Source organism: Mangrovibacterium lignilyticum (assembly GCF_010882175.1).
Classification (GTDB): domain Bacteria; phylum Bacteroidota; class Bacteroidia; order Bacteroidales; family Prolixibacteraceae; genus Mangrovibacterium; species Mangrovibacterium lignilyticum.
Genome location: NZ_WKLH01000001.1, coordinates 1 through 57671 on the forward strand (window position 1 = coordinate 1; position 57671 = coordinate 57671).

A 57671-nucleotide genomic window follows, 5' to 3' on the forward strand; every position below is an offset into this window, starting at 1 on the left:
ACACCAATTTCCCCCGCTTTTCTGCCGGAGCAATTTCGGCAATGTACATAGGCGAAATACCGGAAGCGATCCCGATCCCCAGTCCTCCGAGTAATCGGAAAAAAATAAATGGAGTTATTTGATTTACAATACCTGTCCCAAGAGCTGAAGCCGTAAACAAAAATGCTGCTACAATCAGCGGATTTTTACGACCGAAATGATCGGCCAAATATCCCGAAACTGCAGCCCCAAACAAGCAGCCAATTAAAGCACTGCTCATAACCCACCCCTGCATATTGGGACTATTAGCTATGTCGAAGAAACGCTCATAAAAAGGCTTCGCACCACCGATCACCACCCAGTCATAGCCGAACAGCAATCCCCCCATAGCCGAAACCATCGTAATACCCAGAATAAACTGGTTGTTTAGTGTTGATTTTTTCACTGGTTCACTTTTTAAGTTATAGGTCAAAAATACTAAGGGACGAGGTGTGAAGCAATGAACAATTCTATCCAAACATGGATCATATTATCATTAACTCCTTTTAAATAAAAACGAAAAACACCCGATCCGACAAAACACACAAAACTACAACACAACACATTAAAAGAATATTATTAAAAAAAAAACACCGGAGACAAACATTAACGTTCCACCCCTATATTATCAAAAACCAGATCATATCGACCATCTAGTTTGCAGCCGATGTGATCCGGTTAATTTACCAGGCATTTCCTACCTGCAAAACAAATGAAGTGCTGAACCGCCTATTCCGCATTCAGCAACCCAAGTTGCTTTATGCTTAGTTCATTTGTCGGCTCAAAAGCATCGCTCTCCATATACTTCTCCAAACTGTAACGCAATTGTTTTGCCGCCGAACGATTCTCCAGGTTCTCACTTAATTCCATCGAGCTGAACAACAATTTACCTTCACCGACTTTTGCTTCAAAGAGGTTGGTTAGATTTCTGTTCTTAAAGAAATTATCCACAACCCTAATAATTGGCTTTATCGGAAGATCACCAAACTCAAGCGTCCTTGATTTTTTGCACAAATCCCACCATTGCCAGTTGGTATAAGAGTCGGTTGGGAAGTAATTGAAAGCCGGGTTTTCGGCATCAATCAACAAGCCCATCGTTCCGGGTTGATCCGGGAAATGTACTGGACTCCAGAATACGGGAACAAACTTGCCTTCCAAGCCTTTAATTTCTTTCAAATCAGGATTTAACAACACTTTATTACCAGCGGCCAACGCTTTTTGCGCTTCTGCAAAAGAGCGGGTAACAACCAGCTGATCGTCTTTCACCTCGCCTGTAGTTTCCGGATAAATCCAAACAGGCCAGCTGTTCGTATAGGCTGTCCCAGATAACGAAAGGCGAAGTGTGTATTGAGCAGCTTCTTTGATATCCGCCAATTTGAACTCGGCAGTTCCCAGTTTCGATGTTTTGCCTTTCACAATTTCATCAGCTATTAAGCCTGATTTTTGGACAACAGCACCTTTTTCATCCACCAATTCTAAATCTATATTCTGATTTTTCAGTGTTTGAAAATGGTTGGCAACGCCAAACTCAAGCATGATTGATTCCGTATTCCGGTAAACCGCTTTTTCCATCCAAATAAGAGGTACAAGCTCTGAGCAAAATGTTCTGAATTCGGTGGAATCGACAATTCCTTTCGAGTCCCAGAATGCATCAAGCAAACCTACCAGAGCTGTTCCCTGCCCCGGGAAATCGTGCAAATCAAGTAGTTGAAAACCGGCAATTCCAACCGTTTTCAATGCTCTTTCAATTTCCTCTTTGTACAGCAGTTTTGCCAGGTTTCCACTAGCCATCAGGTAATCGTCAGCCAGATCAATCAAACCCTTCTCTTCCAAATCCTTCCGTACTGCCTTAAAGTTGACAGGCTCCAAAACGCCGGTATATTTATCAATCTCCTTCAAATTCGGATAAACTGAATACTGCCCGATCTCGTGCGTGATCAGCGGCACAGGCAAACCGGTAACAGACTGCGTATAGTCGGTCCGGAAGTTTGGATACTCCGCATCAAAAACTCCTTGTCCGCGCACCCAACCTTTGTCGGTGTATTGCGTGATGAAGAAATCATCAACGGATTCCGGCACCAAGCCATGTCCTTTTTGAAATGTAAAGGTTGTTGTTGTATACAAATGGCGTTTATCTTGTTTCTTCAATTCCAAAACTAAATCTGTCAAGCGTTGGAAATCACCTTCCAACTCATTCCCCATCGACATAAAACAGAATGAAGGATGATTGCCGTAGGTATGGATGATTCGTTCCGCTTCTGTGCAAATAAAATCGGCCGATGGAGCGTCTTCTCCAAACTTGGTATTCCAGTTAGGCGCTTCCACCTGCAAATAAACGCCAAGCTTATCCGCAGCGCTAAAAGCAGCTTCCGGCGGACACCAGGAGTGAAAACGAATATGATTGAGGCCGTATGCTTTTGCAGTTTTGTAAAGCTTGATCCACTCTGCCTCATTCAACGGAGGATGTCCGGTTAAGGGGAATATGCTGCACTCCAGCGTACCTCGTAGAAACAAGGGATCTCCATTTAATTCCAGGCTTTTGCCTTTTGATACCAACTCACGGAAACCAAAAGTCTTGCTTTCAGTTTGGATTACTTTCCCATCTGCAAGCAGATTTGTTTCCAGCGTATAAAGTGTAGGAGAAAATTCGTCCCAGCTCTTTACCGGCTCTTCCATTTTAAGCACATACATATCTGCGGCATCTGGATCAAAACTCTTTGAAGCAACAGTTTTGCCGTTTTCATCTTTAACTGCCATTTGCAATTGCATACCGGTCGCAAATGATCCACCAACTTTTACACGAACACTCTGATCGGGCAAACTCGGGAAAACCCGAATATCAGTCAACGGTTCCTCTTGATAAAAATGCACTGCAAAATCACCCAAAATTCCGTTCCATTTAATCTGGGTTTCATCAGTATAAGCATGTGCCATATCTACATTATTCAAATCAAACTGACGGCTGTTGTCAATGCAAATCAAAAGCTCGTGCTCACCCGGAGCCAGGTACTCGGTTAAATCGTATTCATGAGGAACACAAAGGCTATTGGCCTCGCCAACCAGCTTACCGTCAACATACACTTCCGATTTCCACATCACACGCTCCATCTTCAAAATGCTTTTTGTAGCAGGCTGAAGTTCCGGAACAGTGATCGTTCTTTTGTACCAGGCCTTTCCCACATATTCGTGTTTCCGGTACAAATGAAGCATCACTTCACGTTTCAATTCAGGCTGAAGGCCCAGCGGTTTTCCAATTCCAGCCTCATCCAGTGTTCCGGGTAGCGAAACTGTCTGGGTAAAATTAAGCTGATCGATTTGCGCTACATTTGTCGAATCGAGACACAATTCCCACTGTCCCGACAAATCGATTGATTGATCCGGCTCCAGTGTACACGATCCGAGTAAGACGATACACACTATTGCAAACAGTGCTTTTGTTTTGATTAAATGTTTCATTGTTAGTAATAATTTTTGGGTCATATTTTTTGCTTTCTATTTTTTGCTGAAACACAATGTCGATACAGAACGAGGTCGAATTTCAATCTTCTCCGGGGAGACTTTAAGTCGTTCCAATTTGTGTTCTTTATCTGTGAGATACATTTTTGTTGAAGTTGCCCCTCCTGTTGAAGTGGAGTCAATCGTAAATGCTGATTCTGTTGTGTTCACAATTACCACAACTAACTCTCTCCCATCCGAAGACTGATATGCTGAAACCATCAGGCCATCGTCATGCGCTAAATTATTTATGCCATCCAGACGCGCTTCCACCCGAACCATCCCTGGCCGAATAAAACGAGAATAATTTCCGAAGGCCCACATGAGTTTGCTATCTCTTGCAATTCCATCCTTTTTTAGGCTCTCAGTATCGGCTCCCATTGCACCGGTTACGTCTTGGGTGCCCGCATCTAAATACACTAAGCCATCTTTAAAATCGAACTGCGACAAAGCGGTCCACCATTGCCACGACCGTGCATTACAAATGGTGAGATCGTTGTGTATAATCCGGGCCACAAATAAAGCTGTAGGCATTTCCAAATCCCGTTTCCAGCCACCACCAATCTCATCATTCGCTTCCAGCACGCAGTACTCGCTTTCCCAATAGCCAATTTCCGGATTAACTTGCGCCATTTTCTCTGCCAATTCCTCCCGGCTTTCAACCTGTGCTTTAACTGGCCATACCGAAAAATAACTGTGTCCCGAAATAATCGGTTCCACATTGGCTAGGTTTCCCAGGTAGTATGGAGACGATTTTGACCAGAATACTTCCATTTGATTGTCCCGATCATCCTTTTTCACATAGGAACTGATATGATCTATCGTTGCTGCTTCTCCGGCAACAATCTTTGTTTTCAGGTTCCGGCGAACAAGTTCTTTGGAAAGTAAATTAATGTAGTTGTATAGTTCCTGATTTAAGGCTGGAGTTCCTTCCTGGTTACCTTGATCCCAGTCCCATTGTGGTTCATTAAAAGGGCTAATATACTCGAATGTTATTTCTTCATGTTCTTTGAAGTGCTGCAATACTTCAGCCAAATAAGCCGCATAATCGCCAACACAATCCGCTTTTACATTGAATCTGATATCTCCTTCTGAAGCAAATCCTTTTCCGTTTCTGGCATACTGAACTGGCGCAGCAATGGTAAAGGCCAAGAATTTGGACACCCCCCGTTCTTTGGCTGCATTTAGAAACCAACGTTGTCCTTCGTATTTGTTCCAATCCCAATCACCTTGTGGCGACAAAAAACTTTCGCCTCGGCGCCATTCGTTGGCAATTCCAGATTTATTCCCCTGCTCAGCAGTTCCGGCAGCTAAATAGAACCGCCACAACGACAAACCAATGCCTTTGGGATTTCCGTTTTCATCGGTTTCAGAACTGAAAAGCCAATCGGCAATTTGTTCTTTTTTGTCAATCGGCCAGTTTTTGCCTACAAACTGGCAACGCCAGGCATCCGACGCTCCAAATCCATCGATTGTTTGGAAGCGGACATCGGGATTGACATTCAAGCTCAAACGTTCCTGCGAAAAACTCAACAAGGCAAAGCCAACAGACAATGTACAAAGCAGTATCTTTTTCATAGCTGATTTTTAATTTTGAATCGTGCATTTAGCCGTTACTACCGATCTGCCAGGAATAGTCATTTGGTTGACATCCATCTCGAAGCGCCTCAGGCTTTCATTTTCCGAAGTAACGTAACATTCCAACGTATTACCGTTCAACTTCAAACCATTATCCAAATTACCAATAGTTACTTTTTGGTCTGACGAAGAGTAATTCAAAAATACCATGATCAATTCATTCGTCTGCGCATCCTTGTATGCCGATAACATCAAATGCTCTGCCTGAAAATCTTCAGACTTGGGAACAGACAAACCGGCTCTTACCCGCACCATTCCCGGACGTACAAAGCGGGAAAAGTTTCCCAGAGCCCAAAGCAATTTTGATTCGCGGTAATTTCCGTCGTACTTCAATGTTTCAGCATCCGGCTGGTCGGGACCGGTAATTCCGTTATTCCCGTTATCCAGATAGATTAGTCCATCTTTGTAGTCGTATTGCGAAAGCGCAGTCCACCACTGCCACGAGCGGGCATTGGCCAGTGTTAAGTCGAAATGAATCACACGCGCAACATATAAAGCGGTGTTGATTGACAAGTCACGATTCCATCCGCCGCCAATATCACTGGTGTTTTCCAAAATAGAAAATTCCGATTGCCAAAAACCAAGTCCTCCCGGAGCCGTCGCCAACTTTGCGCCCAATTGCTGCCTTTTCGAAATCAGGGTTTGATTCGGGTAAGTTGTGAAATAACTGTGCCCGGAGATGCAATTCAGCACATTGGGCAAATTTGCAATTGAATTGGCAGAATTAACAGAGAAAAAGTCATCAATCTGATTTTCGCGCCCTGGCTTTCCTGCACTTCCGTACAGAAAATCCAGTTCGGCAGCTTCACTCACTATGATTTGAGTATTCAATCCGGCCTGAGTTAGCTTGGCGGATATTTGACGAACTAAATTTGCCACTTCGGCATTTGTGGCTGGAGTTCCCTCCTGCCCGTTCCCTGTCCAATCCCACTGGGTTTCATTTACCGGACTCAGATAATCAAAGGGAAACCCCTGTTCGTCAAAATGAGCCATCACATTTACCAGGTAATCGGCGTAATCTCCCATCCGGCCGGCCTCAATATTCATGGCACCGTCTGCAGGAGCATAGGCCAGTCCGTTTTGGGTATAAAAAACCGGAGCGGAAATTGAAAAGGCAAGAAAATGCTCGACACCTCGGCTTTTTGCCGCATTTAGGAACCATTGCTGTCCCTGGTGCTTATTCCAATTATAAGTTCCATCTTCGTTTAAGAAACACTCTGCTCTTCTCCAATCACTTGTAATCCCGCTTGCTGCGCCTTGCTCGGCACTGCCAGCTCCAAGGTAGAAACGCCACATCGACAAGCCAATTCCTTTCGGCGATCCATCTTCTTTCAACTCCTTACTGAACAACAAATCTGCGATAGCTTCTTTCTTGTTGTCCGGCCAATTCTCACCGACAAACTGACAACGCCAGGCGTCGGAAGCGCCAAAACCATCAATTTCCTGGTATTCCACCGAAGGATCAATATAAATGAGTTCTCCCCAATCTGATGATTCGTCGCCCGGTTCTAAATCGGCATCCTTACCGCAGGAAACAAAGAAAATACCAATGGCAATCAGGAAGAAATAAAGCTTGCTTATATCGCGCATTTTGTAGTTGTTTTTGTGAATTTGTAATTCGTGGTGAGAAATAGGTTCCGGCAATCATACTAATTGACCGGAACCACTATTTTCTGAACTTACTAATAGCCCGGATTCTGTGAAATTACTCCATTACTCCGGTCAATTTCACTTTGCGGAATAGGCCAAAGTTCATGACGACCTTCAATGAACATGGTTCCCTTATCCTGACGTTCCTCGGGATGATTCAACTCCCACTCGTCAGTGCTTTCCTCCAGGTTGTATCTTACAAATGAACCGTTTGGCCCCATTACCAGGTCAATTCTTGGCTTACTGGCTACCGGATCAATTTCACGTCGCAGATCGTATAAACGCATTCCTTCATTCGCCAGCTCCAAACGTCGCTCTTTCCAGATCGCATATAACAGTTGGTTTCCACTCAAACCGGTTTTTGCAGGCAATTCGGCACGTTCGCGCACCACATTGATATCGGCCAGTGCATCCACCGGACGATTTAAGAAATATGCAGCCTCGCCACGTGTCAAATACATTTCGGCTAAACGCAGGAAAATATAAGGTAGTGGTACGTGCTGATCTTCAGTTGTTAACTGGCGGCGCATTGCCAATGGCACATAAAACTTCCGCCAAACACGACCAGATTTGTTCTGATCAAGTGAGAACTGGTAATTCGAATTCTCCTCATCTCCATAAACGGCCTCGCCCATTCGACAAATTGTACTTAATCTACGAATATCGTCACCTTCAGACAGATAAGCTTGTTCCAGATTTGAAGTTGGAACACACCATCCCCATCCGTCCATGCTGTTATCCGGATCATCCCAGCTCTGTCCGCGTGCCTGCATGATTGTTGCAAAACGACTACCTAATGCATAGGCTTGGTTACTGCTGGATTGCCATTCAAAAATTGATTCCACCCCGTTGTGATTATAGACACTCCATACATTCACAAACTCAGGCTCCAGAGAATATTGTCCTGATTTGATTACCATATCAGCATAGTCATATGCATTCTGATAATCCTGCGTAAACAGGTAGGTCCGTGCCAACAATGCCTGTGCTGCGCCTTTGGTTACCCGACCGATATTCATTCCGGTATAACTAGCTGGCAACGCTTGCTCGGCATCTTTTAAGTCGGCAATTATTTGCGTGTAAACCTCGGCTTTTGGCGAGCGAGTTAAATTCAACCCATCAGTACCTGTTGGTTCCAAAATTAACACCACATCACCCCAGTTCTGTACAAGCTCCCAGTAGTTGAAAGCCCGGAAAAACTTCGCTTCGCCCAGATAACGCTGCTTCAAATCCTCAGCGATATCAGCTTCGGCAATTCGTTGAATTGCAATATTACAAGCCGAAATATTGGAATACTTACTTACGTAGAAGTTATTGAGCATTCCCGGAGCATTTGAAGCCGTGATAGAATAGTGTGCGAAAGGATAAGAGTCGCCGCTGCCTTGAGTCAGGTTCCCCATCCAGGCATCATCGGTAGCCATTTCGTTGGAAATACGCACCCATTGCTTCCACCATTCTTCAATATTGCCAAAACCACTGTAGATTCCGTTCACAAAGGCTTCACATTCCGCCTCATTTGCAAAATAATTATCCAGGTTTTGCGTACCCCTCTGTTCTGTTTCAATAAAATCCTCACACGATGTTGCCATTAACAACACACAGGACAGGAATATATAGATAAATTTCTTATTCATGATTAATCTGGTTTATAGGTTAAAATGCCACGTTTACACCAACTAAATAGGTTGGAAGAACAGGATACTGCCATCCTCCAAATCCAAGATCTAGTACTCCTCCGGAAACTTCTGGTTCAATTCCATCATAACCGGTAACAGTCAGAATATTTTGACCGGATACATAGAAGCGACATTTAGATAATCCCCATTTGTTGACCAATGAGCTTGGCAGGGTGTATCCCAGCTGAATGTTTTTCAAACGAGCAAAAGAGCCATCTTCCACGTAGAAATCACTGAATTTGATGTAGTTTTCATTATTGTCGACATGTGATATTCTTGGGATTGAGTTGCTGGTGCCTTCGCCATGCCATGCTTTATTCAGTAAGCCAGACTCGACATTATTAGACGAACCAACAGTGCTGTATAAATTGCGTTTGTTCCAGTTCACCAATTCGTTGCCAACGCTGAAATAGATATTTGCACCAAAATCAAAATTCGCATACGAAACATTCAGGTTCAAACCCCCGGTGAAATCGGGCCAAGGGCTACCAAGCTTCACTCGGTCGTCACCATCCAATACGCCATCGTTGTTGGTATCGACAAACCGAATATCTCCAGGCTCTGCGACAGGTTGCAATAAGGCGCCATGCTCGCTTGAGTGTGAATTAATTTCAGTTTGGTTTTGGAATAGACCATCTGTTTTATAACCGAAGTAATAACCAGGAACGTCTCCCTCAACAGTTTTAGTTCGTTCGCTGGCACCATAGATTACTGGTGTAATATCAGGAAGTTCAGTTGCTTTAACTCCCACTGTCATCAATGTTAAACCAATATCATAACGCAGTTTCGATACATTGCCATGGTAATTCACTGAGATATCCCATCCTTTTGATTCCATTGAACCTACGTTCGTCCAGATTCGTGCATCATCAGGAAATCCACTGTAGTTCGGATAAGGCAACTGGAAAATCATATCGCGGGTTTTCTTCTTATAGTATTCCACCGAACCATCAAACTTAGAATCGAACAATGTGAAATCAACACCGAAGTTGTAATCTTCAACCGTTTCCCATTTAATATCCTCATTCTTCATACTGGTTGGGTAAGTAGTGTTAACCAAATCACCTTCACCCGGACCCAAAATATAGTAGTACTGACCAATGCTTGAATTGTACACATTAGCCGGCAAGCCCTGGTTACCCAGTCTACCCCATCCAGCTCTCAGTTTCAGGTCATTTACAAAGGATGCACTTTCCATGAAGGATGCATTCGACATTCTCCATGCAGCAGATACCGATGGGAAAGCAGCCCATTTATTATTCTTCATGAATTTTGATGAACCATCAACACGGTAACTAGCTGTTAGGTAATACGTACTTTCGTAGTTGTAAGAAATACGACCAAGGAACGATTCAATTGATTCTTCCCAACTGTTTCCGCCTGTTTCTGGATTCTCAGTTGCCGCATTCAGCTCGCGCAACAAATCGGTATTATTTGGAATACCTTCTTTGGTTCCCCACAAATCCGTCCCGCTCCATTTTTCCAGAGTAGCACCAACCATGGCTGTAAAATCATGCTGATCTCTTTTGATGTTGTATGTTGCGGTGTTCGACCAGTTCCAGTACAAATCTTTTGAGTGGTTACGTTGAACCATATTGATTTGTCTGGACTCGTGCGCTTCGTCGATCGAAAAATCAGGTTGAAAATCATCTGATTCGTTAAAACGAAAATCGCCACTCAGTTGTGATCTCAATTCAAGCCCGTCAATAATTTTGATTCCCAAGTAAGCATTTGAACCCAACGCATAGTATCCACCGGTTCCAAAATTACGCGCATCGCGAGCAATCGGGTTCCAGGTATAAGTGTAGTAAGAACGCTGGAAGATGCTGAACTCATTTAATCCCGCCTGCTGATCTTCCGGACGATAAATAGGTGTAATCGGATCGATTAGCAAATAATCCTGGTACCAATCCGGCGTATTGTGCCAATACTCGCGGCGTGGGTTTAATGTGATTCCGGCAGAAACAACATCTGAAAATTTCCAGTCGTTACTAATGCGAGCAGTAAATTTCTGCCAATCGCCACTGTTATAGAAAGATGACTGATCGTAATAGTTCAAGCTAACTGCATATTGGCTCTTTTCGTTACCACCTGTAGCCTGAAGACTAAAGTTCATTTGAGGAGAGTATTGATCAACACCAGCTCCCCACCAATCGGTACCTTTACCTAAAGATGCCGGATCGGGAAAGCGTTCAGGAATTCCTGAAGTTGCCAGTGATGCATTCATGATTTGAGCATACTCTGATGCATCCGCCATATCGTATGGCTTACTGAAAGACTGAACACCATAAGTTAAATCGACAGAAAAGCTTGTTTTTCCGGCTTTACCGCGGCGGGTTGTAATCAGTACAACACCGTTTGATGCGCGGCTACCATAAATTGCTGAAGCCGAAGCATCTTTCAAAACCTGGATACTTTCAATCTCATTCGAGTTCAAAAAGTTCAGGTTGTTTCCCATTGGAACTCCATCCACTACATACAATGGATCTGTACTCAGGTTCACCGAGGTGAAACCACGAATCAGTACCTTCGGAGCAGCGCCTGGAGCGCCACTACCGGCAATTACCTGAACACCGGGAGCTTTTCCCTGCAAGGCTTCAACCGGGTTACCAACGGTCATCTTCTTGATTTCTTCACCTTTAACCGAAGTTATCGAACTGGTTAAGTCGCCTTTCTTGGCTTTACCGTAACCAATTGCAACAACCTCTTCCAATCCAACTGTTTCCTCCTCCAATGTGACGTTTATAACTGCTTTCGTAACGGGAATCTCCTGTGGTTTCATCCCCACAAAAGAAAAAATCAAGGTCGAATTATCAGATAAATTATTGATCACGTACGTTCCTTCAAAATCAGTAATCGTACCATTTGTGGTTCCTTTCAGGATAACCGTTACTCCGGGAAGAGGTTCTCCCGACTTATCGGTCACCTTACCGGAAACCTTTTGTACCTGTGCGCTCACGGCTCCCCCAGCAAAAACAAAGGCCAGGAAAAGCAATAAACATTTGAAATATCTTTGTTTCATAATGAATCGATTTGTAAATAAATAATTTGAAATTTGTCTGCAACGTTCCTCACTGACTTACAACTAAGGCACCCTTACTGCTTTCGCCCTGTTCAGATGGGTATCAAACACGATTTTGTAGTTAGCTTTTGCCGGAACCAAAATCGACAAATTATCCCCCCCGTTCTGCACTGTTTTTTCCGGGTTGGTTTTACTATCGAACCGCCAGAATGGTGATGTCCACCAGCCCCAAGGATGATGCCCGTCAAAAATGAGTTCAAATGTTCCTTCCAACTCTTCGGTTCTTGACCAGATATATGGATTTTCCGGATCTTCAGTCATCTCTTTATTGGCGTTAGGGCCATCCCAACCCCAGCCTGTTGTATTTTGGAAATCAGTCCAGCCAACTCCAACTAATGACAGCTCACCAATATATAATCCTGCATTAATCTCATCCTCATTGTCGGTAATGTAGACGTAATCGCGGTATGGCTTATCAGTTGGCTCGTACTGAGCAACTTCATACTCCATGGTTTCCAGGTTAAAGTCGATTTGATAATATCCTTTTTCGGGCAATACAATAGGCATTGCCTCGCTTGGACTGTTTATCAGCTTGTTAGAATTATTCGGATCAACGCCATAGCAATGTGGAGAGAAACTTGACTTTTGCGGCAAGAACTTAATCTCGGTATTCGCATGATCGGCATAATATTTTGCTCGGAAAGTAAATGGTGCCATTTTGTCGATAAGCATCGGCACACCGAACAAGTCTGTTGTTAAATCGGCCTCATTCTGAATATCAGACAAATACATTTTGTCGTAGTCGGCCGAAACCTTTACAACAATATTTTGCGACGTTATATTACCAGCCGTGTCAGCCACCATAAAGGCAAAGTCGTAGGCGGCCGGATCCGCCGGCAAATCGAGCGTACGCTGATAGTTGTACGTTGTTGTCAAGCCAGACTCGAACGAAATACTATCGTAAAAATCCAGGTTTTCTTCTTTTACAACAAAATACCCAAGTCTTCTCGAATCACTCATTGTACATGAGATGTCCAACGGATTGGGAGTAACGGTTGGCAAGACGAGTCCGTCAACAGGAGATGCGATCGCAAGTGTCGGAGCAATAAAGTCGCCATCCATCTTAACCACAACATGCCAGGTAACCGAACGGTCACCGACATTTGTTACAGTAATAATTACCTGATCATCTGAGCTGGGAGAATCGGCCGGAACGATAAAATCGTACCACATTTCATAGTCTTTAACCAAAGAATCCGTTGAAAAAGAAATAGTCTTATCGAGATACCAGCTTTCGTTATTCAGGTTTATCGACTTCAGGCCTACTTCATCTTTAACGTTTCCTTCAATTCGAATACCCCGGCCTTGTACCGTATGAATAGTGGAAGCATATAATGTTATGCTTGGATCATTCGTCACCTCCGGGAAATCAGGCCCATCATCTTTACAGGCTGATAAACCAACCAAAATTGCAAAGATTAAGAAATACAATAATCTCTGTGATTTCATAAGTTTTTAGTTTTAAAGAATTAGTTATTACAAAGTGCTTAATACACGATGAATAAAATTACATACTCCACCTGGCCCCGGAAGATAGGCTGATTGGTCACACCAATACCACTGAACTCAAATGCATACTTATCAACACATTACAAACAAGACAGAACAATCCACCCCCTCAACTTGACTAATAAACCACCTGCGGAAACAACTCTAATTTCACCGAATTACCAATTTATCCCCTACATTTGGATTTAATAAGAACCGATAAAACCGAAAAGGCGATGACATTGACCAAACGAAATGCATCTGGGCTAATCCTTATTCTCTTAGTGAACTTGAATTTGGGTGTTGTAGCTTCGTCTCCGCTTGATGTCAAAAATCTCTACCTCGAAGTCATATCAACAAAAGACAACCTGCCCAACAGCGTAATCCGACAAATTGAACAGGATTCACTGGGATTTTTATGGTTCGGTTCCAATGATGGCTTATTTCGTTATGACGGACTGAATTACAAGATCTACCGAAATATATCCGACAAACCGACCTCACTGTCATTTAACTACTTAAATGACATGCACATTGACAAAAACGGCAACCCATGGATTATGACCTACAAATCACTGGACTGTTTAGATCTACGAAGCGGTTCTTTCACGCACTACTATCCTGCATCATCAACAACCAACAAACTGGATTTGAGCTCTTCTTATCAATTTGTAGTAACCCCCGAAAACCACATTTACCTGACGACAACCAATCTCGGCTTAATGTTTAAGGCAAATAATGATTCGGTCATCCACATTGTGGCACAAAATGATTCCACACTAAAAGAGCTCAATTCGAATCTAGAAGCGATAGCTTACCACAATCACAACCTCTACATCGGGAAAAAATTCGAGGGGATATACAAAGTACAATTAGACGATACAGATTCTAAAATAGAAGGTATTGAGTGCATTATAAACTCGAGCCATGCCGAGACATTTACAATTAAAATAGAAGCTAATGGGCGGTTATGGACTGGTACATCTGAGGGATTGATAAAATACGATCCGATACGCAAAACTGCAACGAAATATGAATACAATCCGTCATCCAACCTTTTTCTACCGGACAAAGAGATCATGTCTCTGCTCGTTGATCAACGGGAAAATCTTTGGATTGGTACCAGAGAGAACGGACTCAGCATCGTTCCCATTCGTGAGATTGAAGAGAAAGGTGACAAGGCTATTGGTACAATGTATGCCCCAACCCAATTTGAAGGAAGTTTGGTCAACAGGTGTATCAACACTATTTTCGAAGATCATAACAACAATATCTGGCTGGGAACCTATAGCGGTGGTCTCGAATGGATTACCGAAAGCCGTAAGAAAATTCATTCGCTGCTTTATATCCCCGGACACCCTGAAAGCCCGTCGCACCCGAAAATTTGGGGAATTACGGAAGCCAAAGGCGGGAATATTTGGATGGGAACTGATGGTGGTGGTATTGATGTCTGGAATAAGGAACGCGGTATTATAAAGCGGATTAAGCATACATCTTCCGGTGGCGGGCTCAGCGACAACGCAATACTTTCGGCTATGACCGACCGGGATGGAAATTTGTGGTTCGGCACCTATCGCGGCGGTGTTAACCTGATCAATTCCTCGACCGGCAGCATCAAAGTGTATCCCCAAATACCAACAGCAACCCCAGGAGAATACGTATCTGACATTCGCTGCTTTTTTCAGGATTCGTCGGGGAAAATCTGGGTTGGAACAAACTGGAAAGGAGTTTCTATACTGGATAAACAAACTGATTCGTTTGTAAATATCCCGGAACTAGGGAACATTGATGTGCGCGCGATTAGGGAATCGAAAGGCGGGCAGTTTTGGATTGGTACACTGAGTCGCGGTTTATTTCTTTTTGATCCTGGAACCAGAGCCGTTAAAAATTACCGACATCTGCCAAACGACGAAAACAGCCTTCCCTCTGACGATATTTACGCTTTACTGGAGGATGCTTCCGATAGACTTTGGATAGGAACCCAATATGGCGGTTTGTGCTGTTTCGATCCGACAACGGAGAAGTTCACGACCTTTAATTCAAGACAAGGATTGATGAACAATACGATACTTTCGCTTCTTGAAGATTCTAAAGGATACCTGTGGCTAAGTACGAACGAAGGGATTTCCCGCTTCGACACTTCAACCAACCAATTCAACAACTATGATCACACAAACGGTGTCGTCCAAGGCGAATTTCAAAACGGATCAGCGATCGCTGCTTCCGATGGAACATTATACTTCGGCGGTTCCAATGGCTTGAACTATTTTGATCCTCGATATATTCAACCTTCAAACAGCACTCCCGAGGTAGTCTTTACAGAGCTCAAAATTTTTAACGAAACAATATCTCCGGGAACCGGCGTCATTGATGAAAATATTGAATTTACGCCGCAAGTAACATTGAATCATCAACAATCAGTATTCACAATAAGCTTCCAGGCACTTCAGTATCCAAAGGCCGGGAAATGTCAATATACCTACAAGCTCGAAGGATATGATGAAAAATGGAACCTCGCCGGAACAACCGGTTCAGCCACCTACAGACAACTACCAGCCGGCCACTACACTTTGATCGTCAAAGCATCAAACGAAGACGGCGTGTGGAGCCAAAGTACGGCTTCGATAAACATAGCAATCATCCCTCCGTTTTGGAAAACCGGCTGGGCATATTTTCTCTATTTAATCGCTATAGCAGTTTTAATTCGCACCTATTTTGTTTTCCGCATGAAACAGATCCGGGTGCAGAACCAACTGCAATACGAACAGAAAATCAGACAAAAGGAACAAAAAATACACTCTGAGCGACTCAAGTTCTTTACGAACATATCGCACGAACTTCGTACACCTCTGACTTTGGTTGAATGCGCAGTAGACGATTTGAGGAATTTACTTTCCCGCACCAGAAATATGAAAGTGCAGGAAGCACTGAACTCTGCAAGTTACCATTCTTCCCGACTGTTAGAGCTCATCAATCAGTTACTGGAATTCAGAAGAATTGAAACAGGAACGCCGCATATCAAGGTCGAAAAATTAAATCTAAACGCCTGGATGTCGTCCTACCTTGCCAATTTTAAAGAGTTAGCCGATTCAAAATCGATTTCACTAAAGATTTCGACACCTGTCAGAACGCTCGAATTGTGGGCGGACCCAGACAAGTTATCGATGATTATGAATAACTTATTATCAAATGCCTTTAAATACACCAAAGAAAAAGGCATCATTGAAGTACAAATTATCAACGAAGACAATGAAATTGTAATATTCGTCAAAGATTCCGGAGTCGGGATCTCCGCCAAATCACTCCCCCACATCTTCGATCGCTATTTTAAAACAGAAAGCGAATCAACGAGTTCCGGCATTGGCCTTTCACTCACGAAATCGCTGGTCGAACTTCATCAAGGACAAATCAACGTAGAAAGCATCCCTGCTAAAGGAAGCACCTTTGCAATCCGTTTCCGGAAAGGCAACAGTCATTTTAGCCCTGAACTAATTAAAACAAACGCTCCTGATCATGCCGCTAATTTAGAGATTGCAGAAGAACCCGAGATTAAGCTTAAGAACAACGAATCAGAGAAAAATATCATGCTCATTATAGAGGACAACTCAGATCTTTCTGCTGTGCTGGCTAACAGGTTCTCAGAGCTTTTCGACGTTCATGTTGCTGAAAATGGTGAAAAAGGTATATCACTGGCAAAATCAATTGTTCCGGACATTATCATTTCAGACATCATGATGCCTGGTATTCAAGGTACAGAAGTCTGCAGGCACCTAAAACAAGACCGCCAAACCAGCCATATCCCGATTATTCTGCTAACAGCCAAGGGGACTGTTGATGATGAACTCGTAGGGCTGGATACAGGTGCTGACGACTATATTTCAAAACCATTCAATTTCCGAATACTTGAAGCCCGAATAAATACACTCCTCCAGAACAGGGTTAAGCTTCACAATTATTTTAATAGTCAAAACATCAACACAGAAGTGCTGAATCCCCCGCCGGTAGATGAAGAAAATAAAGAACACGAGTTTCTTCAAAAAGTAGAGGATCTAATCCTCGAAAAATACTTAGACTCAGATTCATCCGTGTTTCAACTGGCCGAAGATCTCAATTTTAGTCGTTCTTCGCTTTATCGAAAGATCAAAATGCTCACAGACCTGTCCATCAATGAATTTGTTCGTTCAGTAAGAATAAAAAAGGTTGCCGAACTGATTGTCCAAAAGAATATTACCATATCAGAAGCTGCATACCAAGCTGGCTTTAACGACTTAAAATATTTCCGTGAGGCATTTGTGAAACAGTTTGGCACAACTCCTTCTGAGTATAAAAAGAAGATGAAAAAGTAGAATTTGAAAAACTGATAGTCAGTAAAAGCAGCCTGCCATGGACGATTACGTCTCACAACAGGCTGATTACCATTTGATCCTTGTCAATTTAGTAAACGACGTAGAATTCCTATTATTACTCCTCTATCAACTTTCAATAAAAAAAGCCCTTTCGGGCTTTTCTATCAGGAAGCTTTTTCCTTTTTGGGTTTTCCTTTTGAGGAGGTTTCTTTAGGAGTATCCGGTTCCTCTTCTCTGGACTGGTGGATATGCAACAAAAAACTGTACGGCTAGTTAAGCGTTATGCTGCTATTCTTTGATTATTATTTAGTTGTTCAAATTCGTTTATTGTTTTGTATCCTAAAGCCGAATGCCTTCTTCGTTTGTTGTACCAGGTTTCGATCCACCGAAACAAGGTTAATTTGGCTTGTTCCTGATCGAGGAAGCTCTGTTGATAGACCAACTCAACTTTTATCGTTTTAAAGAAGCTTTCGGCCACAGCATTGTCCCAGCAATTGCCTTTTCTGCTCATACTTCGGCTAACCAACTTCTCACGTTCCAGTAGATTGGTAAAAGCATTGCAGGCATATTGGACACCACGGTCTGAGTGAAAGATAAGTTCATCCGTAATCGGACGATTCTTTACGGCCATTCTCCATGCTGGAATACATGTTTCTTCTGCGCTCAAGCCCTTGCTCATGGCCCAGCCAATCACTTTACGATCAAATAAATCAATAATGACAGTCAGGTACATCCAACCTTTATTTGTTCTGATATAGGTGATATCGGAAACCCAAACCTTTGCCGGAGCCGAAACCGAAAAATCCTGGTTTAATCGATTGGGCACAATCGGATATTTGTGTCTGGAGTCGGTTGTCGCTTTGAACTTTCGTTTCCGCTTGGCTTGCAGCCCTGCTGCGTTCATAATTCGAGCCGTGCGCGGACGTGAAACTGTGTACCCTAAAGAACGGAGTTCCTCGGCCATCCGAGGGCTTCCATAGCTTTGACCACTATCCTGAAAGATCCGTTTAATTTCCACCAATAACTTTTGGTTTTCATTCCAACGGTTTGACTCTCCGTTCTGAAGCCAATGGTAATAACCGCTTTTGCTTATTTTGAATACTTTACACATCATATCAATAGAAAACCGATTGCGGTGATCACTTATAAATTGGTAGATTTCCCATCGTTCGCGGAGAAGATGCTGATTGCCTTTTTTAGGATATCCCGTTCCATCCTGGCTTCTCTAAGCTCTTTCTGCAAGCGAGCATTTTCCCGCTCCAGATCCGTCATCTTTGGATTCCCGTAACCTGGAAAACTATTGTCTTTATACTGACTAAATTCCTTACGCCATCGATAGAGTAATGCTCGGTCGATCCCCAGTTCATCTGCAATCTCACTGCCGTTCCCTCTGGCATAGGATAATTCGACTGCCTTTTTCTTAAATTCTTTGTCAAACTTCTTTCTCATAGGACTCATAATGTAGGTAAATAAATTATACTTAACCTACCGTCCAGTCAAATGTAGCAGTTCCAGAATTAGTTGACCCAAATGGGTGGACTAAAGGTAAAGATAGATTTATTGAAGGTATCATGGAGAAGATGGGGAAGCGTCCACCAGAAAAATCCAAACCGGCCTAAATACCTTTGTTTGGATATATTTCCTGAATTTTTACATCCCTTTTGTATCTCATAAAACACAAATGCTTGATTATCAGTCGACAATCAAGCATTGCAAGTACCCCGGACGGGATTCGAACCCATGACCTTCGCCTTAGAAGGGCGTTGCTCTATCCAACTGAGCTACCGAGGCATCCTTAATATTTATTTGCTTTGACGAAACCATTTAATAATGCTAAGCATTCAGCTTTCTCAAAGCGGTTGCAAAGATATAAAAATATCAAAAAAAGCAATACCACTTAATTTAATTTTTCACATCGGTCCACGACTTTAGCGCGACAACTGACAATTTTCACCATTTCGGAGCAGCAGAATTTTATACTTTTGCAGCCTTATGAGCAAATTAGTCCGTAATAACCTGATCAATCTTTACCTGATCAAATTTTCCAAATGGTTCAACTTGGTGATGCCTGTTGTAGTCTTGTTTTACCAGGACAATGGACTGAGTATGCAACAAATTTTCTGGTTGAAATCCATTTATTCCGTAGCAATGGTTGCGATGGAAATTCCCTCCGGCTATATGGCGGATGTTTGGGGACGAAAAAAAACCTTGATTTTGGGAGCAGTTCTAGGTGCGGGAGGCATGGCACTTTACAGCTTTTCGTATGGCTTCATGGCCTTCGCGGTTGCCGAAATTATCCTGGGATTGGGGCACAGCTTTATTTCCGGATCCGATTCTGCTCTTTTGTACGATACGATGAAATCGGCCGAAAAGGAAAAAGATTACATGAAGCAGGAAGGATGGATCACTTCTGCCGGTAACTTTGCCGAAGCGATTGCCGGTGTATGCGGTGGATTGATCGCAACAATCAGCCTCCGCCTCCCCTTCTTTGCACAGTTTACAATTGCTGCCATCGCCATTCCTGCCGCCTTTTTATTGAAGGAACCCAAATTTCAAACCAGCCAGTTATCTCGCGGATTCCAGTCCACAATCAATACCATACGCGAAACTTTTCGGCATCCGCAATTACGGGCGGCACTGCTTATCTCGTCTTTTGCAGGAACAGCATCGCTAACCTTCGCCTGGTTTGTTCAGCCCTATTTTAAAGAAGCTGGCTTGCCGGTTTCCATGTTTGGTGTGCTGTGGACGTTGCTCAATCTATCAGTCGGTATTTCATCGATGTTTTCGTATAAAATAGAACGGCTGGTGGGACAACGATACGCCTTATTGATCATCATATTCGGATTTGGATTCGGTTATTATCTGGCAGCTTGGGAAGTCAGTCTGATCGGAATTGGATTGTTGTTTGTCTTCTACCTTGTTCGTGGCGTTGCCCACCCAATTCTGAAAGACTACATTAACCGGTACACGAAATCGGAAGTACGGGCCACCATTTTGTCTCTACGGAATTTTGTAATCCGTATCAACTTTGCCATCATCGGGCCGGCACTCGGTTACCTGACAGACAATTTTAGTTTATCGTGGGCATTATTTGCAACAGGAACCGGCTTTATTATCAGTGCATTGCTCTGCATAAAACCCTTGTGGCATCCGGATATTCATAAATCGAAGGACAATCCATCGTAAGCCAAATGCACATTCGCCGGCAATAATTTCTCAACGTCATCATGCCTCCCCATGAGGTGTGAGATATGCGTCAAATAAGCTCTTTTCGGCTTCAATTCACCAATCAACTGCAACGCTTCTTCCAGGCTATAATGCGAAATGTGCTTTTCCATTCGAAGCGCATTCACCACTAAAATATCCAGTTCTCCAAGTTTCTCCTTTTCGGACTGTTCTATCGAATTAATATCTGTTAGGTAAGCAAACCGATCAAAGCGAAAGCCGAAAACCGGTAACCGATGATGATACCCCCGGATCGGGATAATTTCGGTCGACTTAATTTTAAACGGCTTATTCTCAAGCAACTTTAGATTCATTTGCGGAATTCCTGGATATTTATGCACTTCAAAAACGTAATCGTACACCCGTTTCACAGTTCTTTGAACCCGTTCTTCAGCATAAATATCGGTTGCATGTCTCTGCACCCAGTTGAACGCGCGTATATCATCCAAACCAAAAATATGATCGGTATGTTCATGTGTCAGCAAAATCGCATCCAACGTTCGTTGGCGAATCCGCAACATCTGTTGTCGAAAATCAGGTCCTGCATCAATCACCAATTTCAAGCCATCAATTTCGACATACAAAGCCGAACGAAGCCGGTTATCCTTCTGGTTTGCTGACAAGCAAACGGGGCAATCACAAGCCACAACCGGCACTCCCTGCGACGTCCCTGTTCCAAGAAATTCAATATGCATTTTCGTTGTTTGTTCCATGAGCCAAGGTCAAAACTACAAAAAATAGAAATGACGAGGCCGTCCGTTTAAATTAATTAATTTTGAAGAAATTTTTTTTCATGGCCAATTTATACCTTATTCCAATCACTTTAGGCGAGAGTGAACTTGAATCGGTGATTCCGGTTTCGCAGACTGCAATCATTCATTCAATCTCTCATTTTATCGTTGAAAATATTCGCACCGCTCGTCGTTTTTTGAAGAAGGTTGACCGGGAAATTGACATCGATGCCCTTTATTTCTACGAACTCAATAAACACACCGATAAAAAACAGCTGCACAGCTACCTGGAGCCCATAACACAAGGCTTACATGTTGGTATCATGTCGGAAGCAGGTTGCCCTGGAGTAGCCGATCCGGGTGCCGATGTGGTTCGTATTGCCCATGAAAAAAATATCCGTGTGATTCCTTTGGTTGGTCCTTCCTCCATTTTACTGGCTATGATGGCTTCGGGGATGAATGGACAAAACTTTGCATTCAATGGCTATCTTCCAATTAAAAAAGGCGAAAAAAGTCAGGAAATTAGCAAGCTCGAAAAGCGAATCTATACTGAAAACCAAAGCCAGCTATTTATTGAAGCACCCTATCGCAACCAGCAGTTACTTGACGATTTGTTGCAAACCTGCCAACCACATACCAAGCTGTGCATCGCTTGCGACCTGACTTTGGAAAGCGAATTTATAAAAACCCAAACCATTGCTGCCTGGAAAAAATCAAAACCGGACATCCAGAAACGACCCGCTATTTTTGTATTAGGGAAATAGAATATTGAAACCTCACTGAATGAACACAATTCACCCTTGACTAAAAAAGATGAGGAAGAAGCCTTACAAGGGTCGATGCAGAATAAAACAGGTGAAAGACAAAACTGCCGAAAGTTTGAATCAAAAAGTTTCGGCGGTTTCGATTTACACCAAATTAAAACCCAAAAATCCGGAACAAATTATAGTAAACACCTTCTTGTTTGACTTCTATTTATTAATTTGTGCAGCGATTTGATTCGGTATTCATTTGTATTAATCGGATCATTAACCCAACTTACTAGAACCCAACAACTAAAACAACCAACATGAAGAATTTCTGTCTGATTCTACTGGTTGCGCTAATCTCGTGCAACACCCGGCAAGAACAGTATCGCTCCCAGATCGATTTAGAAGGTCAATGGCAATTTGCATTGGATACGACCAATATTGGCGAACAGCAACAGTGGTATCTGAACGATTTTGACGACAGCATCCAGCTGCCCGGAACAACGGATCTCAATCACAAAGGATTCCTGAACCTTGACACAACCACCATGCACCTCAACAAACTCTACCAATACGAAGGCGCAGCTTGGTACCGCAAGAAAGTAGTCATCCCGGAGCACTTTGCCAACAAACATATTCAACTTTTGCTTGAACGAACTAAACCGTCAAAAGTCTGGATCGACAGTACATTGGTCGGTGGATCACCGCTCCTGCAATCACCACAAACGTTCGATCTTTCAAACTATTTATCAGCCGGTGAGCACCACATCACCATCCAAATCAACAACGATTTAAAACTGACCCCCTATGGCAATGTTCACATTTATTCAGATGACACCCAGACGAACTGGAATGGCATTATCGGACAACTTTACCTGGAGGCGTCAAACAAAACCTACATCGATAACCTGCAGGTTTATCCCGATGTCGACAATCAAAAAGTCGCAGTGAAGTTGGAGCTGGATAACCAACTCGATTGGGATAAACTAAATGTGGAACTTCGGGTAGAACTAACGGCTGACGGTAAAACCATCAGCTTAGCGCCCCAGCAATTTATGCTGGACTATCAACCCGAAATGAAGCTGGAATATCAGTTTAAGGAGGACCCAAAATTATGGGACGAATACGAACAGCCCATCTATCACTTAACCGCTGTTGTTTCAAAGGGTGATGTGAAAGATGCCCAAACGGTCCCTTTCGGTATGCGGAAGTTTACAGCCAACGGAACCCAGTTTGCGATTAACGGACGAACCACTTTCCTGCGCGGAAAGCACGAAGCAGCCGTATTCCCTCTTACCGGCTTTCCACCTATGAAGGTAGACGGTTGGAGAAGAGTCTATCAAATCGCCAAATCGTACGGCATCAACCATTATCGGTTTCACACCTATTGCCCGCCCGAAGCTGCTTTTACTGCCGCTGATCAGGAAGGAATTTACATACAGGCGGAACTGCCTTTTTGGGGTGGAATGGATGCTGACAGTATTGCTCAGATGCAGTTGAAAGAAGGTTATGCACTGCTGAAAGCTTATGCCAATCACCCCTCGTTTGTGCTATTTTCGCCGGGTAATGAAATCTGGAGCGGACATGACCGCATCGAGAAAAACATGAAGACTTTAAAAGCCAAAGACCCGCGCCCACTGTATACGATGGGATCGAATAACAGCATCGGCTATATGGCGCCCCAAGAATATGCCGACTTTTTTGTTGGTGCACGAGTGCCCGAACACGGTGACTCCATTATTGGACACACGCGGCTAACGCATGCCTATGCCGACGCACGTGAGGGAGGCATCCTGAACACGCAAACACCCTCAACAACCGTAAATTTCGATTATGCCGTTTTGCAGATGGACATCCCGCTCATCAGTCACGAAATTGGACAATACCAGATCTATCCGGACTACCGGGAGATCGAAAAATATACGGGCGTTTTGGAGGCCCGAAACCTGGAAGTATTTCGCGACCGCCTGAAAAAAGCCGGCATGGCTGACCAAGACAGTGCCTTTCAAAAAGCTTCCGGAGCCTGGTCGGCACTTTGCTATAAAGCTGAAATGGAAGCGGCTTTGCGCACCAAAGGGATGGCCGGATTCCAGCTGCTCGACCTGCAGGATTTCCCCGGGCAGGGAACAGCTTTGGTCGGTATCTTAGATGCTTTCATGGATTCCAAGAACGTCATCACTCCCGAAGCCTGGAAGCAATCGTGTAACGATGTCGTTCTCTTATTGGAGTTCCCTAAATATTGCTGGACCAACGACGAAGATTTCAATGCCCAACTGATGGTTGCCAACTACTCCAATGCTGCACTCGCTGGTGAATTGAATTGGGAAATCAAAAAACAAGACGGGACCAGTATCGAGCAGGGAACTTTCCCTATTCAAAAAGATGAGATCGGAGGAATGTTCCCGGTTGGACAAATCGACGCCGACCTCGCAAGCCTAATGAAGGCTGAAAAGTTAAACATTCACCTTTCAATTCCAGGTACCGAATACACGAACGATTACCCGATTTGGGTCTATCCAACCTGGCAGGAAATTGCAACACCAGATGATATTATTGTTGCAGAGACGCTCGACCATTCAATGATCAGCCAACTGGAAAACGGAGCTAAAGTGTTGTATTTCCCCGAGACGACTGATGTCAAAAGCAATAGTTTCCCGGGACATTTTCCACCTGATTTCTGGAACTACGGGATGTTTAAAGGGATTAGCGAATGGGTAAAAAAACCGGTTTCTCCGGGAACATTGGGTCTGTTAACCAATCCGGAACACCCAATTTTCAATGACTTTCCGACAGATTTTCACACCAACTGGCAATGGTTTTCTATCATCAAAGCCAGCAATTCACTTATTCTTGATTCCACCCCGGCCGACTATCGGCCAATTGTACAGGTAATCGATAATTTGGAACGGAACCATAAACTGGGATTGATTTTTGAATTTCAGGTTGGACAAGGTAAATTATTGGTTTGCATGTCACAACTGAAGCAAATCCTTCTCAAACCGGAAGCAGGTCAGCTTTACAAATCCCTCTTGAAATACATGGACTCGGACGATTTTACCCCGGCTTATAAATTGACATCAACTGAATTGAAGAAGCTGTTTTGACACTAAGCAGCCAGGACGCCAAGAAATATTTTCGAATGAACAACACGAGGTGTTGTTGTCGCTCTGCTTGGAGTGGATGCAACACCTTTTTTAAGGATTTTTGCTGAATGTGATGACGAGAGCACTATTTACCAGTTCGGGGTGAATGGCAAAGATTCTTCCTTAGCTAGCGCCAAACAGCACCTGGTATTCATGCTCAAAATTCGGCGTAAAGATGTTCTTCCCGATATTGTTTTCAATTTGCTTGCGGGTCCAGAAACGACCTTCCTGAACTTCGTCTGAATGCAAGTGAATACCTTGGTAGTCGGTGGTAGTAAACACATAAACCAGTTCCCGTTCAATATCGCTTTCCCACAAATAGTTTTGCAGCAGTTTTGCAGAGAATTGCTCAAGCCCGATTTCTTCCCAGGCTTCTCGCTTGAGCGAAGTCTGCAGGTCTTCGCCAAAGGCAATATGTCCGCCAACGGCCGTATCCCACTTACCGGGCTGAATGAGTTTATTCATCGGGCGTTTCTGCAGGTAAATCGCACCGTTTTTATTGAGCACATGCAAATGAACAACCGGATGTAAAATTTTAGAACCGTTGTGGCATACAGAGCGAGGCACCTGCCCCAATACTTTGCCCGACTCATCAACCACCGGCAATTGTTCTTCGTCTTCCAACCGCTTTTTCTGTCGCTTTTGGTTCCAGAATGTAACCAGGAAGAATACCCCAAACAGGATGTAAAACAAACCACCGGAGATAAACGCCCATGCAGCATCCGACAGGTAGAAAGTGGCATAAAACACCAAGGCTGTATGGGCCAGAAAGATCCAAAACATCAGCTTCATCGTCTGACGCATTTGTGCCAACTGCGTTTCATCGACCTGCATGTTCTTCATATACCGCTGGCTCATCAGCTCGACAATATTCACCTTGGAGTAAGCCGAAAAAGCCAGTATAGCACACAGGATGATTTGCACCAGTCCGGGCTTCAATTTGAAGAAAATTTCGTTGTGCAGAATGAGTGAAACTCCACCGAGAGCCAACAACAGCGAAGTATCGAACAACACGAATCGCTCGAAACGTTTTTCCTTCACCCAAACCCAAAGTAACTCAGCCACACCAATTACCAAGGCTGCAATTAAGCCCGCTTGTGTTCCCCAAATCTCATCAATCAGGATAAACGCAAAAAGCGGGATAAAACCAGGTAGTAGTTGTTTGAAAAGTTTGAGTTGTTGCTGATTCATTTTCCGGAGTACATGAAAGACGAGAGGGCCCTGAAGCCCTCCTGTTCTTCTATAATTCAGTATCGACGGTATAAATATCGACGAGTTCAATATCAAAAATCAAGGTTGTATAAGGAGGAATCCCATAGGTTCCGGTAGAACCATAAGCTAATGAAGACGGAATGATAAACGAACCACTTCCTCCCACTTGAAGCTGATTCACTGCATCCGCAAATCCGGGAATAACACTCACATCGTCTGGCACATAACGCCAAACACCATCACCACTGCTGGCAGAAGTATCGAATAACTGACCATTGGTAAAGTACCCGTAGTAGGTGATTCCGATCGAATCACCGGGCTGCACATAAGCACCATCGCCTGTCTCTTCCATGATGTAATAAACGCCCAATGCGGTTGTATCAATATCGTAGCCATCCGCTTTGATTTCGTCGAGCAAGCTGGCAAGTTCTTCAGCTTCTTGATCTGCCGAATAAACAACCTCATCCGTATCATCAATATTTCCACAAGCAACCATGGAAATCATTCCGAGTGCCAGTAGTCCGTTTCTTAGGCTTCTTCTCAATTTATTCATTTTTAAAGTCGATTGAAATAAAATTAATCGAGTTGAGTCCGATTTAATTCTTCTTTATATTCAGGCAATAACTTCCGAAACCGTTCAATGGTCTCGTGCAAGCTCGAGTAAACCTCGCCACCGGCGGCATTACGGTGCCCTCCCCCATTAAAATGAGCCGTGGCAAATTCATTCACTGCAAACTCACCTTTCGAACGGAATGAAGCTTTAATCTGGTTATCATTCTCCGTGAAAAACGCGCTAAAATGAATTCCTTTAATTGAAAGCGGCATATTCACAAATCCTTCGTTGTCGCCTTTTTGATATTTGAAACGGTTTTGTGTTTCCCGCGACAGATACATTACTGCAGCATTGTACTCCGGAAACACCTCCATACATTCGCTCAGGCAATGCCCCATCAGCTGCATACGGTCGACCGAATAATTGTCGAACACCCGCCCGTGAATATCTTCGGGATTAACGCCGAAAGCCAACAATTCACTGACAGTCTTGAATGTTTGCGGATCGGATACATTGTAATTGAATGAGCCGGTATCAGTCATGATGCCACAAAACAAACATTCGGCCGCATCCTGGTCGATATACTTTTCATATCCCATCGCTTTGGTAATGTGGAAAACCAATTCGGCCGTTGATGAATAATCGGGATGCGAAAATTGTAAATCGGCAAACCCCTGGGGAAAAGGATGGTGATCAATCATGATGCTCTTGCCTTTCCAATTTTCAACCCTGTCCTTCATTTCACCTGTCCGTGAAAGGTGGTTAAAATCGAGACAGATCAGCATGTTGGCATCATCTATAATTTGGGCCGCTTTTTCGCGTGCATTCACATAAACGACCAACTCTCCGCTACCGTTCATCCACTTTAAAAACTCCGGAAAGTGGTTCGGTGAAATTACCACAACTTGCTTGCCTGCATTTTTCAAAATCCTCGATAAGCCTAACACCGAGCCAATGGCATCACCGTCGGGATTGACGTGGGGAACAACTACAATCGTTCCTTCCTGTTCGTCAATCGCAGCTCTCAATCGTTTAATGTCTTCTGTATTAAATGGTTTCAAATCTTCGTTTTTTTATGCGTGTACAAATATAAAAATAATGAAACCCTATAGGCATTCAATTGTTTTATTTTTAAATTTATTGAATTCTCCATTCTACAAACTAACAATTCGAAATTATGCCAGGTAAAGTAACTTTTACAATCATTAAACCGGGGGCTGTTGATCGGAACCTTACAGGACCAATTCTTTCAAAAATCAATGAAGCCGGATTTGTTATTAAAGCGTTGAAGTATACCAAACTGAAAAAGGAGCAAGCGTGCGAATTTTACCAGGAACATGAGGGTAAACCATTTTACGATTACCTCACCGACTTTATGAGTACCTCTCCAATTGTTGTTGCGATCCTGGAAAAAGAGAATGCCGTTAATGATTTCAGAAAGTTGATCGGATCGACCGATCCTCTGGAAGCAGAAGAAGGTACTATTCGAAAGTTATTTGCCGAGTCGAAAACCCACAATGCCATTCACGGTTCGGATAGCGATGCAAGTGCTATTCGCGAAAGTGATTTCTTCTTCTCACGCGTTGAGCGCTTCTGATTACCGAAAAACAATTTGTCGAATAACCTCAGCACCTGCATTTTCGTTCAGGTGCTTTTTTATTTGTTCCCGCATCATCACCAACTCGTTGCGTAAAATGGGTGAACTGAGCTTAATGAACAGCGTCCCGTTACTGATTCGTATATCTTCGGTGTACGAAGCGACAGTTTTGCCCATCATAGCCTCCCACGATTGAACAATGTCCAACTCCGACAATTTGGGTTGCAAGTTGTTTTGCTGGATATATTGTTTTAAAACCTGGCTTAATTTCTCGGTATTACTCTTTCTCATCGCTTACATCTTTTACGGTACCCTCAACAACTTTGAAAATCTTAGCATCGGCCTGCAGTTCACGAATAATCTGATCGAGATGTTCGCGATTGGTATCGGTAATGAAGATCTGGCCAAAATGATCATCAGCGACAAGTTTTACAATTTGCTCCACCCGGCTTTTATCCAGTTTATCAAAAATATCATCCAATAACAAGATCGGAGTCATCCCGGCCATTTTCTTTATAAAATCGAACTGTGCCAATTTCATCGCTACCAGGTATGTTTTCTTCTGACCTTGTGACCCGAGTTTTTTAATCGGATAATCACCCAGTTTAAACAGAATGTCATCCTTATGAATACCGACAGTTGTATATTGAATAGCCCGGTCGCGGTCGACACTTTGCTTCAGTTGTTCAGCAAAATTACCATCATAAAGTTGCGACTCATGTACCATCCCAATAACTTCTTTCCCCGATGAAATCAGTTCGTAATATTGCTGAAAAATAGGCTGTAGCTGTGTAATATACTCCACGCGCTTGGCATGAATCTGCTCACCGTAATGTACGAGCTGATCGCTCCAAACTTCCAGACTTTCTTCACTGAAAAACCGTTCTGACGCAAACTGTTTCAACAATTTATTGCGTTGTAACAACGCACGATTGTACCGGATTAACGCATCGAGATAAGCATGATCGTACTGCGAGATCAATGCATCGAGAAACTTACGCCGTTCTTCACTCCCCCCTGTAATCAGGTCACTGTCAGAAGGGGTAATAATGATCAACGGTAACAAACCAATATGCTCTGCAAGTTTTCGATATTCCTTTTTATTGCGTTTGAAGTTTTTTTTCTGTCCTCGTTTCAAGCCGCAATGAATCAATTCCTCCTGATCCAGTCGCTGATATTTACCTTTGATCACAAAAAAATCTTCGTCATGCCGAATATTCATCCCATCAATCGAATTCAAGAAGCTTTTACAAAACGACAAGTAATAGATGGCATCCATTAAGTTTGTTTTGCCGGCACCATTGTTGCCGATAAAGCAATTCAAATCGGCTGAAAACTGTAAGTCAGCCTCTTCGATATTCTTAAAATTTAACAGCGATAAACTTTCGAGGTACATGAATTCTGAATTTGCAGAGCAAAACTAATAAAATAAAAACGGAACCTTCCAGCATTTAACAAATGGCCGGCGATAATAACAGCAATGTGTTGACTAATATTAAATTTTATAAACCATTTCTGGTTCATGTTTAGCAAAAAAGTATATTTTTGCGTCACAATTTTGGAATAATCATACTTAAAAATGGCAAAGAATAAAGACCTTAACAAAGAAGACAACCTGTCTGAAGTTGAAAGCGCATTGACCAAGTCGGAGCAATTTGTTGAAGACAATCAGAAAATCCTGAGCATTGTAATTGGTGCTGCAGTTGTAATTGTTGCTGCATATCTTGGTTTCACCAAATTATATATTCAACCAAAAGAAAAAGCAGCCCAGGAAGAAATGTTCTTCGCAGAACAATACTTCGAGAAAGATTCCTTCAACCTGGCAATCAATGGTGACGGTACAAACCCAGGATTTCTGGATATCATTGACGACTATGGAGTAACTCCGGCCGGCAAACTGGCCAATTACTATGTTGGTATTTCGTACCTGCATATGGGACAGTACGAAGACGCGCTGACTTACCTGAATGACTTTAGTACGGATGATTTGGTTTTAGCTCCTGTTTTGGAAGGTGCCAAAGGCGATTGCTATGCTGAATTGGAACAACCGAAAAAAGCGATTAGTGCTTATAAAGCCGCTGCATCAACAAAGAATGAATTCACAACTCCGGTTTACCTGTTAAAAGCCGGACAGATGATGGAAACACAAGGTGAGTTTGACGACGCACTGGAAGTTTACACAGAGATTAAAAAAGATTACCCTACTTCAACCGAAGCTCGTACAATCGACAAGTACATTGCCCGCGTTGAAATGGAACTGAAAAAATAAGTTCATCTAAAATATGACTGAAAATCCCCTTCTAACAGGGGATTTTTTATTTTTGTAAAAAACAGACTCATGGCTACAAAAAATTTATCAGAATACGATTTGGCATCTGTTCCTTCTGCTGAAGGAATGAAGTTCGGCATTGTGGTTGCAGAATGGAACTACGAGATCACCGGAGCTTTGGCTCAGGGAGCAATGGATACCCTGATTAAACATGGTGCAAACGAAAGCGACATCACGCTGAAGCATGTTCCCGGAACATTTGAGCTTCCACTGGGCGGACAGTTTTTGGCTGAATATACACATGCTGATGCCATTATCCTGATTGGCTGCGTTATTCAGGGTGACACCCGCCACTTCGACTTTATTTGTGACGGTGTTACTCAAGGCACAACTCAGTTAAACCTGAAGTACAACAAGCCATTTATTTTTGGTGTGCTGACGACCAATACCGAGCAACAGGCGCTCGACCGGGCCGGAGGCCGCTTGGGTAATAAAGGAGACGAAGCTGCAGTAACCGCGATTAAGATGGTTGCTCTAAAAGATGAATTGAAATAATGACAGGGACTGCAAAGTCCCTTTTTCTTTAACCCAAAATCTACTGACCGATGAAAGCAATGCTTTTTGCTGCAGGACTGGGGACCCGCCTGAAACCACTAACCAACAACAAGCCGAAAGCCTTGGTTGAAATCGGTGGTATCACCCTGCTCGAACGTTGTATCCGACATTTAAAGCAAAACGGCATTCACGAGATTGTTATCAATGTTCATCACTTCGGAAACCAGATCCGGGCATTTTTGGTCGACAATAACAACTTCGATCTGACCCTTCACATTTCTGACGAAAGTGAAGGATTGCTCGACACCGGCGGCGGAATTCTGAAAGCAGAAGAATTTTTATCGGGCGAAGAGCCTATTTTATTGGTGAATGTGGATGTGCTCACCAATCTGGATTTCCAACAGGTTTTGCACTTTCATGAAAAAACAAATTCACTGGCGACGCTCGTTGTTCGACAACGGCAAACATCGCGTTATTTGCTGTTTAACAAAAATCAACTGGCGGGATGGAAAAATATGAAATCCGGTGAAGTGAAAGTTTCACGACCTAAATTAATTGACTCTGCGGAAGAATTTGCATTCAGCGGGATTCACATCATTCAACCCGAATTATTGGGACTGATTACGGAAACCGGTAAGTTTTCAATTATCGACCTCTATCTACGGTTGGCTAAAACAGAAAAAGTCAGTGCTTTTGTCGACCAACAGTCCGTTTGGATGGACTTGGGAAAAGTGGATGAATTGGCCGAAGCTGAAGCTCTAATCAAACAATTGGAAGCATAAAAAGCCGCTTCTACTGAAAAGCGGCTTTGCTGCATCGGATCTATTCCTAATCTTCTTTTTCCGGAGGAGCCTGGCGATTTTTCATCCGTTCCTGGCGCTCCTGAATCATTTTATCGTACTTCACTTTTTGTTCGTCGTTCAGCAACTTCTTAATCTCTTCATCTTGCTTAGCTGCTCGGGCTTGCATTTCAGCACGCATTTTTTCACGATCCATTTGTTCGCCGCTTTCACGAGCTTTTTCCATTTCAGCGCGACGTTTTTCAAATTCTGCTCGCTGCTTTTCCATACTACTTGTCAATAAAGCTTTTACCTGTGCAGTTTGCTCATCGGTCAATGCCAGTTGTTCCTTCATCCGGGCTGTTTGTTTTTCAATCCGTTCTGCAGGATCCATTCGCTGGTGACGCTGTCCGGGCTCACTTTGAGAAGGACGTTCACCGGTTCCTCGTTGTGCTTCAGCTACGGTTATAACACCGATAAATAACGCCAGAATTAATAATAACTTCTTCATACAATTTCATTTTAAATTACGGTCGAAACCTGTTTGTGGATGATGATAAATTTTAAATGAGTCTATAGGCCTTCGTATACAAAAGTCGGTTTTATCAAAACCAGCTCTTTGACTACATTCGACCTAACAGGTTTAAACAGGGGTCGAAAAAAAAATTTCGCGATCCGACAAGAACGTATTTGAGTTGAAGGTGAAAACTTCCGGAATGAGGCCCGAATTCGAAATGAAGCAATAAAGTCGTTACACGAAGCCAGCGGATTTAAAGAATTGACGCTCTCATTTGTGAGAAATGTCTCTTATCGTGCAGCTTTTGAGGCTTAAAAAAGATGGTTCCGGATAGAAAAGCTGAAGCCGCTTTCTTCGTTACTCGGAGCTTTCAGGTATTTGTGTTTCAATTCCTCCGGACCATTATCGACGAGGTACGAGATGGACGTAAAATCGAGTAAATCCAAATCATTGTAATCATTCCCAATGCTAAAGGTTGAAGAATGTGGAATCCCATGCAGGTCGCACAACCATTCAATGGCATTTCCCTTGGAAACAGCCTTATGAAAGATTTCCATCCACACATAACCCGTGTCGAGCGGTGAACTGGCTCGCAAAACTTTAATCTCGTCAAATTCGCGCTCCAGCTTTTCCTTCAACTTATAATAGGCATCAGCCTCCTGAAACATAACTAAAAACTGACAGGAATCGGTATCAACTTCACCATCATCGGGTAACAAACCAGCATATTCATGATGAAAGGAATAATAACGTTCGAACTCCTGGCAAATGGTTTGTCCCCGATAATACCAACAATACGAGTTTTGAGGAATACCTTTAAATAAATAAAAGTTGAGTCGTTTTTCGACTAGCTTTTTGATAATGGCATTCGTGGTCGGTACAGAAATATTTTGCTTATACAACAGTTCATTGGTGCGACAGTCATAAATCCCGGCTCCGGACGAAAATGCCACATAGTCGAACGGAGCATTCTCCGGAATCACCTCTTTCACTTTCCTGTAATTACGTCCGGTAGCAACCACCCGAATAATATCGTGTTCGCCTAAAAACGTAAGCATGTCCAGATCTTCCTTGCTAATGGACTTGTCTTTCCTCAACAAAGTGCCATCTAAATCGGTGGCAACCAACCCTATTTTCTTTCTGTAATCCATTATCGTTCAATCAAAAATATTATCAACTTCTCGTTAATCCAGCAGCTGGTAACTGCTAATTTGCACCGGGGCATTTAGCGAGGGCAGAACTTTTTCGATCAGAATTCCCTCTGCCGGATGATGACCGTGACCAAAAGTCGCCCGCACACCCATTGATATAAAGTGAACAGCCCTGTCAAGTGCAATCGGCAGACTATCGCCCTGAAGCAAGGAACCAACCATGACACTTGCAAACGCATCGCCCGTTCCGGGATAATTGGCCGGCAAGTAATCGCAGCTGACACGCCAATACCGCTGGTCCTCGCCATTGTAGGCCATCACCGATGTTTTATTGGGCATCGCTAATTCGGGAACGCTGGTAATAATTACTTGCTTGGGGCCAAGCGCCGCTAACCGAACGCACCAGTCTTTCAACTCGTGAAGACTTACCTGGGGATGATATTCTTTGCCCAGTAAAAAGGCAGCTTCTGTCAGGTTGGGCGTAACCACTTCGGCATGAGCCACCAACTCTTTCATCTTTTCAACCATTTCCTGGTTAAAAGCTGAATACAACTTACCGTTGTCGCCCAAAACCGGATCGATCACAACCAGTTGGTCGGGGGTCGCAAAATCCCGGATAAAATCTTTCACCATATCAATCTGATCCACCGCGCCAAGATACCCCGAGTAAATAGCATCGAACTGGATATTTAGCTTCTTCCAATGTTCAATCATTTGCGGCAACTCGGCACTCAAATCCCGCGCATGAAAACCGGGGAAAGCACTGTGAGACGATAAAACAGCCGTTGGCAAGGGACAAACCTGAATGCCCATCGACGACAAGATTGGAATCACCACCGTCAACGACGCCCGTCCAAACCCGCTTAAATCGTGAATCGCGGCTACCCGCTGCAAATGAATTCTCATAACGGAAATTTTCCCTAAAAATACACAAAGTATTGCTGAAAGCATTTTCTGTTTTTCCTGAAAATCGGGAAAAAGAAGTTTTTTAATCCAACTTAATTCTACTGAAAACAGGGGAATAAGCAGATACACCGAATGCAATCAAAGGTTTACCGAAAAAATGGCTCTAAAGCAGAGAGAAATGATAGTTTTGTAGTGATATTCTTATCTTTGTACACCTTAACAAAAAAGGGTTCGAAAATCCTGCCAGACAGGAGGCCGAAACCATTTGATAAACCGCCTCTCCGGAGCACAACATTTTTTTATGAAGATTGCATTAATTGGATACGGTAAGATGGGCAAAATTATTGAGCAAATTGCCATCGACCGTGGACACGAGATTGTCTTAAAAATCGATATATCCAACCAAAATGAGCTGACTGTTGAAAACCTGAAAAAGGCCGATGTAGCTATCGAATTCACCATTCCCTCATCAGCGATTGCCAATTACAAACTTTGTTTCGAAGCCGGAATTCCGGTTGTTAGCGGAACAACTGGCTGGTTGGAAAACAAAGAACAGGTACTGGCTGATATGGAAGCGAAAAACGGAACATTCTTTTATGCTTCGAACTTCAGCTTAGGCGTTAATTTATTTTTCGCGCTGAACAAAAAGCTAGCTCAGCTAATGACCGGTCGCGAAGGCTACGATGTAAGTATGGTTGAAGTTCACCACACGCAAAAGCTGGATGCTCCGAGCGGAACAGCCATAACACTGGCCGAAGAGCTGATTGAAAACTATCCTGAAAAAACCAGTTGGACCATGGAACACCCGCAGTCGCCGGAACAAATGCACATTGGTGCCCTGCGCGAAGGTACCGTTCCGGGGATTCACCGAATCAAATACGAGTCGGATGTCGATTACATAACAATTGAACACAGCGCTAAAAGCCGTCACGGTTTTGCTTTGGGTGCCGTGCTGGCTGCTGAATACAGTTTCGGCAAAAAAGGACTTTTGACAATGAATGATCTTTTAAACTTATAATCACATGAGACAACTATTAACCAACAAATGGTTTAAATTCATTTTTGTTGGCCTGCTTTATAGTTTGTGGGTTATCTGGCTCGAAAATTACTGGTGGTTCATCGGACTGGCTGTTATTTTCGACATGTACATCACCAAGAAAGTTCACTGGGCTTTCTGGAAGAAAAAGAACCCGCCAAACGGAAAGCAAACCAAAGTCGTAGAATGGGTAGATGCCATTATTTTTGCCATCATTGCTGCGACCTTTATCCGTATGTTTTTCATTGAAGCGTACACCATCCCTACTCCATCTATGGAGAAATCAATGCTGGTAGGCGATTTTCTGTTTGTGAGCAAAACAGCTTACGGCCCGAATTTGCCCGAAACACCACTTTCGTTCCCGTTTGTTCATCACACGTTACCATTGACTAAAAATACGCCTTCATACCTGACCTGGATTAAGAATGACTACAAGCGGATTGCCGGTTTTGGAGATGTAAAAAATAACGATGTCGTCGTCTTCAATTTTCCCGAGGGTGATACGGTAGCAACCAACCAGCCAACACAAAGTTACTACAACCTGGTTCGAAACTACGGACGTGATCGGGTATGGAGCGACAAACGTACCTTTGGCGAAATCATCAGCCGTCCGGTAGATAAATGCGAAAACTACATCAAGCGGTGTATCGCTATTCCGGGCGATGTCATCAAAATTATTGATGGCCAGGTTTACGTGAATGATAAAAAACAAGATCCGATTGCCGGTATTCAGTACGATTATATTGTAACAACCAACGGAGCTGCTATCAACCGCCGAACATTGGAAGAGATTGGTATTTCCAGGGCTGACCAGCAAGTTTTCAATGGCTCTCAGTTCCTGTTCCCAATGACCGATGAACAGGTGAAAAAGGTTGAAAAGCTAAGCAATGTAAACTCGGTGAAACGCGTGAACATGACCGCTGGAAATTGGGATCACAACATCTTCCCGTTCAGTGAAAAATACCCTTGGAATGTTGACAATTTCGGACCGCTGCAAATTCCAAAGAAAGGACAGACGATTCAGCTGAGCATGGATAATTTGCCGGTTTACGAACGGATTATCGATACCTATGAAGAACACGATTTAGCAGTAAAAGACAGTACAATTTATATTGATGGCCAAGTGGCTACCCAATTCACATTCGGAATGAATTACTATTGGATGATGGGTGACAATCGCCACAACTCTGCCGACTCTCGTTATTGGGGATTTGTTCCCGAAGACCACGTGGTTGGCAAAGCAGTTTTCATTTGGTTGTCGTTGGACAAAGAAAAAAGCTTCCCGGCTAATATTCGCTGGAGCCGCCTCTTCTCTTTTGTTCATTGATAAAAAATAAACGTTAGCACTGAAAAGGATAATAGACCGTTAGGTTGATTATCCTTTTTTTTATAATTTACAGAAAAAAGAAAATTATGTCAGCAGGAATCATCATCATTTTGCTACTGGCTTTATTGCTGGTTGTTTTCACTTTGCAAAATAGCGTCGCCATCGATGTCAAGTTCTTATTCTGGCAATTGGAGCAAGTGCCCCTGGTGCTAACGTTGATCGTTTGTATTATCATTGGTGTTATAATTGCAATGGTTCTGAACTATCCGAAAATATGGAAACTGAAGTCTAACATTAAAAGCCTGCAAAAAGAACTCAATACACTAAAATTGAAAGAAGAAACAGAGGAGAAACACCCGGAAGGAATTAAAATGGATGGTGGCTCTGATAATGATCTTTTCAACGCTTAGAATTTCATGTTAAATACATCTATTTTACTGAGCACAGCATATCTGCCGCCTATTCAGTACGTCACAAAATTTTTGCTACACCCGGAAGTTTGGCTCGAAAGTCAAGAAAACTTCATCAAGCAAACTTACCGGAACCGGGCAATTATTCTGGCTGCCAACGGGCCCGAATCATTGATTCTGCCTGTTGAAAAAGGTCGAAGTCTGAAGCAAAAAATCTCGGACTTACGCATTTCGTACGATACCAATTGGCAGCACATTCACTGGCAGGCTATTGTGTCAGCCTATAATTCAACACCTTTTTTTGAAATTCTGGAGGCCGACTTCAGGCCATTTTATGAAAAGAAATTTGAGTTTTTGTTTGATTTCAACCAGCAACTTCTACAAACTGTTTTCGATATATTGGAGATTGAACCGAAAATTTCACTCACGACTGACTTTGAAGCGGTACCGGATACCTGCCTGAATTTCAGGGAGGCAATTCATCCCAAACCACAGAAAGCGTTGCCCGATCCAAATTTTGAACCGGCTGTTTACTCCCAGGTTTTTGATGATAAATTTGGCTTCATACCCAACCTCAGCATTATCGACCTGCTGTTTAATTGTGGATCGGAAAGCTACGAAATGATACTAAAAAGCAGCACAAAAGACGTGTAGAAATTAAAATTTAGCGGTGCCGAAATTCAGGAACTTTACTTCAGAATCTCTGCTTTAAACCTGGCAACCAAATCAGCGTGGTCGAAAGCCAGTTCCGGCAATGCATCAACTGGGAACCATTCAGCATTAGCAGCATCATCTCCACTTTTCACAACGGCATCTTCCGAAACAAAGCCGTAGAAGAGTAGAGAAATGGTCCGTCCGCGAGGATCACGATCTACTTTATCGGCTGCCACAAAGGGTGTCAGCTCCTGAACGTCAAGGCCGGTTTCTTCCATTAACTCGCGTTTACACGCATCAACCAACAACTCGTCCATTTCGACAAAACCACCGGGGAGCGCCCATTTCCCGAAATACGGCTCAATTCCGCGCTGGATAAGGAGCAATTGCTTGCTGTCCTTCTTCAGGATAATTCCATCGGTCGTTAATGCAGGGCGGGGGTATTTGTATGTATACATTTTTGAAAGGGTGTTAGACGTTAAACAATAGCTATTGGACAACAAGCCAGCTTAATTGTGAGACTCGCTTAAGGCAAAATCCGCTTCATCACACGCATTTTGTGCGTATACCGTTTGGTGTCGATATTAAAAATCCCAAATTGATCGACATTGTCAATCCTCACTTTTCCTGAGGCGTGGATAATCTTATTCTTTTCCCAAATGATCCCAACATGAACAATATTACCTTCATCGTTATCAAAGAAAGCCAGATCACCTGGCTGCGCTTCTTCAACAAAACTTAAGGCTACTCCCTGATGAACCTGATCTTTGGCGTCTCTGGGTAACTTTATGCCAATCATTTTATAGATAATTTGGGAGAAACCGGAGCAATCAATCCCGAAAGGAGAACGTCCACCCCAAAGGTAGGGTGCATTAAAATACATCAATGCCTGACGGATCATAAATTTCCGGGCTTCCGGCGGCTCATGATAGGTAAACTTACCTGTCATTTTATAGACATCCCTGTCAATCGAAAACTCATGTTTATAAGGTCGCCAACAAGGCAGAGAACTACCGGCAACAATCATCGCATGCTGCTCCTCATCAATCGGTATCAGGTTAAATATATCGGTACAAACGGCAACGGGCGACTTTTCAATTTTAACAAATGACCGTTCGTTCAGCGGGGTAATCATTTTATAGTCTACCCAACCTTCGTAGCCATCATAAACCATTACAACCCGGCACCATCCCATAAAGTGTTCGTGAACGTAGAAATGTTCGCCAAATAGAATCTGAGAAATCATTTCACTCTTTTCCGATGGTTCTTTTCGGACAGGAATAATACTAAGGCCGGAAATACCGTAATTCATCTATCAATTACTGTTTTATAGTTGCATACCTGTTAAGTCTGGATGCTTAAAACACCTGAATTAATTGGGCATACCTCTTTTCATCAAAGAAATTGTTATTTTTAGTTTTCAAAGATAAAACATCAAGCTTAGTTTTAACCCGCTACGTCGATCTTTAAAAAGGTATTTATGAAAAAGTTATTAACTCGCCTGGGGCAATATTACCACGTCTTATTTATTGCATTGGTCTTTTCCGCCACCATTTTCTTGTTATATCTGGTAATCCCCGGTGAAAGCCGTTTCAGGTACGAATTTCAAAAGAACGCACCCTGGCGTCACGAAACATTGATCGCCCCTTACAACTTTGCAATTTATAAGCCGGACGAGCTGGTGAAAGCAGAACGGGATTCTGCTCAAAAGCAATTCATTCCATACTACCAAAAAGATACTTTGGTAGCCTTACAGCAGGGTAAAAATCTGGAAATTGAGCTTCTCAATTTAAGCAAAGAACTTTCAAACCTAAACGAGAAAACAATCATGTCCCTGACCTCGGTCATGGACGGAATTTATCATGCGGGAGTCATTTCCCAATCACCTGAAACACATCCGGTTTTAAAAGAGAAAAAAGCGCTTTACGTGATCGATAATAAAACAGTCTCGAAAGTGCCCATTGATTCAATCTATTCACTTAAAACCGCTTTTCAAGCCTTAAATGATACGATTCACTACTTTTTAAAAGATCAGTATGCCGCGCTAAATCAAAATATGAATCTGGCCGATTACATCCAGGCAAACCTCAGCTACGGTGAAGAGTATAACCAACAAGAAATGACCAAACTCGTTAATGCTGTTTCGGAAACTCAGGGTATGGTGCAGGCGGGCGAACGAATTATTTTCAAAGGCGACATTATTACGCCTGAAAAATTCCAAATTTTAAATTCGCTGAAGAGAAGTTATGAGACCAAACAGGGGCAAAACATTGATCGTTACATGCTGATTATTGGCAAGTTGATCCTCATTATTGCATGTATCTTAATTCTAATTCTTTACCTGGCGTACTTCAGGCGCGAAATATTCAACGAAAAGCGACACCTGAGCTTTATTCTCATGATGATCGTGCTAATGGTGTTCACATTTCGGTTTATTTTACAGCACGATTTCATCAATATTTACATCGTCCCGCTAGCGATTCTGCCTATCCTACTCCGCATTTTCTTCGATTCGCGGACGGCCATTTTTGCTTTGCTGGTCACCTCACTTCTGATCGGCTATTTCGCACCAAACAACTACGAATTCATTTTCCTGAACCTGATTGCCGGTTTTATAGCGGTCTTTAGCCTCGACAAACTGCATCGCCGATCGCATCTGGTGTTTACCGCGCTGTGGGTTTTCCTCACTTACAGCATTCTTTTTGTGGCTTTATCCATGATTCATGAAGGAAACCTGGAGGCAATCCGGTGGGATGAATTGGAATGGTTTGCCGCGAATGCTATTTTAATTCTACTGGCTTACCCGTTGATTTACATTTTTGAAAAACTATTTGGCTTTGTTTCCGATGTCACACTAATTGAGTTATCAAATACAAACCAGCCGCTTTTACGCAAACTAGCCGAAGAAGCGCCGGGTACCTTTCAGCATTCATTGCAAATAGCCAACCTGGCTGAAGCTGTTATCTACCGCATTGGAGGAAACCCCTTTTTGGCTTATGCAGGCGCATTGTACCACGACATTGGCAAAACAAACCAGCCAGTGTATTTTATCGAAAATCAGTCAGCCGGCATGAGTCCACACAATGAAATGGACTATAAGGAAAGTGCAAAAGTCATTATCGATCATGTTACTTATGGCGTGCGTCTAGCCCGCAAAAACAAACTACCAGAAGTTTTAATCGACTTCATCACCACCCATCACGGCACGATGCAAGCCAAATATTTCTATACACTATACAAAAATGAACATCCTGAAGTAGCTGCCAACCCGAAAGATTTTACCTATCCGGGGCCGCGGCCGCAAAGTAAAGAAACATCGGTTGTGATGATCATTGATGGTATCGAAGCTGCAACACGTGCTTTGAAAGAAAAAAATCACGAAAGCATTCGAGAGATTATTGACAAAATGGTGCAGAGTAAGCTGGATGACGGCCAATTGGACCATACTGATCTAACGTTGAGAGACATCAGCATTATTAAAGAAACTTTGCTCGAAAAACTAATGAATATCTATCATGTACGGATTGAATATCCGAAAGAGAAATAAATATTGGTTATTTAGGGTATAATCATTAATTGATGATCACTTATAAACAATAATTTTTGCTGAAATTTTAAAACGCTATTTTATTTAACACAATTATGCCTTAAATTAGCTTACAACAAAACAAGAACCGAATGAATTCATTTTTAGTCGCCACCGGACCGCAATACATTCTGACTTTGCAGTTTTTATTTGCCATACTGATTTTGTTACCGGCGATGGCTTTGGTAAGTGTATTCAGAAATGAGTTTGAAGGCAACAAACGTTACTTTTGGGCAGCGTTAATCCTCTTTTTCCCGATCATCGGGTCGTTGCTGTACATTTTTATTGGCCGGCAACATCGACTTCGCAGAGCTCTTTGGAACGAAAACATATAAAAGAAAAGCACTCTCAAATGAGTGCTTTTCTTTTTCAGTTCTGTAAGGATATCTAGTCTATCTTTTCGTATACTATTTTCAATATCTCCTGCTCTTTCAGCTCTGCTTTATAAAGCAATTCTTCAGCATGTTGTTTCAGCTGAGCGACCTTTTCCTTATCATTCAATCCACCCAGGTTTATCAAAACATTGAAATAGGCTCCCTGAGCCGCTGTACGGGCACACAATGCCCCTACTCCTGCATCCGAAACAGAGTTCGGATTACCGATCGTCGCCATTGCTTCAATCACTTCCATCGATTCGAAGGCAGTTTCCATCACTGATAACGGAGTCGAAATAGCATTTAGAGTTGCCTGTTGAATGGCTTCAGCTCTTGCCACCTTTTCTGTATCGCTACTTTTAGGCATTCCAAAGGCATTCATCATCTGTTTGAATGCCAATGTGTCCTCATCAACCAACTTCAACAACCAATTCTGATGAACTTTGGCTTTCTCCGCCCATTCCGAAAATTCATCCCATTTTTCATCCCAACCTCGCTTATGAGCTGATAAATTGGCGACCATTCCTGCCAAAGCGGCTCCCAGAGAGCCAACATAAGCAGAGATCGATCCTCCGCCGGGCGCCGGAGATTCGGAGGCTGTTTCGTTCGCAAAAGCAACCAAACTTTTTTCCCGAAGCAATTGTTCTTGCGACTCCAACTGGTATTCAATAATGCGCTCTTTCGGGTTAAATGGTGCCAACTCGTCAAGTCCCATTGACTTAACCGCTATTTTAATAATTTCTTCGTCTGCCACACCAGTTGACCGTTGTTGTTTCCGAAGGAAATACTTCCCGGCATCCAACATCGCCTGCAAAGGAATGAGACCAATAAGTTCAGAGCCTGTAGCCCGCATTCCCCGCTCTTCAGCACTTTTACAAACCGCTTCGAAAGCCTTGTGGATGGACGTAACAGTAATATCCGTCAAATTCATAGAAATTTGCGCAACACCATATTCTTCAATAAACCACCCGATGGCTCTGACTTTCTTCAAAGTTCCCGGAACACGGACAGGTTCACCGCTTTTATCTTTCACAATTTTACCGGTTACCGGATCTCCTTCGCGCAACACACGACCTGCTTCGCGCACATCGAAGGCTACTGCATTCGCGCGACGTGTTGATGTTGTATTCAGATTCACATTATAAGCAATCAGGAAATTGCGTGCACTAACAGCTGTCGCCCCTGCTTTAGCGTTAAATTCCGTCGGACCGAAATCGGGTTTCCAATTGGGATCTTTCAGTTTTGCAGGCAATCCTTCATATTCTCCGGAACGACAGTTTGCCAAACTTCGACGTTCCTCATTTTGAGCTGCAAACTCATAGCAATAAACAGGAATGGCTAATTCTTCACCAATACGCTGTGCTAATTTTCGTGCGTGAACGATGGTCTCTTCCATCGTGATATTGGCCACAGGCACCAGCGGACAAACATCGGTCGCTCCAAATCGGGGATGCTCTCCCTTGTGCTTGCTCATGTCAATCACTTCCGAAGCTTTTTTAACCGCTCTGAAAGCAGCCTCAACAACTGCATCCGGCGTCCCAACAAACGTCACGACCGTGCGATTCGTTGCTTTTCCCGGATCGACATTCAGTAATTTTACTCCCTTAACGCTTTCGACTACGTCGGTTATTTGTTTTATGATGGCAGGATTTCGCCCCTCGCTAAAGTTAGGAACACATTCTATCAATTGATTCATAAGAACTTTGAATTAAATAATTTCACCGTCCAAAATGATGGTTTCAATCAAATTGCTCGCATAGTGATATGGAATATTGGCATAACCTGGCAATTCTTTCGTGATAAAAACATTACCCATTTTTCCGGTGCAGATACTTCCGCAAATACCCTCGACTCCCATTGCATAAGCAGCGTTTATAGTGGTCGCATTAATTGCCTCTTCCGGTGTCATTTTGTACTTGATGCATCCCATGGCACTCATAAAATTCATATTGCCGGATGGCGATGATCCCGGATTATAGTCAGAGGCTAAAGCGACCGGCAACCCTGCAGAAATCATCTCCCGAACAGGAGAATAGGGCAAGCCCAAAAAGAAAGCTGATCCCGGCAATACGGTTGGCATTGTCTCGGTTCCCTTCAGCGTTTGAATTTCTTCACTACTCAGATAATCCAAGTGATCAACCGAAAGGGCATTGTATTTCACACCAACCTGCACACCTCCGGTAAACCCGAGCTCATTGGCATGAATTTTTGGTCTTAGTCCGTATTTCACTCCTGCCATTAAAATTTGTTCGGTTTCAAGAGGCGTGTAAAACCCTTTGTCACAAAAAACATCAATATAGTCGGCTAATTCTTCGGCGGCAATAACAGGCAGCATTTCATGAATTATCATTTCAATGTATTTCTGCCGATCGTCACAATACTTTTGAGGCATCGCATGAGCGCCCAAAAAAGTAGCTTTTATGACCATCGGACTGTCCTTCTTTATTCGTCGAATAACCCTCAACATTTTCAACTCCGTTTCGGTGGTCAACCCGTAGCCACTTTTTATCTCAACGGCTCCAGTCCCCTGCATAGCGACCTCGTGCAGACGGCTCATTGCTGAATTAAAAAGTTCTTCTTCTGAACAACTTTCAATCATCAAGGCTGAATTAAGAATTCCACCACCACGCTGAGCGATTTCCTCGTAACTGAGTCCGTTAATTCGATCAACGAACTCTTTCTCACGAGTACCGGCGAAAACCAGATGTGTGTGTGAATCACAATAAGAGGGCAAAACTAAACGATTGGAACAATCCAATTCAACTAATACGTCGTTATCCAGCTTTTCATCCTTCAACTCACTCATCGGCCCAAACCCCTCAATAATGCCATCTCGCATTACCAGATAAGCATCTCTCAGAACAGGTAACGAATTCATTTTCGTCCCTGATTTAAACCGAACTGAACAATCTTCAACCTGAACTAATTCCCTAATATTTTCGAGTACGATTCTCATAGTATATGAAATATACCACAATTTATATAAAGTCTTCACATAAAATAGCTGCTAAAAATCATATAGGAAAAATCTCTTTAACAACACGTTTTTCCTATGATTAGCAGCACGCCGTTTGGGAGGAATAAAAAGTTTACAATATCAGATGTCAAAGTCTCTGCCAATAAAATTTCGGTTAACGCAACATTGAACGGTATTTGAGTGTTTAGGCTCCAATACCAGATTTGAACATTCGTTTAACTTATTAACTTTTATTTCACTTGGAACAAAAAAAGGCTGACATCGTGAGTACCTATCATTTTTTTAATCAATTTTACGCCCGGTTCCTAACACCGAGTCAAAGCCGCGGGTGTTGAGCAATGAACCGAATCAGAAACAGAAAACAATACATGTTAAGTCAAACTTCTAAGTTTGCTAATAGGCTTGTCCGCTCTTTACTTTTGCTTACAGCAGTTTTATTGGGGACAACAAGCTATAGCCAGCAAAAAATGCTATTGGGTACAGTTACCGACCTCCAAACCGGTGAACCAATTCCTTTTGTCAATATTATAATAAAACACACAACAACGGGAACGATGACCGACACAATCGGCAACTTCAGTCTCCGTTTTCCGGCTTTAACAGATACAATTCAGTTTACTGCAATTGGCTATACATCGGTCGAAAAACTGCTGCCTCGAAAAGATATGCATTCCATCGAAATCGCCATGGCACCTGAAACCTTCGACATCTCTGAAGTTATGGTTGCTCCGGACGAAGGGCCTATGCGGGAACTTTTCCAGCACATTATGAACCGGAAGAAGGCCAACAATCCGGATCAATACAACAAATATTCGTACAAGAAATACTCTCAGTGGGAATATCAGATTAACAATATTGGTGATAAACTACTGGATTCTAAAGCTTTTCGGAAGAATTCGAATGTCATAAAAACAGCCGATGACAGCACCAAATACCTTCCATTATACTTCTCGGAACAGCTTGTTTTTAACGAAATACAGCGAGAACCAGCCAAGAAAAAGTCAACAGTTTTAGCCGACCGCACCAATGGAGTTGGCATATTAAACGACCTGGAAATATCAGGATATACCAGTGCTTTGGATATGGAGGTGAATTTTTACGATAATTACATCAAGCTTTTCACCCAAAACTTCGTGAGCCCCCTGGCCGACAACGGATGGTATTACTACAAATATTTTCTAGCCGACAGTTCATCTATTGATGGGGTGATGCACTACCGCGTTCACTTTCAACCTCGCCGTGCCGGAGAAAATACCTTCAAAGGATACTTCATTTCGGAGAATAAATATTACTCGATAGTCGAAATAGACGGAGACCTTTCTACAACAAGCAACCTCAACTTTTTAAAACGACTTCACCTCAACAGCGAGTATTATTTTGTCAACGACTCTACCCCATTTTACAAACGGAATGAGATTGATGCCCTCTTTGATTACATTCCTTTTAAAAGTCAAAAGAAGGACACTAAACGACTATCGTTATTTTATACGCAATCAGCTTCCATTGATGAGGTAACAATCGATCCGGAGGGTGAAATAAAACTTAGCGCACCAAAAGCAAAATATGAAACGATAAAGCTGCCGGATGCCTACGACCGGGATTCCACATACTGGAAAGAACACCGGATGAAACAATTAACAGAGAAGCAAATTATGGTGGGCCAGGTTATCGACTCTATCAGTCGGATTAAGCAGGTCAATATCGCCAACAATTTGGCACGCATGTCTGTAAATAGCTATTACGACCTGGGCCGGTTTGAAATTGGTCCGTTTACCAGTTTTTATAACACCAATAAGGTTGAAGGCAGTAAATTCTTTTTCGGTGCCAGAACAAGTGAGGAGATCAGCAAGAACTGGATGGTTTGGGGTGGCCTCGGTTATAGCACCCGCATTGAGAAACTTTCGGGAATGTTTGGGGTTGGCTACAAATTCAAAACCATCAACAGACAGGTACTAAAAATTGGTTACGACGACAAAATGATCCGCCATGGTGAAAATGAGAAAATATTGTATTTGTATGAAAATGCCTTCACTGCAACCGAAAACAACCTGATTTCGCAACTGTTAAAACACGATCCACTGGATGAAATATACAGAGAGGAAAAAATAACTGCGCAATACGACTATGAGTGGTATCCGGGCTTAATGAATAAATTGATTGTAAATTATACCAAGCATTATTCACCCGAATTCTATCCGTTCATGCGTGACGGAAATCCGGTATTCTCCGTATCGGCTACAGAGATTAGTTTGGACACTCGTTTTTCGTCGGAAGAAAAAGTAGTTGACAAAGGTTTCCTCCGCTTATACATGGGGACCGAATTTCCGATTATTCACCTAACGGTTGCAGGAGGACAGGTCTATTACGATAATCAATCCGGTTATTACGGAAGGCTAGCCTCAACAATCAAACAGGAAGTTTATATGGGGATGACTCGTTTCGACTACGCCATTGAAGCCGGTTGCTATTTAGGCAAACTCCCCTACACAATGCTTGACATCCCCCGCGGGAATGAAACCTATGGCTTGTACAGCTACGATTTCAACTTACTGAACTACCTTGAGTATGTGCACGACAAATACCTTCATGCGTACCTCGAGTACCATTTAAATGGCTTTTTCTTTCGACGGGTTCCATTGCTAAAACGAGCTAATTTACGTGAAGTGTTTTCGGCCAAGCTGCTAGTAGGCTCTGTCAGCAATAAACATGAAGAAATAATCAGTTTCCCGACTACAATTAGCAGTATGGATAAACCATACATCGAATTGGGAGCAGGTTTGGAAAATATCTTTAGTATGTTCCGGATCGAAGCGCTTTGGAGGGTACAACCGGGATCAGTTATCGGTGCACCCCAGTTCGGAGTGCGCGCCAGATTTGAACTCGGCTTATAAATCGTGACAATTTGCAAAATTGCATGCAATCCGAATTCGGAAAGACAACTATTAGATTTGAAGATTGAGGAGTAAAAGGAAGCAGTTAAACTTTCCGCAGGCGATTAACAAAGTTTTGTTCACCAATTTTAACTTTCAACAAATAAAGTCCGGAGTGTAGCTTGTTCAAGTTTAGACGAATTTTTTGCGTTCCAGGCATTATTTCAACCACCTCCCACTGTTGAACCGGATTTCCTAAAATGTCCATTAAAACAATGCTTGCTTTGGAAAAATCGTCACTGGTAATTTCAACAAACAAGTGGTCATCGATCGGATTTGGAAAAACACGCTCTACTTTTGTCGCATTTTCGTCTTCCGATGAAGGAGTATTTGTTTGGGCATTCCCAATCAAACCAGCTATTAGAAGTATTATAACAAGTAAAAATTCTTTCATATTTCTCTCCGAGTCCTATACAATATACGATTTTTTACCGAAAGGTAACCCCTAACATTAGGAGAATCCTCATTGCCAGGACACTGTTTTTACAGCAGGAATTCGCGAACTCAATAAGAGTTTATGCGAGGGGAAGAGAAAAAAGTTTCGATTTCGAAGACATAAAAAAAGCCTGTCAATATTATTGACAGGCTTTAAATTTTATGCTGTCCGATATTATTCTGCTACAGAAATAGCATCAACCGGGCACACTTCGGCGCAAGAGCCACAATCAGTACAAAGATCGGCGTCAATCTTGTAAATATCTCCTTCAGCAATAGCTTCAACTGGACATTCATCAATACAAGTTCCGCAAGCGATGCACTCATCTGAAATTACATAAGCCATAACACTTCTTTTTTATAGTTAAAGATTACGAGCAAATGTACGAAGTTTGAAAAAATATCAAAGTAACACCCCTTAATTTTTTATGAATCCAAATAAGCACTCTTAAAGTCCACTTAACATGCAGCCCTATTTCGGATAAAACACTCTTTAATTATCAGGCATTCAGGGCCTTCTTCTGCTGTTTTTCGTAGTACTTGCAGAACTCCTTCAACCCACATTTGCTACATTTGGGCGAACGGGCCAAACAGGTATAACGTCCATGCAAAATCAGCCAATGATGAGCCAGCGGAACTATTTCTTCCGGAAAATACTTCATCAACTGCTTTTCAGTTTCCAAAGGGGTTTTCGAGTTGGTTGTTAAGCCAATTCTCGCTGACACCCTGAAAACATGCGTATCAACTGCAAAAGCAGGTTTTTCGTATACTACCGAAGCGATTACATTTGCTGTTTTGCGACCAACACCTGGCAACTTTTGAAGCTCAGCAATATCATCAGGCACCACTCCTTTATAAACTTGTGTCAACATTTTGGCCATACCAACCAAATGCTTGGCCTTATTATTCGGATAAGAACAGGAACGGATATAGTCAAATACTTCAGCTGGTTCAACTTCTGCCATCAACTCTGGCTTCGGGAAACGCTTAAAAAGATCCGGAGTCATTTGGTTCACCCGCTTATCGGTACACTGGGCCGAAAGAATCACAGCCACCAGTAATTCATAGGGATTTGAATAATGCAACTCTGTTTCCGCAATCGGCATCTCTTTTTGAAAATAGGCAATCACTTTCTCGTATCGTTCTTTCTTTTGCATAGTCAATTATTTGAGCAGAAAACAAAAATACGCCATCCGGCTTACTATGCAAATTATTCCTATTTTTGCGCAAAACATTTTATGATGATCCCCTATTTGCAGGCTGAACAAATCTCGAAGCGCTTTGCTGACTACATGCTTTTCGAAGATATTTCATTTACCATTTTTAAAGACCAGAAAGTTGCCCTAATCGCTAAAAACGGAGCGGGAAAAACAACGATGATGGAAATTATGGCCGGTAACGACACGCCTGACAGTGGGAAAATCACAGCCACGAAAGATATTAAAATTGGCTATCTGCGTCAAAATCCGGATTTGAATCCCGGAATCACTGTTTTGGAACAAGCCTTAAAATCCGACAATCCAGCCTTGCAAGTTGTACGCGAGTTTGAGAATGCGCTGAAACACAATGACCAAGAAGCGATTGAGCATCTCTCAAGCAAAATGGATGAATTGCATGCCTGGGATTTTGATGTGAAAGTGAAACAAATTCTCAGCCAGTTAAAGATCGACGATTTCGATCAACGCGTAGGAGAACTCTCGGGCGGTCAGCAAAAAAGGCTGGCTCTGGCCAATGTCTTGGTGAACGAACCGGATTTATTGATGCTGGATGAACCAACCAACCACCTCGATTTAGAAATGATTGAATGGTTGGAAATGTACCTGGAGAAAACCAACTGTACCTTGTTTATGGTTACGCACGACCGCTACTTCTTGGACCGGGTGTGTAATGAGATTATTGAGATTGATCAAAATCAGGTGTACAGTTACAAAGGCAACTACGGCTATTACCTTGAAAAAAGACAGGAACGCATTGAGCAACAGCAAGCATCGACCGAAAAAGCGCAAAACCTCATGCGTACCGAATTGGAATGGATGCGCCGCATGCCCAAAGCACGAAGCCATAAAGCCAAATATCGCGTTGATCAATTTCAGGATTTAAAAGAAAAAGCCGGTTTTCGACGTCGGGATGAGAATCTGGAACTAAGCATTGCTTCATCAAGAATGGGGAGCAAAATTCTGGAGCTTGAACATGTATCGAAAGCCTACGGCGATCTAAAGTTGATCGAAGACTTCAGCTATAAGTTTTCACGGTTCGAGAAGCTGGGGGTCGTTGGGAAAAACGGAACAGGTAAGTCGACCTTCCTGAACGTGATCACTCAGGCTATTGCCGCCGATACCGGAACCATCGACTGGGGACAAACCATCAAAATTGGCTACTACCGTCAAGATGGTATCAATTTTAAATCCTCGGAAAAGGTCATTGACGTTGTAAAGAATATTGCAGAGGTCGTTCAATTTGAAGACGGAACCAAAATGACTGCCACTCAACTACTCACCCGCTTCTTATTCCCACCAGAAAGTCAATATGGTTTGGTTGAGAAACTGAGTGGAGGCGAACGACGTCGTTTGTATCTGTGCACTATCCTGATGCAAAACCCCAATTTCCTGATTCTGGATGAGCCAACCAACGACCTCGACATCATGACGCTGAACGTGTTGGAAGATTACCTGGCTGCCTTCGATGGTTGTGTTATCGTTGTTTCTCACGACCGTTATTTCATGGATAAAATAGTAGATCACCTGTTCGTGTTCGAGGGAGACGGAAAAATTAGAGATTTCCCGGGCAACTACACCATTTATCGCAATAGCGTAGAAGAGGAAGAAGAGAAAGCATTGGCTCAAGAAAAAGCGCAGGCGAAGGAATCGAAAGCTTCAGCCCCCAAGCCAAAAGCACAGTCGCAAAAGCTTACCTTTAACGAAAAGCGTGAATTCGAGCAATTAGAAAAGGACATTGAACAACTGGAAGAGGAAAAAGCAAAACTAGAGCACGAAATGAACTCGGGAGAGTTGGAATCGGACGACTTGGTTCAAAAAAGCCAACGGTATTCTTCTCTGACCGATGAACTGGACAAAAAAGAATTGCGCTGGCTCGAATTGAGTGAGAAACAATAAGATTTTATAAATCTGAACTATTGAGTAAATCTATAATTTCGTGAATGCGGTTGGTGATTGAACTGGCAGATAAGGTTGCCCCGGAGATTGCTTGAATATCGTCTCCGTACTTTAACGTTCCCCCTTTATAGCCTTGAAATTGATTCAGCCACTTTTTGGATGTGATCTCGCCACCATGATCTGAAATATATTTCACAACACGCACCATCTGTGTTGATTTGTCCAAATCGGTCAACAGGAAGAAACTGAATTCATCATAGCGCCCCATTCCGTTGGCTACAATTACATATCCCTGTTTTTCGCCCTTCAACTGATAAGAATAAACAGCTCCAATCTTTTCCGTCAGAGCAGCGTCAGCTTCAACTTCATCCAATTCAATATCCGACTTGGATACGTTCATTTCCTTCGACAAAACCTTGAGGATCTTTCCGGTACTCTGCCCGAAAAGATCCATTTTAAAGGTTAAAAGAAGTGTTATTAATAATACTATGTAAATTCTTCTATTCATGCTTAGAACCAAATTCCAATTCCTAAATTAAATTGCTTCGTCTTTGTTGAAGCAGCTTCGTTATCAAACCACTGCAAGTCGGCTTTTAAAACTGCACCGGAGGTCAACCACCATCCTAAACCTGCTGTAAAATCAGTACGATCGTAGGCCGGGTTTTCGGCAATACCGTCTGTTTTATGATGTGTATTGTACTTTTCATACCGAACGAAAGGAATTAACTTTTGCTCCGAATTCTTTGCACTCAATATATCATAACCGGCTTCAAGATAATAGCCTAACATCGCGCTTCCCAGGTCTTTTCCAGTAAAATCATTGTACTTATCGGTGTTACTCATAGACGAATAATACAACTGTCCTTTCAATACCAAACCCTTTAAAGAGTATGAAGCATCGGCTCCAAGCATGCTGATTCCAACAACAGACGAATCTGCCTTCGCTTCAGCCGCTCTATCATTTTTATCCAACCCGTCGTATAGAGTCGACTGCGTGTCGCCAAAGTAGCCACTCAGTCCAAGTTTCAGTCCGGGAACACCATAATAATCGACCTTCGCAGCCAGGTTCGGACTCGACATAAATGATTCAGCTCCTTTTTGTCGCCCGGACCGGAAACCATTGCTTCCCTTCAAATTGCCCTCACCATCATAGCTGTTAAAACCATTTACGACGTACAATTGATATTTAATATTCAAATCCTGCACACGCCCGGTAAAACCGGCTCCCACTTCCCGCCAGGTGGTTGGTGCAATGTTGCTATCGAGATTTGGACGTTCGACGCCATTGAAAGTCGTCGGCTCGTGGTACTCGTTGATAATTCCCATCGGGATCAGCATCAAACCGCCTCTGAAGTTCAACCAGTCGTTGATTTGATAATTCAGAAAGGCTTGTTCGATAAACACTTCCTTCACGTGCTCATATTCCACCTCAGCAATAAATTGCGTTTTGGCATTAAAACGATAGCCGAACATCAACACCATGCGGTGTACATCCAGGTTACCGTTTGAGCGGGTGTCGGAAGAAAATTTCTGATTGTAATCGATTTGGGCATACCCGCCAATAGTGAGTTTCTGATCAGAGTTCATTAATACCTCGGAGGTATTTTGTGCAAATAGGACATTAATTCCCATAACAAGGGCAAAAATTGCCACTAACGTTTTCTTTTTCATAGATCGACATAGATTGATTCGTTGGCAAAAATACCGGCTGCAGGAAAAGCTTACAATCCCTATTTGTTGGGATATTTACAGCCCTATTTATCTTAAACAATCCGTTTTATGTCGAATCCATCCCTAATCATCGATCCTTCGGTGCAGCAAAGTTCAACCGCATGGAATAAGCTTTCCTGACTTTGTAATTATTTTGCTTCCATTCGGAATCACCCTCATTCTCATTTAAATTGGGTAACTCTTGAAACGAAAAAACACCACTACCTGATATATTACAGTTGGCTAAATTGTGTAAATTGCATGAGAACCAGTAAACAAAAAACTAATGCCCCATTGGAGTGCATCAATAACGATGGATTGTTTCTCGGTCGTTTTTAACGACCCCGCGCGAAATTCAACTAAAACTATAAAACCATGAAAAAACTAAATTTCCGACTGATCTTATTTCTGCTATTTGTCGCCTTGGAGTTACCCGCAGGAGCGCAGCAATTAAGCGCACAGCAGGAAGCAGTCTTGCAAAGTGAAGTGAACGCCACCTTTACGCAAATGCTTGTTTATGCGGAAAAGCTGAACTACGAGCAATTGAACTCCGGTGTCAACGACAGCCGTGCGGCCGGCTTTATCACCAACGGTAACTATTATGCGCACTATGACACCTTGATTGCCGATATGAAAGCAAACGCGCAGGATGTTGACCGTCAGGATATTTCCATCAAAGAAAAAAAGACCACCGTACTATCAGATAAGCTGGCACTGATGACTGTTACCGGAACAGCAACCGTTTACCTAACCGACGGCCGGGTGCTGCCCGTCAATTTTCATTGGTCGTTTGTGTTTGAAAAGATGGGGAAAGACTGGAAAGTGATTCATTCACACCAGTCGCGTGCGAGTTAAACTTCAATGAAGCCACCAATTGTCCGGTCTCGAAAAGAGCGGGATGTAATCCCTGCAACAGTATGTTTAAGGATTAAATTCCAGCTTAGGAAAAGATTCAAATTTATAGCCACCTGAAAGTGGCTGAGTGAAATGTATCGGCTAACCGAGCGGAAGGGTAAAGGAAACTACAGTGCCTTGCCCTTCTTCGCTCTCGATGTGGAGCGTGCCCTGATTTTTGTCCACAAATTCATTTACGAGTATCAGCCCCAAACCGGTACTTTTCTCATTTTCGGTACCATTAGTATGGTGATTACTGGCAAGACTAAACAGTCCGGAAATCTTCGATTTTTCAATTCCAACGCCCCTATCAACAACACTCACTTGCACCGTTTTAGCATCCTTCATTTCAGTTTTAAGTGTCACCGATCCTCCCCGATGACTGAACTTAATTGCATTGTTCAACAAGTTCCGCACAACTGTCTGCACCATGTTCGAATCAGCAAAAACCGTTACCGGATCATTCAGCTCCATAATCACGTCGATCTCTTTGTTTTCAGCCGCTTGTTTCATCGTATCGATTGACCGTTGAAGCACTTCTGTTAGTTCGTACGATGCCGGATAATATTCTATTTTGTGTGCCTGTGTTTGTGCCCATATCAACAAATTTTCGAGCAACTGGTTAACCCCGTCCGACGACTTATACAAGGTTTGCAAAATAACTTTCAGTTCCTCCTTCTTAAAACCATCGAAGTTCTCCGTAATATGTTCGAGAAAGGCCGTTAATCCACTGGTTGGCCCCCTCAAATCATGTGCGATTATGGCAAAAAATTTATCCTTTGCCACATTGATACCCTTTAACTCGCGGTTTTTGGCCTGAATTTTACTGTAGAGCCAAAAGATAATCAGGGCAACTAGAAAGGCAACCACCACTGCAATAACCATCACATTTCGAATGATCCGTTCCTGCTTAATTTCTAAAATATGAATTTGATTTTGCTTCTCCAGTTCTTCAATCTGGCTGTTTTTCGCATCTATTTCGAAAATAGCCTGCAGTTGCTCCGTCTTGATGTTTGCGGCACCCGATAAAATTAAGTTCTGAATCTGAATTTGTTTATTCTGACATTCAATAGCTTTTTCCAGATCATCTGAATTTCGGTAAGCCTCAGTCAGCTTGGAATAAATATCGAGCTGGACTTTTTTCTGATCATTTTCCATGGCCAAATCCAGTCCGTACTGTAGCTTTTTAATTCCGGCAGCGATTTGACCTTTGCCAATCAGGCATAAACCAAGGTATTCATAAATTACGGGGATACTGAGTATATCATCAACTTCCTCTTTGATCTTAAGTGCCCGCTTCAGATTCATCTCAGCGGCTACGTAATTTCCTTTTGCATACTCTAGCCGGCCTAAATTTTTATAGACATTCGACATCCCGAATTGCGATTGGTCTACCTCATATATATCGCGGGTTTTTTCAAAGTTTTCAACGGCTTTATCAAATTCCCCGGCATCTATGTTGAGCAATCCAATTTGCTCATAGCAAATGGCTATTCCCATTTTATCGCCGGTTTTGGCTGCCAGTTGCGTGTAGATTTCCAAGGCTTTCTTAAAATACTCGAGCGCCGTATCAGCTTGTTTCAAATCGGCATAAATTCGCCCCAACAAATAGCTTGTCCATGCACTACCCTCTATGAAGTCGCTCTTTTCGTAATTCAACTTGGCTTTGATAATGTATTCGATTGCCCGATCATATAGGCCGTTCATCCGAAACACGTTACCCATCATTGAGTATGATGAACCAAGAAGTGTAAAATTACCGGCTTTACGACTTTCGGGAATGGCCTCGTTAAAAAATTTAAGTGCCTCGATGTACTCCCCCTGCCGGTGTTTATTAACACCAATCGCAAACAAAGTCTCCCCCTTTATCCAGTTGTCGTTGTTTAAAGACAATATTAAAGCTGAATCTAAACAAGTTTGCGCCCGGGTGTAATTTTTCAGTTCTGTTTCAGCCTTCCCCAAAACGAATAATGCTCGCATCTCTAATGCCAACCTACCGCTCTTTTTTGCGGTTTTTAAAACATCGCGGCCTAAGTCCTTTGCCTCATTTGCATCTGTCTTGATCAATAGCGTCGCAAGATCCAGTTGAGTTGATAGTTTCTCATCTCCTTTTTTTTCAGTCAATAGCTGCCGCAAACTATCAACCGCCTCTTGCTGTGCACCGGCCATTGAAGTAAACAGTATACTAAAACTCAAAACCAGAAGAAAACAAAAACTGAATTTTTTAATCATCAACATACTATTAGATCATACTCACTCCTTAAAAAACAAACGGATCGCAAAATACAATATTATTTCCGACAGCTGTAAACCAAACCTAGGGTAAAACTCTAAACCCCGGAGAGTTGTTCAAAAATGCCAGGAAAAATCGCATCTTAGTGGGAAAGTGAAAGGGACAGCTGACCTGATAAATCATTTTTTTTTCAGCCAGTGCAAATGAATAGTACAACATTCAAAGCGTGTAATTCACGCCAAAATCTTAATAGCACAAAAATATTTGGCTAAATTAGGCAAACTGAAGAACCACTCTGTATCGAGTTGAGAATATAAACTTAAGTCAATCAAATCAGATACTACGACCATTACATTCAAAGAATACCAAAAATTATTCGCAACATGAAACTATCAAAAACACTCCTGTCCTTTTTCATTGTAATGATTGCTACAGTTGCTTTAGCCCAAAATCCACTCAACTTTGGCAGTAACATCCGAACTGCTGATCCGTCGGCTCATGTCTGGAAGGACGGCAGATTATACATTTACGCCTCGCACGATGAAGAGTGTCAGGAAGATTTCTGGATGAAAGACTGGCATATTTTTTCCACCGACGACCTCATTAACTGGACTGACCATGGCGCTTGCCTATCGGTCGATGATCTGTCTTGGGCCGATAACTTTGCCTGGGCACCCGACTGTGCTTATAAAAACGGTAAATATTACTTTTGCTTCCCGGTCGGAACCGGATTTAAAGATCGCGTGAACCCCAAGAACAGCACTAAATGGATGGGCATTGGCATTGCCGTTAGTGATTCGCCTACCGGTCCATTTAAAGACGCTATTGGAGCCCCTCTCTGGAGAGCCCCCTACGCAAACGACCCCTGCATTTTTGTCGATGATGACGGAACAGGTTACATCTATTTCAATGGCGGTGGCGACTATATGGTGGCTGTGTTAAACGATGATTTCCTCAGCGTGAAAGGCGAACTCAAAACGATGGATATGGGCGGATACAAACCCAAAAGAGAAGGCCCATGGGTATTCAAACGAAACGATATATACTACTATACCATGCCCGAAGACAACCGGGTACTCACCTATTATACCTCCAACTCACCGCTGGGGCCATGGAAATACCACGGTGTAATTATGGAACAGGAACACCAAAGCAACAACCACCATTCGATTGTTGAATACAACGGCCAGTGGCTTTTGTTCTATCACCGCT

At 42.8% G+C, this 57671-nt stretch carries 45 protein-coding genes and 1 tRNA gene (1 of these 46 running past the window's edge); 18 read left to right on the top strand and 28 right to left on the bottom strand.

The window, feature by feature from the left end:
• The 7 genes from GJV22_RS00005 to GJV22_RS00035 form a co-directional block, all read right to left on the bottom strand.
• The coding region (locus GJV22_RS00005; protein ID WP_205461697.1) for an MFS transporter at positions 1 to 424 on the bottom strand (424 nt) is incomplete at its 3' end.
• Between the two features lie 323 nt (positions 425 to 747).
• A complete protein-coding gene (locus GJV22_RS00010; protein ID WP_163706914.1) occupies positions 748 to 3474 on the bottom strand; it encodes a glycoside hydrolase family 2 protein in 2727 nt (908 codons plus the stop codon).
• A 36-nt stretch (positions 3475 to 3510) separates the two neighbouring features.
• Positions 3511 to 5091, bottom strand: coding sequence for a glycoside hydrolase (locus GJV22_RS00015; protein WP_163706917.1), 1581 nt, complete (start codon positions 5089 to 5091; stop codon positions 3511 to 3513).
• A 9-nt stretch (positions 5092 to 5100) separates the two neighbouring features.
• On the bottom strand, positions 5101 to 6741 hold the full coding sequence (locus tag GJV22_RS00020) for a glycoside hydrolase (RefSeq protein ID WP_163706920.1): 1641 nt from the start codon (positions 6739 to 6741) through the stop codon (positions 5101 to 5103).
• Between the two features lie 92 nt (positions 6742 to 6833).
• The gene (locus GJV22_RS00025) at positions 6834 to 8435 is read right to left on the bottom strand and encodes a RagB/SusD family nutrient uptake outer membrane protein (protein WP_163706923.1); all 1602 of its coding nucleotides are present in this window, start codon (positions 8433 to 8435) and stop codon (positions 6834 to 6836) included.
• A 19-nt stretch (positions 8436 to 8454) separates the two neighbouring features.
• Positions 8455 to 11499 (bottom strand): SusC/RagA family TonB-linked outer membrane protein, encoded by a 3045-nt coding sequence (locus GJV22_RS00030; RefSeq protein WP_163706927.1) that lies wholly within the window; start codon positions 11497 to 11499, stop codon positions 8455 to 8457.
• A gap of 63 nt (positions 11500 to 11562) precedes the next feature.
• Positions 11563 to 13008, bottom strand: coding sequence for a hypothetical protein (locus GJV22_RS00035; RefSeq protein ID WP_163706929.1), 1446 nt, complete (start codon positions 13006 to 13008; stop codon positions 11563 to 11565).
• A gap of 275 nt (positions 13009 to 13283) precedes the next feature.
• Here GJV22_RS00035 and GJV22_RS00040 point away from each other — a divergent pair, with 275 nt between their 5' ends.
• A complete protein-coding gene (locus GJV22_RS00040; RefSeq protein WP_163706931.1) occupies positions 13284 to 17393 on the top strand; it encodes a hybrid sensor histidine kinase/response regulator transcription factor in 4110 nt (1369 codons plus the stop codon).
• Between the two features lie 280 nt (positions 17394 to 17673).
• On the opposite strand, the gene GJV22_RS00045 is transcribed toward GJV22_RS00040, so the two are convergent.
• Positions 17674 to 18851 (bottom strand): IS3 family transposase gene (locus GJV22_RS00045; RefSeq protein ID WP_163706934.1). Its coding sequence is split into 2 segments (ribosomal slippage): positions 17674 to 18593 and positions 18593 to 18851, totalling 1179 coding nucleotides; the frame shifts between segments, so codons are not numbered across the junction.
• Between the two features lie 259 nt (positions 18852 to 19110).
• A tRNA-Arg gene (locus tag GJV22_RS00050) sits at positions 19111 to 19184 on the bottom strand.
• Positions 19185 to 19385: 201 nt separating this feature from the next.
• On the opposite strand from GJV22_RS00050, the gene GJV22_RS00055 reads away from it, so the two are divergent.
• On the top strand, positions 19386 to 20579 hold the full coding sequence (locus GJV22_RS00055) for an MFS transporter (protein WP_163706937.1): 1194 nt from the start codon (positions 19386 to 19388) through the stop codon (positions 20577 to 20579).
• On the opposite strand, the gene GJV22_RS00060 is transcribed toward GJV22_RS00055, so the two are convergent.
• Positions 20552 to 21331 carry an MBL fold metallo-hydrolase gene (locus tag GJV22_RS00060; RefSeq protein WP_238480245.1) on the bottom strand — a complete coding sequence of 260 codons (780 nt, stop codon included), beginning with the start codon at positions 21329 to 21331 and terminating at the stop codon, positions 20552 to 20554. The genes GJV22_RS00055 and GJV22_RS00060 overlap by 28 nt on opposite strands.
• Before the next feature lie 62 nt (positions 21332 to 21393).
• Here GJV22_RS00060 and GJV22_RS00065 point away from each other — a divergent pair, with 62 nt between their 5' ends.
• The gene (locus tag GJV22_RS00065) at positions 21394 to 22113 is read left to right on the top strand and encodes an SAM-dependent methyltransferase (RefSeq protein ID WP_205461698.1); all 720 of its coding nucleotides are present in this window, start codon (positions 21394 to 21396) and stop codon (positions 22111 to 22113) included.
• Positions 22114 to 22418: 305 nt separating this feature from the next.
• A complete protein-coding gene (locus GJV22_RS00070) occupies positions 22419 to 25202 on the top strand; it encodes a sugar-binding domain-containing protein (protein WP_163706938.1) in 2784 nt (927 codons plus the stop codon).
• 162 nt (positions 25203 to 25364) lie between these two features.
• Here GJV22_RS00070 and GJV22_RS00075 read toward each other — a convergent pair whose 3' ends face one another.
• The 3 genes from GJV22_RS00075 to GJV22_RS00085 are packed head-to-tail and all read right to left on the bottom strand — an operon-like array spanning position 25365 to position 28067.
• Positions 25365 to 26432, bottom strand: coding sequence for a septation protein IspZ (locus tag GJV22_RS00075; protein WP_163706940.1), 1068 nt, complete (start codon positions 26430 to 26432; stop codon positions 25365 to 25367).
• Between the two features lie 49 nt (positions 26433 to 26481).
• Positions 26482 to 27006: an FKBP-type peptidyl-prolyl cis-trans isomerase gene (locus tag GJV22_RS00080; RefSeq protein WP_163706942.1), complete on the bottom strand. Its 525-nt coding sequence runs from the start codon at positions 27004 to 27006 to the stop codon at positions 26482 to 26484.
• A 23-nt stretch (positions 27007 to 27029) separates the two neighbouring features.
• The gene (locus GJV22_RS00085) at positions 27030 to 28067 is read right to left on the bottom strand and encodes a DHH family phosphoesterase (protein ID WP_163706944.1); all 1038 of its coding nucleotides are present in this window, start codon (positions 28065 to 28067) and stop codon (positions 27030 to 27032) included.
• A 116-nt stretch (positions 28068 to 28183) separates the two neighbouring features.
• Here GJV22_RS00085 and ndk point away from each other — a divergent pair, with 116 nt between their 5' ends.
• Entirely contained in the window at positions 28184 to 28603 is a 420-nt protein-coding gene (gene ndk / locus GJV22_RS00090) for a nucleoside-diphosphate kinase (protein ID WP_163706947.1), read from the top strand.
• Here ndk and GJV22_RS00095 read toward each other — a convergent pair whose 3' ends face one another.
• Complete coding sequence (locus GJV22_RS00095) at positions 28604 to 28894, bottom strand: DUF721 domain-containing protein (protein WP_163706950.1); 291 nt, start codon at positions 28892 to 28894, stop codon at positions 28604 to 28606.
• Entirely contained in the window at positions 28881 to 29999 is a 1119-nt protein-coding gene (gene recF / locus GJV22_RS00100) for a DNA replication/repair protein RecF (protein WP_163706953.1), read from the bottom strand. The genes GJV22_RS00095 and recF overlap by 14 nt, the downstream gene beginning before the upstream one ends.
• 183 nt (positions 30000 to 30182) lie before the next feature.
• On the opposite strand from recF, the gene GJV22_RS00105 reads away from it, so the two are divergent.
• The 3 genes from GJV22_RS00105 (at position 30183) to GJV22_RS00115 (ending at position 32209) form a co-directional block, all read left to right on the top strand.
• Positions 30183 to 30872 (top strand): tetratricopeptide repeat protein, encoded by a 690-nt coding sequence (locus GJV22_RS00105; protein WP_163706956.1) that lies wholly within the window; start codon positions 30183 to 30185, stop codon positions 30870 to 30872.
• Positions 30873 to 30941: 69 nt separating this feature from the next.
• A complete protein-coding gene (gene ribH / locus GJV22_RS00110; protein WP_163706960.1) occupies positions 30942 to 31427 on the top strand; it encodes a 6,7-dimethyl-8-ribityllumazine synthase in 486 nt (161 codons plus the stop codon).
• A gap of 50 nt (positions 31428 to 31477) precedes the next feature.
• Positions 31478 to 32209 (top strand): nucleotidyltransferase family protein, encoded by a 732-nt coding sequence (locus GJV22_RS00115; protein WP_163706963.1) that lies wholly within the window; start codon positions 31478 to 31480, stop codon positions 32207 to 32209.
• A 46-nt stretch (positions 32210 to 32255) separates the two neighbouring features.
• On the opposite strand, the gene GJV22_RS00120 is transcribed toward GJV22_RS00115, so the two are convergent.
• The 3 genes from GJV22_RS00120 to GJV22_RS00130 all read right to left on the bottom strand — a co-directional run bounded on the left by GJV22_RS00120 (position 32256) and on the right by GJV22_RS00130 (position 34780).
• Positions 32256 to 32717 (bottom strand): Spy/CpxP family protein refolding chaperone, encoded by a 462-nt coding sequence (locus GJV22_RS00120; protein WP_163706966.1) that lies wholly within the window; start codon positions 32715 to 32717, stop codon positions 32256 to 32258.
• Positions 32718 to 33034: 317 nt separating this feature from the next.
• Entirely contained in the window at positions 33035 to 33874 is an 840-nt protein-coding gene (locus tag GJV22_RS00125; RefSeq protein ID WP_163706969.1) for an HAD family hydrolase, read from the bottom strand.
• Between the two features lie 33 nt (positions 33875 to 33907).
• A complete protein-coding gene (locus GJV22_RS00130) occupies positions 33908 to 34780 on the bottom strand; it encodes a pyridoxamine kinase (protein WP_163706986.1) in 873 nt (290 codons plus the stop codon).
• A 301-nt stretch (positions 34781 to 35081) separates the two neighbouring features.
• On the opposite strand from GJV22_RS00130, the gene dapB reads away from it, so the two are divergent.
• The 4 genes from dapB (at position 35082) to GJV22_RS00150 (ending at position 38207) form a co-directional block, all read left to right on the top strand.
• Positions 35082 to 35798: a 4-hydroxy-tetrahydrodipicolinate reductase gene (dapB, locus tag GJV22_RS00135; protein ID WP_163706989.1), complete on the top strand. Its 717-nt coding sequence runs from the start codon at positions 35082 to 35084 to the stop codon at positions 35796 to 35798.
• Between the two features lie 4 nt (positions 35799 to 35802).
• The gene (lepB, locus tag GJV22_RS00140) at positions 35803 to 37143 is read left to right on the top strand and encodes a signal peptidase I (RefSeq protein WP_163706991.1); all 1341 of its coding nucleotides are present in this window, start codon (positions 35803 to 35805) and stop codon (positions 37141 to 37143) included.
• Positions 37144 to 37229: 86 nt separating this feature from the next.
• Entirely contained in the window at positions 37230 to 37553 is a 324-nt protein-coding gene (locus GJV22_RS00145) for a lipopolysaccharide assembly protein LapA domain-containing protein (RefSeq protein WP_163706994.1), read from the top strand.
• 6 nt (positions 37554 to 37559) lie between these two features.
• Entirely contained in the window at positions 37560 to 38207 is a 648-nt protein-coding gene (locus tag GJV22_RS00150; RefSeq protein ID WP_163706997.1) for a WbqC family protein, read from the top strand.
• Between the two features lie 35 nt (positions 38208 to 38242).
• Here the strand turns inward: GJV22_RS00150 and GJV22_RS00155 are convergent, their stop codons facing one another.
• Both GJV22_RS00155 and GJV22_RS00160 read right to left on the bottom strand, forming a co-directional pair.
• The gene (locus GJV22_RS00155) at positions 38243 to 38665 is read right to left on the bottom strand and encodes an NUDIX domain-containing protein (RefSeq protein WP_163707000.1); all 423 of its coding nucleotides are present in this window, start codon (positions 38663 to 38665) and stop codon (positions 38243 to 38245) included.
• Positions 38666 to 38733: 68 nt separating this feature from the next.
• Positions 38734 to 39519 (bottom strand): C40 family peptidase, encoded by a 786-nt coding sequence (locus tag GJV22_RS00160; protein WP_163707003.1) that lies wholly within the window; start codon positions 39517 to 39519, stop codon positions 38734 to 38736.
• A 168-nt stretch (positions 39520 to 39687) separates the two neighbouring features.
• On the opposite strand from GJV22_RS00160, the gene GJV22_RS00165 reads away from it, so the two are divergent.
• Positions 39688 to 41754 (top strand): HD family phosphohydrolase, encoded by a 2067-nt coding sequence (locus GJV22_RS00165; protein WP_163707006.1) that lies wholly within the window; start codon positions 39688 to 39690, stop codon positions 41752 to 41754.
• Between the two features lie 131 nt (positions 41755 to 41885).
• Positions 41886 to 42128, top strand: coding sequence for a PLDc N-terminal domain-containing protein (locus tag GJV22_RS00170; RefSeq protein ID WP_163707009.1), 243 nt, complete (start codon positions 41886 to 41888; stop codon positions 42126 to 42128).
• Positions 42129 to 42180: 52 nt separating this feature from the next.
• Here the strand turns inward: GJV22_RS00170 and ftcD are convergent, their stop codons facing one another.
• Both ftcD and hutI read right to left on the bottom strand, forming a co-directional pair.
• Positions 42181 to 43863: a glutamate formimidoyltransferase gene (gene ftcD, locus GJV22_RS00175; protein ID WP_163707013.1), complete on the bottom strand. Its 1683-nt coding sequence runs from the start codon at positions 43861 to 43863 to the stop codon at positions 42181 to 42183.
• 12 nt (positions 43864 to 43875) lie between these two features.
• The gene (gene hutI / locus GJV22_RS00180) at positions 43876 to 45045 is read right to left on the bottom strand and encodes an imidazolonepropionase (protein WP_238480246.1); all 1170 of its coding nucleotides are present in this window, start codon (positions 45043 to 45045) and stop codon (positions 43876 to 43878) included.
• A 566-nt stretch (positions 45046 to 45611) separates the two neighbouring features.
• Between hutI and GJV22_RS00185 the strand changes: the two genes are divergently transcribed.
• Positions 45612 to 48035: a DUF5686 family protein gene (locus GJV22_RS00185; protein WP_163707019.1), complete on the top strand. Its 2424-nt coding sequence runs from the start codon at positions 45612 to 45614 to the stop codon at positions 48033 to 48035.
• Positions 48036 to 48120: 85 nt separating this feature from the next.
• Here the strand turns inward: GJV22_RS00185 and GJV22_RS00190 are convergent, their stop codons facing one another.
• The 3 genes from GJV22_RS00190 to nth all read right to left on the bottom strand — a co-directional run bounded on the left by GJV22_RS00190 (position 48121) and on the right by nth (position 49666).
• Complete coding sequence (locus GJV22_RS00190) at positions 48121 to 48468, bottom strand: T9SS type A sorting domain-containing protein (protein WP_163707023.1); 348 nt, start codon at positions 48466 to 48468, stop codon at positions 48121 to 48123.
• A gap of 216 nt (positions 48469 to 48684) precedes the next feature.
• The gene (locus tag GJV22_RS00195) at positions 48685 to 48855 is read right to left on the bottom strand and encodes a DUF362 domain-containing protein (protein WP_163707026.1); all 171 of its coding nucleotides are present in this window, start codon (positions 48853 to 48855) and stop codon (positions 48685 to 48687) included.
• Between the two features lie 154 nt (positions 48856 to 49009).
• Complete coding sequence (nth, locus tag GJV22_RS00200; RefSeq protein WP_163707028.1) at positions 49010 to 49666, bottom strand: endonuclease III; 657 nt, start codon at positions 49664 to 49666, stop codon at positions 49010 to 49012.
• Positions 49667 to 49747: 81 nt separating this feature from the next.
• Between nth and GJV22_RS00205 the strand changes: the two genes are divergently transcribed.
• Positions 49748 to 51622, top strand: coding sequence for an ABC-F family ATP-binding cassette domain-containing protein (locus GJV22_RS00205; protein WP_238480247.1), 1875 nt, complete (start codon positions 49748 to 49750; stop codon positions 51620 to 51622).
• A gap of 4 nt (positions 51623 to 51626) precedes the next feature.
• On the opposite strand, the gene GJV22_RS00210 is transcribed toward GJV22_RS00205, so the two are convergent.
• Both GJV22_RS00210 and GJV22_RS00215 read right to left on the bottom strand, forming a co-directional pair.
• Positions 51627 to 52130 carry an FMN-binding protein gene (locus tag GJV22_RS00210; protein WP_163707034.1) on the bottom strand — a complete coding sequence of 168 codons (504 nt, stop codon included), beginning with the start codon at positions 52128 to 52130 and terminating at the stop codon, positions 51627 to 51629.
• A gap of 2 nt (positions 52131 to 52132) precedes the next feature.
• On the bottom strand, positions 52133 to 53293 hold the full coding sequence (locus GJV22_RS00215; RefSeq protein WP_205461699.1) for a hypothetical protein: 1161 nt from the start codon (positions 53291 to 53293) through the stop codon (positions 52133 to 52135).
• Between the two features lie 414 nt (positions 53294 to 53707).
• On the opposite strand from GJV22_RS00215, the gene GJV22_RS00220 reads away from it, so the two are divergent.
• On the top strand, positions 53708 to 54187 hold the full coding sequence (locus GJV22_RS00220) for a nuclear transport factor 2 family protein (RefSeq protein ID WP_163707037.1): 480 nt from the start codon (positions 53708 to 53710) through the stop codon (positions 54185 to 54187).
• 141 nt (positions 54188 to 54328) lie between these two features.
• Here GJV22_RS00220 and GJV22_RS00225 read toward each other — a convergent pair whose 3' ends face one another.
• Complete coding sequence (locus GJV22_RS00225; protein ID WP_163707039.1) at positions 54329 to 56458, bottom strand: tetratricopeptide repeat protein; 2130 nt, start codon at positions 56456 to 56458, stop codon at positions 54329 to 54331.
• Between the two features lie 384 nt (positions 56459 to 56842).
• Between GJV22_RS00225 and GJV22_RS00230 the strand changes: the two genes are divergently transcribed.
• Positions 56843 to 57671, top strand: the 5' portion of a protein-coding gene (locus GJV22_RS00230; protein WP_163707041.1) for a family 43 glycosylhydrolase. 137 nt of this gene lie beyond the right edge of the window; only the first 829 of its 966 coding nucleotides appear in the window; the start codon lies at positions 56843 to 56845; the stop codon falls past the right edge of the window.

Excerpts from the sequence above, each read along its gene's own strand:
- GJV22_RS00010 (WP_163706914.1), bottom strand. The coding sequence starts at position 3,474 with ATGAAACATTTAATCAAAACAAAAGCACTGTTTGCAATAGTGTGTATC.
- GJV22_RS00015 (WP_163706917.1), bottom strand. The coding sequence starts at position 5,091 with ATGAAAAAGATACTGCTTTGTACATTGTCTGTTGGCTTTGCCTTGTTG.
- GJV22_RS00020 (WP_163706920.1), bottom strand. The coding sequence starts at position 6,741 with ATGCGCGATATAAGCAAGCTTTATTTCTTCCTGATTGCCATTGGTATT.
- GJV22_RS00025 (WP_163706923.1), bottom strand. The coding sequence starts at position 8,435 with ATGAATAAGAAATTTATCTATATATTCCTGTCCTGTGTGTTGTTAATG.
- GJV22_RS00030 (WP_163706927.1), bottom strand. The coding sequence starts at position 11,499 with ATGAAACAAAGATATTTCAAATGTTTATTGCTTTTCCTGGCCTTTGTT.
- GJV22_RS00035 (WP_163706929.1), bottom strand. The coding sequence starts at position 13,008 with ATGAAATCACAGAGATTATTGTATTTCTTAATCTTTGCAATTTTGGTT.
- GJV22_RS00040 (WP_163706931.1), top strand. The coding sequence starts at position 13,284 with ATGACATTGACCAAACGAAATGCATCTGGGCTAATCCTTATTCTCTTA.
- GJV22_RS00055 (WP_163706937.1), top strand. The coding sequence starts at position 19,386 with ATGAGCAAATTAGTCCGTAATAACCTGATCAATCTTTACCTGATCAAA.
- GJV22_RS00060 (WP_238480245.1), bottom strand. The coding sequence starts at position 21,331 with ATGGAACAAACAACGAAAATGCATATTGAATTTCTTGGAACAGGGACG.
- GJV22_RS00070 (WP_163706938.1), top strand. The coding sequence starts at position 22,419 with ATGAAGAATTTCTGTCTGATTCTACTGGTTGCGCTAATCTCGTGCAAC.
- GJV22_RS00075 (WP_163706940.1), bottom strand. The coding sequence starts at position 26,432 with ATGAATCAGCAACAACTCAAACTTTTCAAACAACTACTACCTGGTTTT.
- GJV22_RS00080 (WP_163706942.1), bottom strand. The coding sequence starts at position 27,006 with ATGAATAAATTGAGAAGAAGCCTAAGAAACGGACTACTGGCACTCGGA.
- ndk (WP_163706947.1), top strand. The coding sequence starts at position 28,184 with ATGCCAGGTAAAGTAACTTTTACAATCATTAAACCGGGGGCTGTTGAT.
- GJV22_RS00095 (WP_163706950.1), bottom strand. The coding sequence starts at position 28,894 with ATGAGAAAGAGTAATACCGAGAAATTAAGCCAGGTTTTAAAACAATAT.
- recF (WP_163706953.1), bottom strand. The coding sequence starts at position 29,999 with ATGTACCTCGAAAGTTTATCGCTGTTAAATTTTAAGAATATCGAAGAG.
- GJV22_RS00105 (WP_163706956.1), top strand. The coding sequence starts at position 30,183 with ATGGCAAAGAATAAAGACCTTAACAAAGAAGACAACCTGTCTGAAGTT.
- ribH (WP_163706960.1), top strand. The coding sequence starts at position 30,942 with ATGGCTACAAAAAATTTATCAGAATACGATTTGGCATCTGTTCCTTCT.
- GJV22_RS00115 (WP_163706963.1), top strand. The coding sequence starts at position 31,478 with ATGAAAGCAATGCTTTTTGCTGCAGGACTGGGGACCCGCCTGAAACCA.
- GJV22_RS00120 (WP_163706966.1), bottom strand. The coding sequence starts at position 32,717 with ATGAAGAAGTTATTATTAATTCTGGCGTTATTTATCGGTGTTATAACC.
- GJV22_RS00125 (WP_163706969.1), bottom strand. The coding sequence starts at position 33,874 with ATGGATTACAGAAAGAAAATAGGGTTGGTTGCCACCGATTTAGATGGC.
- GJV22_RS00130 (WP_163706986.1), bottom strand. The coding sequence starts at position 34,780 with ATGAGAATTCATTTGCAGCGGGTAGCCGCGATTCACGATTTAAGCGGG.
- dapB (WP_163706989.1), top strand. The coding sequence starts at position 35,082 with ATGAAGATTGCATTAATTGGATACGGTAAGATGGGCAAAATTATTGAG.
- lepB (WP_163706991.1), top strand. The coding sequence starts at position 35,803 with ATGAGACAACTATTAACCAACAAATGGTTTAAATTCATTTTTGTTGGC.
- GJV22_RS00145 (WP_163706994.1), top strand. The coding sequence starts at position 37,230 with ATGTCAGCAGGAATCATCATCATTTTGCTACTGGCTTTATTGCTGGTT.
- GJV22_RS00150 (WP_163706997.1), top strand. The coding sequence starts at position 37,560 with ATGTTAAATACATCTATTTTACTGAGCACAGCATATCTGCCGCCTATT.
- GJV22_RS00155 (WP_163707000.1), bottom strand. The coding sequence starts at position 38,665 with ATGTATACATACAAATACCCCCGCCCTGCATTAACGACCGATGGAATT.
- GJV22_RS00160 (WP_163707003.1), bottom strand. The coding sequence starts at position 39,519 with ATGAATTACGGTATTTCCGGCCTTAGTATTATTCCTGTCCGAAAAGAA.
- GJV22_RS00165 (WP_163707006.1), top strand. The coding sequence starts at position 39,688 with ATGAAAAAGTTATTAACTCGCCTGGGGCAATATTACCACGTCTTATTT.
- GJV22_RS00170 (WP_163707009.1), top strand. The coding sequence starts at position 41,886 with ATGAATTCATTTTTAGTCGCCACCGGACCGCAATACATTCTGACTTTG.
- ftcD (WP_163707013.1), bottom strand. The coding sequence starts at position 43,863 with ATGAATCAATTGATAGAATGTGTTCCTAACTTTAGCGAGGGGCGAAAT.
- hutI (WP_238480246.1), bottom strand. The coding sequence starts at position 45,045 with ATGAATTCGTTACCTGTTCTGAGAGATGCTTATCTGGTAATGCGAGAT.
- GJV22_RS00185 (WP_163707019.1), top strand. The coding sequence starts at position 45,612 with ATGCTATTGGGTACAGTTACCGACCTCCAAACCGGTGAACCAATTCCT.
- GJV22_RS00190 (WP_163707023.1), bottom strand. The coding sequence starts at position 48,468 with ATGAAAGAATTTTTACTTGTTATAATACTTCTAATAGCTGGTTTGATT.
- GJV22_RS00195 (WP_163707026.1), bottom strand. The coding sequence starts at position 48,855 with ATGGCTTATGTAATTTCAGATGAGTGCATCGCTTGCGGAACTTGTATT.
- nth (WP_163707028.1), bottom strand. The coding sequence starts at position 49,666 with ATGCAAAAGAAAGAACGATACGAGAAAGTGATTGCCTATTTTCAAAAA.
- GJV22_RS00205 (WP_238480247.1), top strand. The coding sequence starts at position 49,748 with ATGATGATCCCCTATTTGCAGGCTGAACAAATCTCGAAGCGCTTTGCT.
- GJV22_RS00210 (WP_163707034.1), bottom strand. The coding sequence starts at position 52,130 with ATGAATAGAAGAATTTACATAGTATTATTAATAACACTTCTTTTAACC.
- GJV22_RS00215 (WP_205461699.1), bottom strand. The coding sequence starts at position 53,293 with ATGAAAAAGAAAACGTTAGTGGCAATTTTTGCCCTTGTTATGGGAATT.
- GJV22_RS00220 (WP_163707037.1), top strand. The coding sequence starts at position 53,708 with ATGAAAAAACTAAATTTCCGACTGATCTTATTTCTGCTATTTGTCGCC.
- GJV22_RS00225 (WP_163707039.1), bottom strand. The coding sequence starts at position 56,458 with ATGATTAAAAAATTCAGTTTTTGTTTTCTTCTGGTTTTGAGTTTTAGT.